54 protein-coding genes, 1 tRNA gene and 1 riboswitch (1 of these 56 running past the window's edge) are annotated in these 55,244 nt (G+C 74.0%); of the genes, 29 read left to right on the top strand and 26 right to left on the bottom strand.

Going from position 1 to position 55,244, the window contains the following annotated elements; genetic code table 11:
- Positions 1-488: the 5' portion of a GntR family transcriptional regulator gene (locus V5O49_RS14340; protein WP_332902793.1), read on the bottom strand. It extends 259 nt beyond the left edge of the window; 488 of the gene's 747 nt are visible here — the first part of the coding sequence; its start codon is at positions 486-488; the stop codon falls past the left edge of the window.
- A 71-nt stretch (positions 489-559) separates the two neighbouring features.
- Positions 560-1,009: a PTS sugar transporter subunit IIA gene (locus V5O49_RS14335; protein WP_332902792.1), complete on the bottom strand. Its 450-nt coding sequence runs from the start codon at positions 1,007-1,009 to the stop codon at positions 560-562.
- Positions 1,010-1,147: 138 nt separating this feature from the next.
- On the opposite strand from V5O49_RS14335, the gene ptsP reads away from it, so the two are divergent.
- Positions 1,148-2,821 (top strand): phosphoenolpyruvate--protein phosphotransferase, encoded by a 1,674-nt coding sequence (gene ptsP, locus V5O49_RS14330; RefSeq protein WP_332902791.1) that lies wholly within the window; start codon positions 1,148-1,150, stop codon positions 2,819-2,821.
- A gap of 58 nt (positions 2,822-2,879) precedes the next feature.
- Here ptsP and V5O49_RS14325 read toward each other — a convergent pair whose 3' ends face one another.
- Together V5O49_RS14325 and V5O49_RS14320 are read right to left on the bottom strand one after the other, a co-directional pair.
- Positions 2,880-3,161 carry an HPr family phosphocarrier protein gene (locus V5O49_RS14325; protein ID WP_332902790.1) on the bottom strand — a complete coding sequence of 94 codons (282 nt, stop codon included), beginning with the start codon at positions 3,159-3,161 and terminating at the stop codon, positions 2,880-2,882.
- Positions 3,162-3,275: 114 nt separating this feature from the next.
- Positions 3,276-4,112: an aldo/keto reductase gene (locus V5O49_RS14320; RefSeq protein ID WP_332902789.1), complete on the bottom strand. Its 837-nt coding sequence runs from the start codon at positions 4,110-4,112 to the stop codon at positions 3,276-3,278.
- A 60-nt stretch (positions 4,113-4,172) separates the two neighbouring features.
- On the opposite strand from V5O49_RS14320, the gene V5O49_RS14315 reads away from it, so the two are divergent.
- The 8 genes from V5O49_RS14315 to mnhG all read left to right on the top strand — a co-directional run bounded on the left by V5O49_RS14315 (position 4,173) and on the right by mnhG (position 12,805).
- Positions 4,173-4,394, top strand: a complete 222-nt coding sequence (locus tag V5O49_RS14315) for a hypothetical protein (protein ID WP_332902788.1) — start codon at positions 4,173-4,175, stop codon at positions 4,392-4,394.
- A 10-nt stretch (positions 4,395-4,404) separates the two neighbouring features.
- Positions 4,405-6,441: an NHL domain-containing thioredoxin family protein gene (locus V5O49_RS14310; protein WP_332902787.1), complete on the top strand. Its 2,037-nt coding sequence runs from the start codon at positions 4,405-4,407 to the stop codon at positions 6,439-6,441.
- A gap of 69 nt (positions 6,442-6,510) precedes the next feature.
- A complete protein-coding gene (locus V5O49_RS14305; protein ID WP_332902786.1) occupies positions 6,511-9,414 on the top strand; it encodes a Na+/H+ antiporter subunit A in 2,904 nt (967 codons plus the stop codon).
- The gene (locus V5O49_RS14300) at positions 9,411-9,905 is read left to right on the top strand and encodes a Na(+)/H(+) antiporter subunit C (protein WP_332902785.1); all 495 of its coding nucleotides are present in this window, start codon (positions 9,411-9,413) and stop codon (positions 9,903-9,905) included. The genes V5O49_RS14305 and V5O49_RS14300 overlap by 4 nt, the downstream gene beginning before the upstream one ends.
- Positions 9,902-11,521 (top strand): Na+/H+ antiporter subunit D, encoded by a 1,620-nt coding sequence (locus V5O49_RS14295; protein WP_332902784.1) that lies wholly within the window; start codon positions 9,902-9,904, stop codon positions 11,519-11,521. Before V5O49_RS14300 ends, V5O49_RS14295 begins: the two co-directional genes overlap by 4 nt.
- Positions 11,518-12,099 (top strand): Na+/H+ antiporter subunit E, encoded by a 582-nt coding sequence (locus V5O49_RS14290; RefSeq protein ID WP_332902783.1) that lies wholly within the window; start codon positions 11,518-11,520, stop codon positions 12,097-12,099. The genes V5O49_RS14295 and V5O49_RS14290 overlap by 4 nt, the downstream gene beginning before the upstream one ends.
- Positions 12,096-12,443 carry an MrpF/PhaF family protein gene (locus V5O49_RS14285; RefSeq protein WP_332902782.1) on the top strand — a complete coding sequence of 116 codons (348 nt, stop codon included), beginning with the start codon at positions 12,096-12,098 and terminating at the stop codon, positions 12,441-12,443. Before V5O49_RS14290 ends, V5O49_RS14285 begins: the two co-directional genes overlap by 4 nt.
- On the top strand, positions 12,440-12,805 hold the full coding sequence (gene mnhG, locus V5O49_RS14280; protein ID WP_332902781.1) for a monovalent cation/H(+) antiporter subunit G: 366 nt from the start codon (positions 12,440-12,442) through the stop codon (positions 12,803-12,805). Before V5O49_RS14285 ends, mnhG begins: the two co-directional genes overlap by 4 nt.
- Here mnhG and V5O49_RS14275 read toward each other — a convergent pair.
- The gene (locus V5O49_RS14275; RefSeq protein ID WP_332902780.1) at positions 12,802-13,446 is read right to left on the bottom strand and encodes an HAD family hydrolase; all 645 of its coding nucleotides are present in this window, start codon (positions 13,444-13,446) and stop codon (positions 12,802-12,804) included. The two genes, mnhG and V5O49_RS14275, sit on opposite strands and share 4 nt — an antisense overlap.
- Positions 13,447-13,545: 99 nt before the next feature.
- On the opposite strand from V5O49_RS14275, the gene V5O49_RS14270 reads away from it, so the two are divergent.
- Positions 13,546-14,406 (top strand): sugar phosphate isomerase/epimerase family protein, encoded by an 861-nt coding sequence (locus V5O49_RS14270; RefSeq protein ID WP_332902779.1) that lies wholly within the window; start codon positions 13,546-13,548, stop codon positions 14,404-14,406.
- A 45-nt stretch (positions 14,407-14,451) separates the two neighbouring features.
- Here V5O49_RS14270 and V5O49_RS14265 read toward each other — a convergent pair whose 3' ends face one another.
- Positions 14,452-15,057, bottom strand: coding sequence for a TetR/AcrR family transcriptional regulator (locus tag V5O49_RS14265; protein WP_278236213.1), 606 nt, complete (start codon positions 15,055-15,057; stop codon positions 14,452-14,454).
- Between the two features lie 52 nt (positions 15,058-15,109).
- Between V5O49_RS14265 and V5O49_RS14260 the strand changes: the two genes are divergently transcribed.
- From V5O49_RS14260 to V5O49_RS14250, 3 genes are all read left to right on the top strand, one after another.
- Positions 15,110-15,658 (top strand): DinB family protein, encoded by a 549-nt coding sequence (locus V5O49_RS14260; RefSeq protein ID WP_332902778.1) that lies wholly within the window; start codon positions 15,110-15,112, stop codon positions 15,656-15,658.
- Between the two features lie 69 nt (positions 15,659-15,727).
- Positions 15,728-16,738, top strand: coding sequence for a hypothetical protein (locus V5O49_RS14255; RefSeq protein ID WP_332902777.1), 1,011 nt, complete (start codon positions 15,728-15,730; stop codon positions 16,736-16,738).
- Between the two features lie 738 nt (positions 16,739-17,476).
- On the top strand, positions 17,477-18,523 hold the full coding sequence (locus V5O49_RS14250) for a pirin family protein (protein WP_332902776.1): 1,047 nt from the start codon (positions 17,477-17,479) through the stop codon (positions 18,521-18,523).
- A 76-nt stretch (positions 18,524-18,599) separates the two neighbouring features.
- On the opposite strand, the gene V5O49_RS14245 is transcribed toward V5O49_RS14250, so the two are convergent.
- Positions 18,600-18,670 (bottom strand) — tRNA-Gly (locus V5O49_RS14245).
- Positions 18,671-18,808: 138 nt separating this feature from the next.
- Here V5O49_RS14245 and dcd point away from each other — a divergent pair.
- Positions 18,809-19,384, top strand: a complete 576-nt coding sequence (gene dcd / locus V5O49_RS14240; RefSeq protein WP_332902775.1) for a dCTP deaminase — start codon at positions 18,809-18,811, stop codon at positions 19,382-19,384.
- Between the two features lie 101 nt (positions 19,385-19,485).
- Positions 19,486-20,613 (top strand): hypothetical protein, encoded by a 1,128-nt coding sequence (locus V5O49_RS14235; RefSeq protein ID WP_278236218.1) that lies wholly within the window; start codon positions 19,486-19,488, stop codon positions 20,611-20,613.
- A gap of 9 nt (positions 20,614-20,622) precedes the next feature.
- Here V5O49_RS14235 and V5O49_RS14230 read toward each other — a convergent pair whose 3' ends face one another.
- The 4 genes from V5O49_RS14230 to V5O49_RS14215 all read right to left on the bottom strand — a co-directional run bounded on the left by V5O49_RS14230 (position 20,623) and on the right by V5O49_RS14215 (position 24,756).
- A complete protein-coding gene (locus V5O49_RS14230) occupies positions 20,623-21,138 on the bottom strand; it encodes a methylated-DNA--[protein]-cysteine S-methyltransferase (RefSeq protein ID WP_332902774.1) in 516 nt (171 codons plus the stop codon).
- Entirely contained in the window at positions 21,135-22,664 is a 1,530-nt protein-coding gene (locus V5O49_RS14225; protein ID WP_332902773.1) for an AlkA N-terminal domain-containing protein, read from the bottom strand. The genes V5O49_RS14230 and V5O49_RS14225 overlap by 4 nt, the downstream gene beginning before the upstream one ends.
- A gap of 92 nt (positions 22,665-22,756) precedes the next feature.
- A complete protein-coding gene (locus V5O49_RS14220; RefSeq protein WP_332902772.1) occupies positions 22,757-23,701 on the bottom strand; it encodes an alpha/beta hydrolase in 945 nt (314 codons plus the stop codon).
- Between the two features lie 26 nt (positions 23,702-23,727).
- The gene (locus V5O49_RS14215) at positions 23,728-24,756 is read right to left on the bottom strand and encodes an LppM family (lipo)protein (RefSeq protein WP_332902771.1); all 1,029 of its coding nucleotides are present in this window, start codon (positions 24,754-24,756) and stop codon (positions 23,728-23,730) included.
- 165 nt (positions 24,757-24,921) lie between these two features.
- Here V5O49_RS14215 and clpB point away from each other — a divergent pair, with 165 nt between their 5' ends.
- Entirely contained in the window at positions 24,922-27,531 is a 2,610-nt protein-coding gene (gene clpB, locus V5O49_RS14210; RefSeq protein ID WP_332902770.1) for an ATP-dependent chaperone ClpB, read from the top strand.
- Between the two features lie 134 nt (positions 27,532-27,665).
- On the opposite strand, the gene V5O49_RS14205 is transcribed toward clpB, so the two are convergent.
- The 5 genes from V5O49_RS14205 to V5O49_RS14185 form a co-directional block, all read right to left on the bottom strand.
- Positions 27,666-28,883, bottom strand: coding sequence for a C40 family peptidase (locus tag V5O49_RS14205; protein WP_332902769.1), 1,218 nt, complete (start codon positions 28,881-28,883; stop codon positions 27,666-27,668).
- Positions 28,884-28,887: 4 nt separating this feature from the next.
- Positions 28,888-29,032: riboswitch (cyclic di-AMP (ydaO/yuaA leader) on the bottom strand.
- A gap of 309 nt (positions 29,033-29,341) precedes the next feature.
- A complete protein-coding gene (locus tag V5O49_RS14200; protein ID WP_332902768.1) occupies positions 29,342-30,049 on the bottom strand; it encodes a septum formation family protein in 708 nt (235 codons plus the stop codon).
- A gap of 34 nt (positions 30,050-30,083) precedes the next feature.
- Complete coding sequence (locus V5O49_RS14195; protein WP_332902767.1) at positions 30,084-30,794, bottom strand: anaerobic ribonucleoside-triphosphate reductase activating protein; 711 nt, start codon at positions 30,792-30,794, stop codon at positions 30,084-30,086.
- Positions 30,784-32,583, bottom strand: coding sequence for a ribonucleoside triphosphate reductase (locus V5O49_RS14190; protein WP_332902766.1), 1,800 nt, complete (start codon positions 32,581-32,583; stop codon positions 30,784-30,786). Before V5O49_RS14190 ends, V5O49_RS14195 begins: the two co-directional genes overlap by 11 nt.
- 121 nt (positions 32,584-32,704) lie before the next feature.
- A complete protein-coding gene (locus V5O49_RS14185) occupies positions 32,705-33,502 on the bottom strand; it encodes an exodeoxyribonuclease III (protein ID WP_332902765.1) in 798 nt (265 codons plus the stop codon).
- Positions 33,503-33,533: 31 nt separating this feature from the next.
- Between V5O49_RS14185 and V5O49_RS14180 the strand changes: the two genes are divergently transcribed.
- Together V5O49_RS14180 and pyrE are read left to right on the top strand one after the other, a co-directional pair.
- Positions 33,534-34,307, top strand: a complete 774-nt coding sequence (locus tag V5O49_RS14180; RefSeq protein WP_332902764.1) for an SDR family NAD(P)-dependent oxidoreductase — start codon at positions 33,534-33,536, stop codon at positions 34,305-34,307.
- A 25-nt stretch (positions 34,308-34,332) separates the two neighbouring features.
- Positions 34,333-34,911 (top strand): orotate phosphoribosyltransferase, encoded by a 579-nt coding sequence (pyrE, locus tag V5O49_RS14175; protein ID WP_332902763.1) that lies wholly within the window; start codon positions 34,333-34,335, stop codon positions 34,909-34,911.
- A 95-nt stretch (positions 34,912-35,006) separates the two neighbouring features.
- On the opposite strand, the gene V5O49_RS14170 is transcribed toward pyrE, so the two are convergent.
- Positions 35,007-35,783, bottom strand: coding sequence for an HAD-IIA family hydrolase (locus V5O49_RS14170; protein ID WP_332902762.1), 777 nt, complete (start codon positions 35,781-35,783; stop codon positions 35,007-35,009).
- Positions 35,784-35,813: 30 nt separating this feature from the next.
- Between V5O49_RS14170 and V5O49_RS14165 the strand changes: the two genes are divergently transcribed.
- The 3 genes from V5O49_RS14165 to fbaA all read left to right on the top strand — a co-directional run bounded on the left by V5O49_RS14165 (position 35,814) and on the right by fbaA (position 38,628).
- Entirely contained in the window at positions 35,814-36,785 is a 972-nt protein-coding gene (locus V5O49_RS14165; RefSeq protein WP_332902761.1) for a DUF368 domain-containing protein, read from the top strand.
- Complete coding sequence (locus tag V5O49_RS14160) at positions 36,778-37,416, top strand: TrmH family RNA methyltransferase (protein ID WP_332902760.1); 639 nt, start codon at positions 36,778-36,780, stop codon at positions 37,414-37,416. Before V5O49_RS14165 ends, V5O49_RS14160 begins: the two co-directional genes overlap by 8 nt.
- Before the next feature lie 192 nt (positions 37,417-37,608).
- The gene (gene fbaA, locus V5O49_RS14155) at positions 37,609-38,628 is read left to right on the top strand and encodes a class II fructose-bisphosphate aldolase (protein ID WP_332902759.1); all 1,020 of its coding nucleotides are present in this window, start codon (positions 37,609-37,611) and stop codon (positions 38,626-38,628) included.
- 66 nt (positions 38,629-38,694) lie between these two features.
- Here fbaA and V5O49_RS14150 read toward each other — a convergent pair whose 3' ends face one another.
- Positions 38,695-39,114, bottom strand: a complete 420-nt coding sequence (locus V5O49_RS14150; protein WP_332902758.1) for an STAS domain-containing protein — start codon at positions 39,112-39,114, stop codon at positions 38,695-38,697.
- Between the two features lie 114 nt (positions 39,115-39,228).
- Between V5O49_RS14150 and V5O49_RS14145 the strand changes: the two genes are divergently transcribed.
- Positions 39,229-41,430, top strand: coding sequence for an ATP-binding SpoIIE family protein phosphatase (locus tag V5O49_RS14145; protein ID WP_332902757.1), 2,202 nt, complete (start codon positions 39,229-39,231; stop codon positions 41,428-41,430).
- Between the two features lie 43 nt (positions 41,431-41,473).
- Here V5O49_RS14145 and V5O49_RS14140 read toward each other — a convergent pair whose 3' ends face one another.
- Positions 41,474-41,902, bottom strand: coding sequence for a DUF3151 domain-containing protein (locus V5O49_RS14140; RefSeq protein ID WP_332902756.1), 429 nt, complete (start codon positions 41,900-41,902; stop codon positions 41,474-41,476).
- 109 nt (positions 41,903-42,011) lie between these two features.
- On the opposite strand from V5O49_RS14140, the gene V5O49_RS14135 reads away from it, so the two are divergent.
- Both V5O49_RS14135 and V5O49_RS14130 read left to right on the top strand, forming a co-directional pair.
- Positions 42,012-42,389: an STAS domain-containing protein gene (locus V5O49_RS14135; protein ID WP_278236237.1), complete on the top strand. Its 378-nt coding sequence runs from the start codon at positions 42,012-42,014 to the stop codon at positions 42,387-42,389.
- A 98-nt stretch (positions 42,390-42,487) separates the two neighbouring features.
- Positions 42,488-43,783 (top strand): adenylosuccinate synthase, encoded by a 1,296-nt coding sequence (locus V5O49_RS14130; RefSeq protein WP_278236238.1) that lies wholly within the window; start codon positions 42,488-42,490, stop codon positions 43,781-43,783.
- Between the two features lie 86 nt (positions 43,784-43,869).
- On the opposite strand, the gene V5O49_RS14125 is transcribed toward V5O49_RS14130, so the two are convergent.
- Complete coding sequence (locus tag V5O49_RS14125; protein WP_332902755.1) at positions 43,870-44,853, bottom strand: type IV toxin-antitoxin system AbiEi family antitoxin domain-containing protein; 984 nt, start codon at positions 44,851-44,853, stop codon at positions 43,870-43,872.
- Between the two features lie 143 nt (positions 44,854-44,996).
- Here V5O49_RS14125 and purD point away from each other — a divergent pair, with 143 nt between their 5' ends.
- Positions 44,997-46,292, top strand: a complete 1,296-nt coding sequence (gene purD, locus V5O49_RS14120) for a phosphoribosylamine--glycine ligase (RefSeq protein WP_332902754.1) — start codon at positions 44,997-44,999, stop codon at positions 46,290-46,292.
- A complete protein-coding gene (locus tag V5O49_RS14115; protein ID WP_332902753.1) occupies positions 46,289-47,242 on the top strand; it encodes a phosphoribosylaminoimidazolesuccinocarboxamide synthase in 954 nt (317 codons plus the stop codon). Before purD ends, V5O49_RS14115 begins: the two co-directional genes overlap by 4 nt.
- Here the strand turns inward: V5O49_RS14115 and V5O49_RS14110 are convergent.
- From V5O49_RS14110 to V5O49_RS14100, 3 genes are all read right to left on the bottom strand, one after another.
- Entirely contained in the window at positions 47,220-47,960 is a 741-nt protein-coding gene (locus V5O49_RS14110) for a Crp/Fnr family transcriptional regulator (RefSeq protein WP_332902752.1), read from the bottom strand. The two genes, V5O49_RS14115 and V5O49_RS14110, sit on opposite strands and share 23 nt — an antisense overlap.
- 160 nt (positions 47,961-48,120) lie before the next feature.
- Complete coding sequence (locus tag V5O49_RS14105; RefSeq protein WP_332902751.1) at positions 48,121-49,785, bottom strand: prealbumin-like fold domain-containing protein; 1,665 nt, start codon at positions 49,783-49,785, stop codon at positions 48,121-48,123.
- Positions 49,786-49,952: 167 nt separating this feature from the next.
- On the bottom strand, positions 49,953-50,729 hold the full coding sequence (locus V5O49_RS14100; protein WP_332902750.1) for a DUF4190 domain-containing protein: 777 nt from the start codon (positions 50,727-50,729) through the stop codon (positions 49,953-49,955).
- 205 nt (positions 50,730-50,934) lie between these two features.
- On the opposite strand from V5O49_RS14100, the gene purS reads away from it, so the two are divergent.
- The 3 genes from purS to V5O49_RS14085 are packed head-to-tail and all read left to right on the top strand — an operon-like array spanning position 50,935 to position 52,444.
- Entirely contained in the window at positions 50,935-51,210 is a 276-nt protein-coding gene (gene purS, locus V5O49_RS14095) for a phosphoribosylformylglycinamidine synthase subunit PurS (RefSeq protein WP_332902749.1), read from the top strand.
- Positions 51,207-51,938: a phosphoribosylformylglycinamidine synthase subunit PurQ gene (gene purQ, locus V5O49_RS14090; RefSeq protein ID WP_332902748.1), complete on the top strand. Its 732-nt coding sequence runs from the start codon at positions 51,207-51,209 to the stop codon at positions 51,936-51,938. The genes purS and purQ overlap by 4 nt, the downstream gene beginning before the upstream one ends.
- Complete coding sequence (locus V5O49_RS14085; RefSeq protein ID WP_332902747.1) at positions 51,935-52,444, top strand: GNAT family N-acetyltransferase; 510 nt, start codon at positions 51,935-51,937, stop codon at positions 52,442-52,444. Before purQ ends, V5O49_RS14085 begins: the two co-directional genes overlap by 4 nt.
- A gap of 21 nt (positions 52,445-52,465) precedes the next feature.
- Here the strand turns inward: V5O49_RS14085 and V5O49_RS14080 are convergent, their stop codons facing one another.
- From V5O49_RS14080 to V5O49_RS14070, 3 genes are all read right to left on the bottom strand, one after another.
- Complete coding sequence (locus V5O49_RS14080; protein ID WP_332902746.1) at positions 52,466-53,341, bottom strand: LLM class flavin-dependent oxidoreductase; 876 nt, start codon at positions 53,339-53,341, stop codon at positions 52,466-52,468.
- A gap of 35 nt (positions 53,342-53,376) precedes the next feature.
- Complete coding sequence (locus V5O49_RS14075) at positions 53,377-54,087, bottom strand: MBL fold metallo-hydrolase (protein ID WP_332902965.1); 711 nt, start codon at positions 54,085-54,087, stop codon at positions 53,377-53,379.
- Between the two features lie 99 nt (positions 54,088-54,186).
- Positions 54,187-55,239 carry an LLM class flavin-dependent oxidoreductase gene (locus V5O49_RS14070; RefSeq protein WP_332902745.1) on the bottom strand — a complete coding sequence of 351 codons (1,053 nt, stop codon included), beginning with the start codon at positions 55,237-55,239 and terminating at the stop codon, positions 54,187-54,189.
- Between the last annotated feature and the right edge of the window lie 5 nt (positions 55,240-55,244).

Below are 55,244 nucleotides of genomic sequence, written 5' to 3'. Positions count from 1 at the left end.
GGCACCCCGTCGTCGAGCAGGTCGGGCGCGAGAGCGGCCGGGATCCAGGCGTCCTCGACCGCCCAGGGCTCACCGTCGGCGGTGCGGACCCGCAGCACCCGGTGCGCGTCGTCGCCGGGCCGCAGCGCCAGGACGTCCGCCACCGCGGCCGGGCAGGGGCGTGTCGCGGCCTCGAGCACCTGCGAGCCGGGTGTCATGCCGCGGCGCCGCACCTCCTCGCCGAAGGTCGTCAGGCGCATCTCGAGGTCGGCCGGCGGGGGTGCCACGAACGTGCCGCGGCCCTGCGCCCGCTCCAGCAGCCCGTCGACGACGAGGGCGTCGATCGCCTGCCGGACCGTCATGCGCGAGACGTCGAAGCGTTCCCCCAGGGCGCGCTCGGACGGGATCGCGTCGCCCACGGCGAGCTGGTCCACGAGCTCGGCCAGGTAGGCGCGGACCACGCGGTACTTCTGACCGGTCCCGTGCCGGCCGGCGGGGCGCGTCGCCATCGTCGAGTCGTGTCCTCCCTGACACCGCCGGACCTCGGACGGGTCGTCCGCCACAGTCTGCCACCGACCGCTCACGGCACGGCGAGCAGGGGGTCCCTGGGCTCGACCGCCGCCCCGGGCGCGGCGCGCAGCTCCACCTGCTCCGGGGACGCCTCCAGCAGCACCACCGGGCACACCGCCGAACGTCCGCCGTCACGCACCTCCGCCGGGTCCCACTCGACCATGAGCTGACCCGTGACCACCGCGTCGCCTTCGGCGACGTGGACGGTGAACCCCGCCCCGCCGAGCTGGACGGTGTCGATCCCCAGGTGCACCAGCACCGCCGGACCGGACGGCGGCTGCACCACGAAGGCGTGCGGGTGCAGCTTGACCACCCGCCCGTCGACCGGTGCCAGGACCTGCGACCCCGCGGGCTCGACGGCGGTGCCGGGGCCGACCATCCCGGCGGAGAAGACCGGGTCCGGGACCTCGCCGACCTCGACGACGGTCCCGGCGACGGGCGAGCTGACGAGCAGGGTCATCGGTCCTCCTGGGATTCGGGGGCGGCGCAGTGCCGGGTCCTTGACACAGGGTGCCGCATCCGACAGCGTGCGAGACACACGACGGCTCGGTGACGCGCGGGTGCGGGACCGGTGGGGCGGACGGAGGCCACGGAAGCGATGAGCACCACTCTCTCAGGAGCGCCGGTCAGCCCCGGCCGGGCCGCCGGCCCGGCCGCGACCATGCCCCCGCCGGTGCCCGAGCCCCGCACCACGCGGCTCGGCGGCGAGGACGTCGAGGCCGCCGTCGGGCACCTCACCGCCGCCGCCCGCGACGTGCGGGACGAGCTCACCGACCGGGCGGGACGGGCGACCGGCACCGCGGCCGACCTGCTCGCCGTCACCGCGGCGATGGCGGCGGACCCGGCCCTGGTGGCGGACGCCGAGCGCCGCATCCGGAACGACCACCTCACCCCGGAGCGCGCGATCTGGGACGCCGCGCGCGGCCTGATCAAGCAGTTCGAGAAGCTCGGCCCGCCGCTGGCCGAGCGCGCCCGCGACGTGGGGGACGTCCGCGACCGCATCGTCGCCGAGCTCATCGGCGTCCGCCCGCCCGGCGTCCCCCGCCTGGACCACCCGTTCGTGCTCGTCGGGGACGACCTCGCCCCGGCCGACACCGCCACGCTCGACCCCGAGGTCGTCCTCGGCGTGGTCACCAGCGGCGGTGGGCCGACCTCGCACACCGCGATCCTCGCCCGGGCGCTGGGGATCCCCGCCGTCGTGGCGGTCCGCGGCGCCGAGGAGATCGCCGACGGCGACACGGTGCTGCTCGACGGGTCCGCGGGGGTCGTGGTCCTCGACCCCGACCCCGACACCGTCGCGGCCGCGCAGCAGCACGAGGCGGAGCGGCGGGTGTTCGACGGCACCGGGCGCACCGCCGACGGCACGCGGGTCGAGCTGCTCGCCAACGTCGCCGACCCGGCCGGGGCGCAGGCCGCGCTCGAGGCGTCGGCCGAGGGCGTCGGGCTGTTCCGCACGGAGTTCTGCTTCCTCGGCCGCAGCACCGAGCCGGGAGTCTCCGAGCAGGTGGCCGCCTACCGCCAGGTGCTCTCCGCCTTCCCGCGGCGCAAGGTCGTGGTGCGCACCCTCGACGCGGGGGCCGACAAGCCGCTGCCCTTCGTCACCGCCGACGGCGAGCCGAACCCGGCGCTCGGGGTCCGCGGCCTGCGCACGGCGGCCGCGCGGCCCGGGGTGCTCGACCGGCAGCTGCAGGCGATCGCCGTGGCGGCCGAGGCCGAGAACGCCGAGGTGTGGGTGATGGCCCCGATGGTCGCCACCGCCGGCGAGGCCGCCGACTTCGTCGCCGCGTGCGAGGCGCACGGGCTGCGGACCGCCGGGGTGATGGTCGAGGTGCCCGCCGCGGCGCTGCGGTCCGCCGACGTGTTCGCGCACGCAGCCTTCGGCTCGGTCGGCACCAACGACCTCATCCAGTACACGATGGCGGCCGACCGCATGCTCGGCGAGCTCGCCGCCCTGTCCACGCCGTGGCAGCCCGCGGTGCTGGATCTGATCCGCGCGACCTGCGCCGGTGCCGCCCAGCACGACCGTCCCGTCGGGGTGTGCGGCGAGGCGGCGGCGGACGCCACCCTCGCGCCCGTGCTCGTCGGCCTCGGCGTGCGGTCGCTGTCGATGACGCCGCGGGCGCTCGCCGACGTCGCGGCGGTCCTCGAGCGGGTCACGTTCGACGAGTGCGTCGACCTCGCGCGGCTGGCCCTGGCCGAGTCCGACCCGATGGCGGCGCGGCACGCGGTGCGGGACGCGATCCGGCCGGTGCTCACCGACCTCGGGCTCTGACGGGGCCACCGGCCCGGCACGGCCCAGGATGGCCCAGCGCGTCCCGGGACGGCTCGGCTCAGGACGGCTGGGGGTCGCGGAGGAACTCCTCGAGCCGGTCCAGCACGGCGGCGGCCGTGTCCTCGTCGGCCCCCGCGCCCTCGTCGACCGAGAGCGTGACCGAGGTGCCGGCGTCGGCCCCGAGCGTCATCACCGCGAGGATGCTCGCGGCGTCGACGGGGTCGCCGCCGTCCCGGGCGATCCGGACGGGGACGGGCTGGGACGCCGCGAGGCGGGTGAACAGGGCCGCCGGGCGGGCATGCAGTCCCTCGCGGATCGCGACGACGGTGTGGCGCTCCATGACGACATTCTGCCCGCTCCCACCCGCGTTGTGGGCATGAAATCTGCAATCTCGAGCCGGAGATCACCTGCAGATTTCATGCCCACAACGCGCGTCCGCGCGTGGCGGAGCGTCTCAGCGGTCGGTCCGGTTCTCGGTGTCGGGGTGGGAACCCTGCCGCTCGCCGCGGTCCAGGGCGGTGATCGCCGCGACCTCGTCCTCGCTCAGCTCGACGTCCACGGCCCGCAGGTTCGAGGCGATGCGCGACGGCGTCACGGACTTGGGGATGACGACGACGCCGCGGGCCAGGTGCCAGGCGAGCACGACCTGGGCCGGCGTCGCGCCGTGGTCCTCCGCGATCCCGGTGATCACCGGGTCCTCGAGCACGGCGCCGCGACCGAGCGGCGACCAGGCCTCGGTGGTGATGCCGTGGCTCTCGTCGAAGTAGCGCACGTCGGCGTTGGTGAACCACGGGTGCATCTCGATCTGGTTCACCGCGGGCACGACGGTGGACTCGTCCAGGAGGGTGCGCAGGTGGGCGGGCTGGAAGTTGGACACCCCGATGGCGCGGGCGCGGCCGGAGCGCAGGATCTCCTCCAGCGCCCGCCACGCCTCGAGGTACCGCCCGACGGCGGGCAGCGGCCAGTGGATGAGGAACAGGTCCACGAACTCGAGCTGCAGCTCCGACAGGGTCCGGTCGAAGGAGGCGAGGGCGTCGTCGTAGGCGTGGTGGCCGTTGTTCAGCTTGCTCGTCACGAAGACCTCGCCACGCGGCAGGCCGGAGGCCGCGATGGCGTCGCCGACGCCCCGCTCGTTGCGGTACATCTGCGCGGTGTCGATGTGCCGGTACCCCGCCTCGAGGGCGCTGAGCACGGCGTCGCGGGTCTCGTCGTCGCCGATCTTGTAGGTCCCGAAGCCGAGCTGGGGGATCGGGACGCCGTTGTTCAGGGTCACGGTGGGAATCGTCGTCACCGGTCCATCGTGGCACTGCTGGGCGCCGCGGGGGACAATGGTGCCCAGGAGGTGGTGGCGATGGCCACGATCGACCAGGCCCGTGCCGCCAAGCGGTCGCTGCGGGAGCGCATCGCGCAGGTCGACGGAGTCTGCGGAGTCGGGCTCGCCCAGCGCGGCGACGCCCACGACTGGGTGCTGCAGGTGAACGTCACCACGGTCGGGGCGCGCAAGGACGTCCCGCCGGCGGTCGAGGGCGTGCCGGTGCGGGTGCACGTGGTGGGGGCCGTCCAGGCGCTGTGACAATGGGGCGGTGAGCACCACCCCCACCCTGCCCAAGGTCCGCGCGTCCGAGCTCGTCGGCCGTGGCTGGTTGAACACCGGCGGCCGCGACCTGGACCTGGCCGCCCTGCGCGGCAAGATCGTCGTGCTGGACTTCTGGACCTTCTGCTGCCTGAACTGCCTGCACGTCCTGGACGAGCTGCGCGAGCTCGAGGAGGCGCACCGCGACGTCCTGGTGATCGTCGGCGTGCACTCGCCCAAGTTCGCCCACGAGGCCGACCCGGACGCCCTGGCCGCCGCGGTCGAGCGCTACGACGTGCGCCACCCCGTCCTGGACGACCCGGAGCTCGTGACCTGGGACGCCTACACGGCGCGGGCGTGGCCCACGCTGGTCGTGGTCGACCCGGAGGGGTACGTCGTGGCCCAGATGGCCGGGGAGGGTCACGCCTCGGCGGTGGAGGCGCTGGTGCGCGACCTCGTGGCCGAGCACGACGCGAAGGGGACCCTGCACCGCGGTGACGGCCCCTACGTGCCGCCGACGCCGGAGCCGACGACGCTGCGGTTCCCCGCGGCGGCGCTGACCCTGCCGGGCGGCACCCTGCTGGTGGCGGACGCCGGGCACCACGCGCTGGCCGAGCTCGCGCCCGACGGCGAGACCCTGGTGCGGCGCATCGGCTCCGGCGAGCGGGGCCTGGCCGACGGCGGCCCCGGCCCCGACGGCACCCACGCCGCCCGGTTCAGCGAGCCGAACGGGTTGTGCCTCGTGCCCGAGAACCTGCGCCCGCAGCTCGGCTACGACGTCCTGGTGGCCGACACCGTCAACCACACCCTGCGCGGTGTACACCTGGAGTCCGGTCAGGTGTACACCGTCGCCGGGTCCGGTCACCAGTACATGGTCGGCGGTCAGGAGAACGTCGAGCTGCCGGGCCGGGCACCCCGCGCGCACGCCGCCGACGAGGAGCTGCCCGCGACGTCGGTCCGGCTCTCCTCCCCGTGGGACGTGGCCTGGTCCGGTCCGCTGGGCGCGTTCGTGGTCGCGACGGCCGGGAACCACACCCTGTGGGCGTTCGACCCGGTGGCGTTCGACGGGCACGGCAGCCTGCGCCTCCTGGCGGGCACGATGAACGAGGGGCTCGAGGACGGGCCCGGCGAGCAGGCGTGGTTCGCCCAGCCCTCCCGGCTCGCGCCGACCCTCGACGACGACCGCCGGCCCGACGGCGGGTTCTGGCTCGCCGACGCCGAGACCTCGGCGCTGCGCCGGGTCGTGCCCGCCGACGACCGGGCCGACGACCTGGCCGACGACCCGGCCGACACCCCCGGCGGCAGCCCCGCCGTCGTGGTGCGCACCGCCGTCGGGCAGGGGTTGTACGACTTCGGGCACCGGGACGGAGCCGCCGACCAGGCGCTGCTGCAGCACCCCCTCGGGGTCGCCACGCTGCCGGACGGGTCCGCCGTCGTCGCCGACACCTACAACGGCGCGCTGCGCCGGTACGACCCGCGCTCCGGCCAGGTCACCACCCTGGCGACCGCGCTGGCCGAACCGAGCGACGTCGTCGTGCAGGCCGACGACACCGCCGTGCACCTGCTCGTCGTCGAGTCCGCCGCGCACCGGCTGACCCGCGTGGCGCTGCCCGCGGACCTGGCCGGCGAGGTGCTGGACGCCGGCGCGCACCGCGTCGCCCGGGAGGCGACCGCGATCAGCGGCGGAGCGGTGCACCTCGAGGTGCCGTTCACCCCGGCGCCCGGCCAGAAGCTCGACGACCGCTTCGGACCGTCGACCGAGCTGCGGGTCAGCGCCACCCCGCCCGAGCTGCTGCTCGACGGCGCCGGCGACGGCACGGACCTGCGGCGCGTCCTGCGCGTCGACCCCGCCGTCGGTGAGGGCGTCCTGCACGTCACCGCCAAGGCGGCCTCCTGCGACCTGCCCCCGGACGACGTGGTGCTCGGCCCGGACGGCGAGCCGGAGGACTTCTTCCCGGCCTGCCACCTCGCCCAGCAGGACTGGGGAGTGCCGGTGACGGTCGCGGCCGACGGTGCCGCGACGCTCACCCTGCCCCTGCGCGGCTGACCTCCGTCGGGACGGCACGCCCCGGCACCGTTAGAGTCATGTCCCCGCCCCACGACCGGACGGAGTGCCGTGCTGCCAGTCCTGCTGCTGACGTTCGCACTGGCCCTGGCGGCGCCCGTCCTCGTGGCCCGGCTCGGCCGGCGTGCGTTCTGGATCCTCGCCCTGGGTCCTGCCGCCGCCGCGGGCTACGCGCTGGCGAGCACGACGGCGGTGCTGGACGGCCGGTACCCGGTCACCAGCATCCCGTGGGTGCCGGGGCTGGACCTGTCCCTGGACCTGCGCCTCGACGCGCTGTCCTGGCTCATGCTGCTCGTCGTGGGCGGGGTCGGCGCCCTGGTGCTGGTGTACTGCTCGGCCTACTTCGCCCGGGACGCGTTCGGCACCGGGCGGTTCGCCGCGACGCTCACCGCGTTCCCGGGAGCGATGATCGGCCTGGTGGTCGCCGACGACCTGCTGCTGCTCTTCGTCTTCTGGGAGCTGACCACGGTCTTCTCCTACCTGCTGATCGGCCACTACGCCGACCGCAAGGCGTCGCGGCGGGCCGCGATGCAGGCCATCGTCGTCACCACGGCCGGCGGGCTGGTCATGCTGGTCGGGCTCATCGTGCTCGGCGTCTCGACCGGCACCTGGCGGCTCTCCGAGGTCGTGGCCGCGCCGCCCACGGGAACCGCCGCCGTCGTGGCGTCGCTGTGCCTGGTCGCCGGCGCCGCGACCAAGTCGGCGCTCGTGCCGTTCCACTTCTGGCTGCCCGCCGCGATGGCGGCGCCCACGCCGGTCTCGGCGTACCTGCACGCCGCGGCGATGGTGAAGGCCGGCGTCTACCTGGTGGCGCGGTTCGCGCCCGGCCTGTCCGGGGAGCCGGTGTGGCGCTGGTCGGTCGTCGCCCTCGGCGGGGCGACCCTGCTCGTCGGCGGCTACCGGGCGCTGCGCCAGCACGACCTCAAGCTCGTGCTGGCCTTCGGCACGGTCTCCCAGCTCGGTCTGCTCGTGCTGCTGCTCGGGCTGGGGACGCGGGCGGCCGCGCTCGCGGGGCTGGCCCTGCTCGGCGCGCACGCCATGTTCAAGGCGACGATGTTCCTCGTGGTCGGGGCCGTCGACGTCGCGACCGGCACGCGTGACCTGCGCCGGCTGTCCGGGCTGTGGCGGGCCATGCCGGTCACGGCCGCCGCCGGGCTGCTGGCCACCGCCTCCATGATCGGGGTGCCGCCGACGGCGGGCTACGTCGCCAAGGAGGCCGCCCTGGAGGGGCTCTGGCACGACGTGACCCACGGGGCGGACGCGCTGGAGGTGGCCGCGCTGGCCGCCGTCGTCGTCGGCTCGATCCTCACCGTGACCTACGGCCTGCGGTTCTGGTGGGGCGCGTTCGGCACCAAGGCGTCGCCGGCCGACGGCGGCGCGCCCGACGGTGGCACCCCGGCCGTGCCGCACCGCCGCCAGCCCGTGCTCCTGGTCGCGCCGCCCGCGGTGCTCGCCCTCGGCGGCCTGCTCGTCGCGCTCGTGCCGTCGGCCGGGGAGCGTGTGCTGGCCCCCTACGCCGACACCTACCCGGCCGGCGACCCCGGACACCTGGTGCTGTGGGGCGGCCTGACGCCCGCGCTGGCGACCTCCGCCGTCGTGCTCGCAGCGGGTGCCGTGCTGTTCTGGCAGCGCGTGCGCGTGGAGCGCTGGCAGGCCGCGCTGCCGTCACTGCGCGGCGCGGACGTCGTCTACCGGCGGTCCATGCGCCGCCTCGACGACCTGGCCGCCGACGTCACCGGCGCCACCCAGCGCGGTTCGTTGCCGTTCTACCTCGGCATCGTGCTGGTGGTCCTCGCCGTGGCCCCCGGCGCGGTCATCCTGTCGGGGCTGCTCTCGGGCAGCACGGTCGCCGTCGACGTCGTGCCGTGGGACCGGCCGGCGCAGGCCGCGGTCGTGGGGATCGTCGTCGTGGCGGCCGTGCTCGCGACGCGCGCCCGGCGGCGGCTCAAGGCCGTCGTCCTGGTCGGGGTGGCCGGCTACGCCAACGCCGCGCTGTTCCTGCTGCACGGTGCGCCGGACCTCGCCCTGACCCAGGTCCTCGTCGAGACGGTGACGCTCGTGGTGCTGGTCCTCGTGCTGCGCCGCCTGCCGCCCTACTTCACCGACCGGCCGCTCGCCGTCAGCCGGTGGGTGCGCCTCGCCCTGGGCGTGACGACGGGGGTGGTCATGATGGCGCTCACCCTCGCGGCTCCGCTGGCGCGCGTGCAGCAGCCCATCAGCGTCGACTTCCCCGCGGAGTCCGTCGAGTACGGCAGCGGGCGCAACATCGTCAACGTCACGCTCGTCGACATCCGCGCCTGGGACACCGTGGGCGAGCTGTCGGTGCTGCTCGTCGCCGCCACGGGCGTCGCGTCCCTGGTCTTCCTGCGCCAGCGCAGCGGAGCGGTGCTGCGGCTGTCCCGGGCACCCGGCGCCGACCGCGACGACGGCGGCCCGCGCCGCGGCGTGTGGCTCGCCGCCGGCCGCACCCTGACGCCCGAGCGACGGTCGGTGATGTTCGAGGTCGTCACGCGACTGGTCTTCCACGCGATGGTCGTGTTCGCGCTGTTCCTGCTGTTCAGCGGCCACAACTCCACCGGCGGCGGGTTCGCGGCCGGCATGGTGGTGGGGATCGCCCTGGCGGTGCGCTACCTCGCCGGCGGCCGGTACGAGCTCGGCGAGGCGATGCCCGTGCCGCCGGGCCTGCTGCTCGGCACCGGCCTGTTCCTGTCGGCGGGCGTGGGGCTCGTCGCCCTGCTGGGCGGCAACGAGGTGCTGGAGAGCTTCACCTACGACGTCCACGTCCCCCTGCTGGGCGACGTCCACCTGGTGACGTCGCTGTTCTTCGACGTCGGGGTGATGCTCCTGGTGGTCGGCCTCGTCCTGGACCTGCTGCGCACGCTCGGCGCGGAGATCGACCGGCAGGGCGAGCTGCCGGAGAACGTCGTGGCCGTCGTGGGGGAGGGGTCGCGATGATCGTCCTGGAGAACACCCCGTCCGCCGTGCTCGTGCTCGCCGTCGGCGTGCTGTGCGGCGCCGGCGTCTACCTCCTGCTGGAGCGCCCGCTGACGCGGGTCCTGCTCGGGTTCATCCTGCTCAGCAACGGGGTGAACCTCATGCTGCTCGTCGCGGGCGGCCGGGCCGGCGCGTCGCCGATCGTCGGCAACGCGGGCGACGAGCCGATGAGCGACCCGCTGGCGCAGGCCATGACCCTCACCGCGATCGTCATCACCCTCGGGCTGTCGGCGTTCATCCTGGCGCTCGCGTACCGGTCCTGGCAGCTGCACGGCCACGACGAGGTCGCCGACGACGTCGAGGACCGCCGCGTCGCCCGGCAGGCGGCGCTCAACGCCCCCGCCTACGAGGACGCGGACGCCGCCGAGACCGGCGAGTCGCTCGACGAGGAGGCCGCCACGGTGCACGACGAGGTCGCGGGCGACGACGCCGGGACGGAGGCGGACCGATGATCCCCGCCGCCTGGGGTCCCGAGACCCTCGTCCCGCTGCCGGTGCTCGTGCCGCTGTTCGCCGCGGGCCTGACGCTGGCGCTGCACCGGTACGCCAACGTCCAGCGCACGATCTCCGTCGTCGCGCTCGTCGCGGCGACCGCGGCCTCCGTGGGACTCGTGTTCGCGGCCGACGGCGGTCCCGTCGTCGTCGACGTCGGCGGCTGGGCCGCACCGGTCGGCATCGCGCTGGTCGCCGACCGGCTGGCCGCCCTGATGCTCACGGTCAGCGGCGTCATGCTGCTGTGCGTGCTGCTGTACTCGCTGGGTCAGGGCGTGCCCGAGAGCGAGGCGGAGACCGTCGACGAGGCGCGGGTCGGCGGCGCGATCCCGGTGGCGATCTTCCACCCGACCTACCTGGTGCTGGCCGCCGGCGTCTCCAACGCGTTCCTCACCGGGGACCTGTTCAACCTCTACGTCGGGTTCGAGATCCTGCTCGCCGCCTCGGCCGTGCTGCTGACGCTCGGCGGGACCGCCGAACGGGTCCGGGCCGGGTCGGTGTACCTCATCGTGGCGCTGGCGTCCTCGGTGCTCTTCCTTGCGGCGATCGCCCTGATCTACGCGGCCACCGGCACGATCAACATGGCCCAGCTCGCCGTGCGCCTGCCCGAGATCGACGACACCGTCCGCGTGGCCCTGCAGCTCCTGCTGCTGCTGGCGTTCGGCATCAAGGCGGCCGTCTTCCCGCTGTCCTTCTGGCTGCCGGACTCCTACCCGACGGCACCCGCGCCGGTCACCGCGGTGTTCGCCGGCCTGCTGACCAAGGTCGGCGTGTACTCGATCCTGCGCACCCAGACGCTGATCTTCCCGGACAGCCCGGTCGTGGACCAGATCCTGCTCGTCGTCGCGCTGGCCACCATGGTGATCGGCATCCTCGGCGCCGTGGCCCAGAACGACGTCAAACGGCTCCTGTCCTTCACGCTGGTCAGCCACATCGGGTTCATGATCTTCGGCGTCGCGCTGGCCTCGGAGGCCGGGACCGCCGCCGCGATCTTCTACGTCGTGCACCACATCTCGGTGCAGACGGCGCTGTTCCTCGTGGTGGGGCTGGTCGAGTGGCGCGGCGGGTCCACGTCGCTGGACCGGCTCGGCGGGCTGGCCAGGCTCGCCCCGCTGCTGGCGGTGCTGTTCTTCGTCCCGGCGCTGAACCTGGCGGGCATCCCGCCGCTGTCGGGGTTCCTCGGCAAGGTCGGGCTGCTCACCGAGGGGGTGCGCGACGGCACCCCGCTGGCGTGGGCCCTCGTGGTGGGTTCCGTGGTGACCTCCCTGCTGACCCTCTACGCGGTGGTCAAGGCGTGGAACAAGGCGTTCTGGCAGACGGCGCCCGTCGAGATCCCCGAGCACGCCCCGATGCCGCGCAGCATGGTCTGGCCGGCCGCGGCCCTGGTGACCTTCGGCGTCTCGCTGACCGTCGTCGCGGGCCCGCTGTACGGGTACGCCGACCGCTCCGCGGCCACGACGATGGACGGGTACACCTACATCGAGGCCGTGTACCCGGGCGGGTCCGACCGGGGCACGGGGCAGTCCGTGGACGTCACGGACGCCCAGACCGACGGCTCGGACGGGGGTGACGGATGACCGGCGCCGAGTCGGAGCACGCGCGGGGCGGCCTCGGCCGTGTCCTGGCCCAGTGGCCCGCCCTGGTCGGGCTCACCCTGGTCTGGGTGCTGCTGTGGGGGCAGCTCTCGTGGGGGAACGTCGTGGGTGGACTGCTGCTGGCGGTGCTCGTCGTCGTCGCCTTCCCGCTGCCGCCGATCCCGTCGCGGGGGACGTTCCGCCCGGTGCCGTTCGCCGGTCTGCTCGGCCGGTTCGTCACCGACCTCGTGGTGGCCTCGTTCCAGGTCGCGTGGGTCGCGGTCCGGCCCGGGCCCCAGCCCCAGGGCGCCGTCGTGCAGGTCCGGCTGCGCAACCCGGACGACGTCTACCTCACGACCACGGCCGTGCTGTCCACGCTGGTTCCCGGCTCGATGGTCGTGGAGGCCGAGCGGGACACCGGGATGCTGTCCGTGCACGTGCTGGACATCGAGCGCTCCGGCGGCCCGGACGGGGTGCGGCAGTACCTGCTGGACCTGGAGGACCGGGTGCTGCGCAGCTTCGCGCCCCGGGACGTGCTCGCGCGCTGCGCGGCGCAGGACGGGACGGAGGGGACCGGATGACCGTCGTCGTCGTGGTGGCCGCGGTGATGGTGGCCGTGGCCGCGCTGCTGGCCCTGGTGCGCATCGAACGCGGGCCGTCGATGCTCGACCGCGCGCTCGGGCTGGACCTGCTCGCGGCGACCCTCGTCGGCGCGATCGCGATCGAGGCGGCCTGGAACCGGCGGACCGAGACCATCCCGATCCTCGTCGCCCTGTCCCTCGTGGGCTTCGTCGGCTCCGTGGCCATCGCGCGGTTCGCCGCCCGGGAGCCGTCGCGCGCGGAGCGCCGGGCCGTGGACGACCGGGCTGCGGACGACCGGGCTGCGGACGACCGGACCGCGGACGACCGGGAGGAGGACCGATGACCGAGGTCGAACCGGGCTTCTGGACGACCGTCGCCGACGTGGTCGCCGCCGTGAGCCTGCTCGCCGGGGCGTTCCTGACCCTCGCGGCGGCGGTCGGCGCGCTGCGCTTCGACTCGTTGCTGGCGCGCATGCACGCGATCACCAAGCCGCAGGTGCTCGGGCTGGTCCTGCTGCTGCTCGGGCTCGCGCTCCGGGTCCGCAGCTGGTCGGCGGTGGCGATGCTCGTCCTGGTCGTCGTCTTCCAGCTCGCGACGGCGCCGGTGTCCGCCCACCTGGTCAGCCGTGCCGGCTTCCGCACCGGCAAGGTCGACCCGGACACGCTGGTGCCCAACGAGATGGACCCCGAGGCGCGCCGGGACTAGCGGGTCAGCAGGGCCAGGAGCTCGTGCAGGGAGTCGACGACGTCGACCCGCGCGGCCTCGGGGCGGGTCGCGTGCCAGTAGCCCCACGGGCCGCGGCGGATCAGCACGGGCCGCATCCCGGCGTCGGCGGCGGGGAGCACGTCGTTGTCCAGCCGGTCGCCCACGTAGGCGATCTGGGACGCCGGGTGGCCGGCGAGGTCCGCGACCCGCGCGAAGAACTCGGGCGCGGGCTTCTCCACCCCCCACTCGTCGGAGGTGCGGATGCTGTCCACGGGCAGGTCCATCGCCTCGAGCGCCGCCCGGGCCTGGGGTGGCTGGTTCCCGGCGACGACGACGGCGAGACCGGCCTCGCGCAGTGCGGCCAGCGCCGGCCGGACGTCGGCGTAGAGGTCGTCGGCGTCGAAGTTCTCCCGCAGCCCCTCGGGATCCTCCAGCGCCCACCGGGCCATCTCGGCGTGCAGGTCGAGGCCGGGTCGGGCGAGCGAGAAGGCGTCCGCCAACGGTCGGTCGGTCGCCGCGCAGGCCCCGACCAGCCCGAGGAACGTGCCGCGCGGCACGTCGAGCCGGTCGGCCCACCGCGAGAAGATCCGGGTCTCGTCGATCAACGTCTCGCCGACGTCGAACACCACCGCGCGCACCATGGGACGCAGCGTAACCGGCGCCCCGCGACCGCAGCGGCCGGGGGCATTCGGGGGTAACGTGTCCAGCGTTCTTTCAGGTGGCCGACCTAGGGTGGCGACATGGCCGAGACGCCGATTCCCGTGACACTCTCCACCGCGTCGGTGTACCCGCGTCGCGCGGCCTTCGCCTTCGAGGCGGCCGCCGAGATCGGGTACGACGGCGTCGAGGTCATGGTCTGGTCGGACCCCGCGACGCAGGACCCGGCCGCGCTCTCCCGGCTGGCCGAGAGGTCCGGGGTGCCGATCCGGTCCATCCACGCCCCGACGCTGCTCATCAGCCAGCGGGTGTGGGGGCGGTCCCCGGCGGACAAGCTGGCCCGCACGGTGGACATGGCCGCCGAGCTCGGCGCCGGCACCGTCGTCGTGCACCCCCCGTTCCGCTGGCAGTACAAGTACGCCCGCGGGTTCGAGGAGCAGGTGCGCGAGCTCAACGCCTCCGGCCCGGTCACCGTGGCGGTGGAGAACATGTACCCGTGGCGGCCGCACTCCCGCCTCGACCGGGAGCTCAAGGCGTACCTGCCGGGCTGGGACCCGTCCGAGCACGACTACGACGCCGTCACGCTCGACCTGTCGCACGCCGCCATCGCCCAGCAGGACGGCCTGGACCTCGTCCGCGAGTTCGGGGACCGCCTGCGGCACCTGCACCTGGCCGACGGCACGTTCAACATCCGCGACGAGCACCTGGTCCCGGGCCGCGGCGACATGCACTGCGACAAGGTCCTCACCGAGCTGGCCCACAACGGCTTCAGCGGCGACGTCGTGCTGGAGATCTCCACCCGCAAGGCCCGCGACGCCCACGAGCGGCACACCGACCTGGTGGCGGCCCTGGAGTTCGCCCGTGCCTACCTCGCTCCGGTCCCGGTGCCGTACACGCCGCCGGAGCCCGAGCACCGCCACCGGCCGTCCGACGCCTGGTGGTGAGCGCCCGGGGGTGAGCCGGGCGCGCGACCCGCTGCGGTCGGTCGCTCAGGCCGCCATCTGGGGCCGCGCGCCCACCGCGCGCAGCACGAACGTCTCGGTCGCCCGGATGGTGCGCTCGCGCCCCTCGGGGTCGCTGGGGATGAGACGCCCCGACAGGCAGGCGTTGACGAGCTGTACGGTGGGCTCGATGTCCTGGGGCGGGAAGGCGCCCGTCTCGACGCCCTCGCGCAGGATGCGCTTGAGGATCGACTCGACGATCTCGGCGTGCTCGCGCAGCCGGGCCTGGGTGGTCCGCGACAGCACGGTGCGCAGGTCCGGACCCGGCGCGAGGTGGAAGACCGTCGTCAGCTGCGCCTGCTGGCGGATGTAGGTGCGCAGCTGCATGACGGGGTCGTCGACCTCGGTCAGCGCGCGCTCCAGGGTGTGGGCGTACTGCTCGGTCTCGTGGGTGATGAAGCCCAGCAGCAGGGCTTCCTTGTCCGCGAAGTGGTTGTACACGGCGGTGCGCCCCACGCCGGCGGCCTGCGCGATGTCGGCCAGCGTGATCGTGTCGAACCCCCGCTCGGCCATGAGCGTGGACAGCGCCGCGAACAGCTTGTGCCGGGTCATCTGGCGGTGCTCGTGAAGACTCTTGCCGATGATCTTGGGCATGCTGACAGCATAGGGCCCCGCCGTCAGGTCGGTGCCCGGTATCGTGCCGGCTGTGAGCGACGACACTTCGCCCGTCGAGGCGGACCCGATCGTGCCGGACACCAAGGACTGGACCTGGGTGGTCGAGCGACCGTGCCCCGCGTGCGGGTTCGACCCTGCCGACGTCGACCCCCTCGCCGTGGGGGACGCCGTGCGGGCCCTCGTGCCGCGCTGGCGGGCCGTCCTCGCCCGGCCCGGTGTGCGCCGTCGTCCCGCCCCGCAGGTGTGGTCCCCGCTGGAGTACGGCGCCCACGTACGGGACGTCTTCGGGGTCTTCGACGAGCGGCTCGCGCTCATGCTGGCCACCGACGGGGCGGCCTTCGCGAACTGGGACCAGGACGCCGCGGCGCTCGCGGGCGGGTACGCCGCCCTGGACCCGGCCCGGGTCGTCGACGAGCTCGCCGTCGCGGGTGCCGCGGTCGCGGACCGGTTCGACACCGTGGCGGAGGAGGACCTGGAGCGCGTCGGGCGGCGCTCGAACGGCTCGGTGTTCACGGTCCGCACGTTCGGGCGGTACTTCCTGCACGACGTCGTCCACCACCTGGACGACGTCGACGGCTGAGGCGAGTCGTAACACGGTCGTCACACGAGGGGGTCCCCGGGGAACGCCGAGGGGAGTAGCGTCCGCGACATGTCGTACGTCCAGGCCCTCGTCCCCCCGGAGCACGCGTCGAACCACCTGCTCGTCCTGCCCGGCACGACCGACGTCGCCGTCGTGCGTCGCCTGGCGGAGGCATGGTTCGCGGACGTCCGCTGGCTCAAGGAGCCGGAGGCCCGGTCCGGGGCGCAACCGATGACCGGTGCCCGCTTCCGCGGGATGACGGCGGCACCGGCCGACCCCCAGGACGTCGGGCCCGGCGTCCTGGGCATCGGGGCCGACCACGGCGCGGCCGGACCCTTCACCGGGTCGCAGGACGCGGCGGCCCAGCTCGGGATGCCGGAGGGGGTCCGCGTCTTCGCCCTCGGCCGGGTCGACGGGATGTTCGACCGGCGTGGCGGCCGGCCCGCCTCGCTCGACGACCGGGACGGCATCGCCCGGGCTTTCGCCGCCGGTCTGCCGGAGGGCGAGGAGCTCCGCCTGGTCCAGTGGGGGGTGGCGGTGGCCCGCAAGCTCGGTGGCCTCGTCCTGGCCGACGGTCGGCAGCTCCTGCGGCCGGACCCGGGCGGCTCGGTGGACCTGCGGCTGTTCTCGGCGCACCCGATCGCCTCGGCCGACCTGCTCGCCCTGCTGCGGTCCGTGGTGGCGACGGCGGAGCTCGACGCGGAGTCGGTGGGTCCTGACGGCTCGGCCACCTTCCGGCTGGTGGCGCGGACGCCGTACGACGGCACCCTGACCCTGGACGCCCAGCGCGTGGACCGCGTGCCCCGGGCGCTGGTCGACATCGACCCCGCCGAGTACGGGCCGTTCGCGGTGACGGTCCGCTGGGTCCCCCAGGACCCCTACGAGCTCCGGCTCGAGCAGCCCTCCGGGCTCCACGTCATCGCGCGGACGCGCATGCGGGCCATGGCCGCCCGGCTGGCCCTGCTGACGCACGCCCGGACCGGTGGCGTGCTGGTCGACGACGGTGCGTTCGTCGCCACGACGGCCGAGATCGAGCGGCGCCTGGACGACCAGCAGTCCTCGACGCGGGCGTGGGTCTGACCAGCGAGTTGTCCACAGGTGTGTGGATCCGCGTCGAGCGTGGTACTGTCCGCGCCGCTCTCCGGTGAACGCTGCGCGACCTGCCGGTGCCGCGCCGCCGCGGACCGGCCTCCTGCGTCGTCCCTGATGTCCCGGAACCCCGAGATCCTGCGGTTCTGAGCAGTTTTCCGGGCGCTTGTCAGCACGTCATCCGGCCTGCCGGGCGTGGCGTCCGTCGCCAGGTGCCGGGCTGCTGCAGGGTTCTCGTCCACAGATTTTGTCCACAGCGCTGTGGACGGTGTGGGGATTCCGCGGCTCCCGTTGTGGACGAGCCTGTGGCCGGAGAATCCGCCCTCCACACCCCTTGCAGAGCGACGTGCGCCGGTCTAAAAACGATGTAACGGTCTCGGCGAGGAGCACCTCCCGGCCCCGCCCATCAGCGGGTCGGGACCCCCCGACGGGACGACGGTCGACCGGAGAACGACGGGCCGATCCGCACCGAGTGCGGGCCGCGGGTGACGACGCGGGTGTCCGGGCGTGGCCGGAAGACCACCCACGTCCGGGTCTCCTGTGGAGAACGCGGAGGTCGGGGCGCCGACGCACCAGGCCCCGGCTCCCACGACAGGAGCCCCGGGGCTGTGACGTCGACACGGCGCCCCGACAGCGATCGCGCGGGGAACGTGGTTCCTGCCGAGGCCCCCGGCCGTCCCGGGGGCCTCGGCCATGTCCGGGAGCGCTGCCGCGCGTAGGCTCGCCGCCATGAGCAACCTGGAGCTGCGTCCCGCCGAACAGGTCTGCACCGTCGGCGACGCCCCTGCCGACGTCGAGATCCTCACCGCGCGCGAGGTCCCGCTGGGCGGCCCCCGGGCGATGACGGTCCGCCGGACCATCCCGCAGCGCCGCCGGTCCCTCATCGGCGCGTGGTGCTTCAGCGACCACTACGGGCCCGACGACGTCTCCTCCTCGGCCGGGATGCAGGTGCCGCCGCACCCCCACATCGGGCTGCAGACGGTGTCCTGGCTCTTCGCCGGCGAGATCATGCACCGCGACTCGGTGGGCTCCCAGCAGCTCGTGCGGCCCGGGGAGCTGAACCTCATGACCGCGGGGCACGGGATCTCCCACTCGGAGGAGTCCCCGGCCTCGACGCCCGACCACCCGCGGCCGCCGACGCTGCACGGCGTGCAGCTGTGGACGGTGCTGCCCTCGGGCGACGCCGCGACCGCACCGCAGTTCGACCACCACGCCGACCTGCCCGTCGCCGACGTCGACGGCGCGCGGGTGCGGGTGTTCCTCGGCGCGCTGCAGGTCGGCGGTCGCGAGCTGCGTTCGCCCGCCCGCACGTACTCCCCGCTCGTGGGGGCCCAGCTCGACGTGCCGGCCGGCACGCGCCTGGAGCTGGACGTCGACGTCGCCTTCGAGCACGGGCTCCTGGTGGACGCGGGGGAGGCGACCTTCGAGGGCACATCGGTGCCGCCCGCCGACCTCGCCTACGTCGCCCCCGGCCGCGACCGCCTCGTCGTGGGCGCGGGGGCGACCCCGGTGCGTGCGGTCCTCCTCGGCGGCGAGCCCTTCACCGAGGACGTCGTCATGTGGTGGAACTTCGTCGGCCGTACCCACGAGGACGTCGCGGCGGCGCGGGCCGACTGGACGGCTCAGCTCGCCGATCGCCCCGACGGGGAGACCGGCTACGTGGACGGCGCGGCCGGGCGCCGGTTCGGTCGGGTGGACGGGTACGACGGCGGACCCCTGCGTGCTCCGACGCTGCCCGACGTCCGGCTCAAGCCCCGCCGGCAGCCGCCGCGCTGACCGGGCCCCGACGCGACGAGGCTCCGACGCGACGAGGCCCCGTACCGGATCCGGTACGGGGCCTCGTCGAGCAGCGAGCGGGTGACGGGAATCGAACCCGCGCTGTCAGCTTGGGAAGCTGAAGTTCTACCATTGAACTACACCCGCGTGACGCACCGACGTCGATGCGCGCACGGCGATCATACCCAACAACGGCCCGTGTCCCGAATCCGCTCCGGCACCGCGCGGCGGACCACGGCGCGGACCGCGCGGCGGGGCGCCGTCGGCCCGGCTACCGTGTGCAGCGTGCTGCTCTCCGACCGCGACATCCGGGCCGAGCTGGACGCCGGACGCGTCGCCCTGGACCCGTACGACCCGGCGATGGTCCAGCCGTCGAGCATCGACGTGCGCCTGGACCGGTTCTTCCGCCTGTTCGACAACCACCGGTACCCGTTCATCGACCCGTCCCAGGAGCAGCCGGAGCTGACCCGGCTGGTCGAGGTCGAGCCCGGCGAGCCACTGGTGCTGCACCCGGGGGAGTTCGTCCTCGGGTCCACGTACGAGACGGTCACCCTGCCCGACGACGTCGCCGCCCGGCTGGAGGGCAAGTCCTCGCTCGGCCGGCTCGGCCTGCTGACGCACAGCACCGCCGGGTTCATCGACCCGGGCTTCTCGGGGCACGTCACCCTCGAGCTGAGCAACGTCGCCACCCTGCCGATCACGCTCTGGCCGGGCATGAAGATCGGCCAGCTCTGCTTCTTCCGGCTCTCCTCCCCGGCCGAGCACCCCTACGGCTCGGCTCGGTACGGCTCGCGCTACCAGGGCCAGCGGGGCCCGACGGCGAGCCGCTCCTGGCAGTCCTTCCACCGCACCGACGTATGACCGGGGTCGGCGACACCGGGGGCCGACGTCGGTACGCTCGGTCCCGCCGCGCCGGCGACGTCCGTCGGCCGGACTCCCGGACCCGGAAGGAACGTCGCCTGATGGCCCAGACCTCGTCCCCGTCCCTGCCACCGCTCCCGCGCGCGTCCACGCAGGGGCACCAGGCGCGGCACCTGCTCGCCGTGCCGGACGACGTGACGGTCGACGAGGTGGAGGTGCTGGCCCTGTCGCGGTTCGGCGGCACCCGCTGGGACGTCGCCCCGTCGGACCTGCCGGGCGCGGACCTGCCCGCGGGCCGGATCGCCGGACCCGGTGAGCCCGGCGTGCTGCGCCTGACCCGGCACAGCCACGTGCACGGGCCCTACGCTCCGCGGGGCGACGGGTTCGAGCCCGGCCTGCCGGCGCGCACCGCCCTGGTCTTCGACGTCGTCTGCCCGCGCGAGCGTTGGGACGACCCGCCGTTCCCCGGTGGCGGCGACCGCGACGGTCTCGCCCGGGCGTTCCCGGCAGGGCTGCCGAACCGCGAGGAGGAACGCGTCGTGCAGTGGCTGATCGCCGCCGCCCGACGCCTCGGCGGCTCGGTGCGCCTGGACGTGGCGGGCCTGTGGGACCCGGCCGAGACCCAGCGGCGCGCCGCCGGCGCGGGGGTCGTGCTGACCCCGGACCCGGGGGCGTCGGTCGACCTGACGGTGTGGTCCGACGTGTGGCTCGACCCGCAGGCCGCCCACCGGGTGCTGCAGGAGGTCCACCCGCGAGTGGTCCTGGCCACCCAGGGCGCCGACTACCAGGGGCCGCCGGAGGGCATCGCGGAGAAGCCGCTCTACCCGGGCGAGAAGCTCGACCCGGAGCTGCGGCGCGAGCTGCACGCCCGGGCCGACGACTTCGACATCGCCGCCCTGCAGGCACCGGTCGTGCTGGACGGCTACGGGCTGACGATCGACCTGGGTCACGACGGCTGGGTGACCGTGGAGGTCATGGGCGACGAGGTGCTGCCGCTGCTCGTCAAGGAGCTGCCCTGGGCCGCGAGCGGGGCGATCTGCTACCGCGTCGTGTGGGACCCGCCGGACCAGTTCGAGGCGCAGATGGAGTTCCCCCAGCCCGGTCTGGTGGTGGCCCGCAAGCGGGCGGCCGACCTGGTGGGCAAGGTCGCCGCCGCGATCCACGCCGCCGTCGGCGGGGAGATCGCCGACGAGTCGGAGTTCCTGCTGGCGCCGGAGGACCTGGCCTGACGCGCCGCCTCAGGCGGCCGCTGCGGCCCGCTCGCGAGCCAGCAGCGACTCCTTGACCGCGGTCCCGTACCGGAACCCGCCGAGCGTGCCGTCGGTGCGCAGCACACGGTGGCACGGCACGAACAGTGCGGCCGCGTTGTGCGCGCACGCCCCCGCCGCCGCGCGCACCGCCGCGGGCCGCCCCGCACGGCGGGCGTACTCGGTGTAGGTGACGGGCTCGCCGGGTGCGACCTCGCGCAGCACGTCCCAGGCGTGCTCGCGGAACGGGCCGGAGCGCTGGACGACGTCGACCCGGGCCACGGCGCCCAGGTCGCCCGCGTAGTACGCCCGGACCGCCGCGGCCGGGGCGGCGACGGCGGGGTCGGTGGTGTCGACGACGGGCACCGCCGCCGGGCGCAGGTCCCGGTGGACGAGCCCGACCAGGGCGGGGACGTCCGCGGTCCAGCCCGAGGCGAGCACGACGCCGTCGTCGGCGACGAGGCTGAAGGGTCCGTCCGGGGTGTCGAGGGTGGTCGCGGCGATCATGCGGTGGTCCTTTCGTCCACGGGTGCGGCAGCGGCCCGCCACACGTGCCGGGCGGCGTAGGAGCGCCAGGGGGCCCAGCGGTCGGCCCGGGTGGCGAGCGCGGCCCGGTCGTCGGGCAGTCCGAGCCGGCGGGCGCCGGTCCGCAGGGCAGCGTCCCCGTCGAGCCAGACGTCGGGACGGCCCAGGACACGCAGCGTCACGTACCCGGACGTCCACGGTCCGATGCCGTGCCGCGCCTCGAGCGCGGCGCGCAGCTCGTCGGCGTCCGCGCCGAGGTCGACCGCCAGGGTGCCGTCGGCCAGCGCGTCGGCGGTGGCGACCACGGTGCGACGCTGCCGGGCCGGGAGCGCCAGGCTGGCGCCGTCGTCGGCCGCGACCTGCGCGGCGGTGGGGAACAGCCGGGTGAGTCCGGCGACCGTCGACCGGTAGGGCGTGCCGGCCGCCGCCGCGAGCCGGTTCAGGTGCGTCCGCGCGGCAGCCACCGAGATCTGCTGACCCACGACGGCGCGGACGACGATCTCGTGCGGGTCCGCGGCCCCCGGCATCCGGACGCCCGGGGTCGCGGCGACGGACGGGGCGAGCGCGGGGTCGGTGGCCAGCGCGGTGTCGACGGCGACGGGGTCGGCATCCAGGTCGAGCAGCCGGCGTACCCGCGCCACCGCGGTGGCGACGTCCTGCAGCGAGGCCAGCTCGAGGTGGGCGGCGAGGCGTCCCGGTCCGACGGCGGGACCGGCGGTGACGGCGACGGCGCCGGGCCCGTGCGGCAGGTGCAGGGTGCGCGCGTAGCGGGCTGCGTCGTCGTGCACGGTCGCGGACTCCGCCCCGTCGACCGCCCGCGCGGCGAGGTAGGCGATCGTCCCGGCCGCGTCGAAGGGCTCCCGCACGGGCAGCGTCAGGTCGAGGTGGACGCGGTCGCCCTCGGTGCCGGCGCCGCTCACCGTGCCGGGGCGCACCGAGCGACGGCTCCGCAGGGCGGTCGGGGTGGTCGCGTACACGGCGCGCACGGTGTCGTTGAGCTGGCGGATGCTCCCGAACCCGGCGGCGAACGCGACGTCGGCGACCGGCAGGTCCGTGCCCGTCAGCAGGGTGCGCGCTGTCTGCGCGCGCTGGGCGCGGGCGAGCGTGAGCGGTCCGGCGCCGAGCTCGGCACGCAGCAGGCGGTGCAGGTGGCGCGTGCTGTAGCCGAGCCGGGCGGCCAGGCCGGCCACGCCCTCGCGGTCCACGACGCCGTCGGCCACGAGCCGCATGGCCCGGCCGGTGGCGTCGCCGCGCAGGTCCCAGGCGGGGGTGCCCGGGCTCGCCTCGGGCAGGCATCGCTTGCAGGCGCGGTAGCCGGCGTGGTGCGCGGCCGCCGAGGTCAGGTAGAACGTCACGTTCTCCGGCTTGGGCGTGCGGGCGGGGCACGACGGGCGGCAGTAGATCCCGGTGCTGCGCACGGCGGTGACGAACTGGCCGTCGAACCGGGCGTCGCGCGCGGCGATGGCGCGGTATCGCTCGGTCCAGCGGGTGTCGGTCGTGGCGGGCACGACCTCATCGTCACCCGCCCGCCCCCGGGGTGGCTAGCGGGAATCGGACACGACGGTGCGGCCGGGACGGTGCACCCCGCGGGTGCCGAGCGTCAGACGGCGGCGGCGATCCAGTCCGTCACGACCTGCAGGTACTCCTCGCGCGCGGGCGAGGGCGACAGCGCCAGGTCGTGCGTGCCGCCGCGGATCGTGGCGAGGCTGACGTCGTCGCCGAGCCGCGGGGCGAGGGCGCGCATGTGCGCGACGTCGAGCACCGAGTCGCTGGACAGGTGCTCGGCGTGCGTGGACCGGTCCGAGGTCAGCACCAGCACGGGGATCTCGAGGTCGAGGCCGTGGGCGAGCCGCCGCTGGGACCGGCGGACCGAGCGGAACCAGGCCGCGCGCACCGGGAACGGCTCGTGCGGCTTCCAGGTCGTGTCGAAGTCCCACTCGCCGCCGTGCGCGCGGTGCAGCGCCCGGGCGTAGGCGTCGTCGAGGTGGCTGAGGACGGCGCGCGGCGCCAGCGGGGCGACGGCCTCGGCGAGCGCCACCCCCGCCCACCGGAACGGGCGGGGCGCGTTGTGCTCGAACCACGGGCTGTTCAGCACCAGCGCGTCCGCGCGGCCCGGGCGGGCGTCCGCCCACAGCGGGACGACCAGCCCGCCGGTGGAGTGGGCGAGCACCACGAGCCGCTCGTGACCGGCGGCCCGCACCGCGTCCGCGGCGGCGTCCAGGTCCTGGGCGTGCAGCGCCAGGTCGGGGACCTGGTTCGGGTCGCCGCCGGCCGCCTCGTACGACTCCCACGAGCGGCCGTGGCCGCGCAGGTCCACGGCGTAGGACGCGAACCCGGCGTCGGCCAGGGCGCGGGCGACGTGGGGGTGGAAGTAGTAGTCCGCCAGGCCGTGCACGGACAGCACGGCCACCCGGGCCGGGTCGCCGAGCGGCGCGACCGACGGCACGTGGCGGACCAGGGTGGCGCTCGCGCCCTCCGGCAGGTCCAGGGTCCGGGCCTCGAAGCCCTCGCCGAGCAGGTCGGGGTGCCAGTCGGTCGCTGTCATGTCCCGAGGCTATCGGGACCGGCGGCTCAGCGCGGCGGCGTCGGCGGGGTGCCGTCCGGGTCCTGGTACGGCTGCTGGGGCGGTACGACGGGCGGGGCCTGCTGCTGCGGCTGGGCGTAGCTCGGGGGCACGGCGCCGCCGCCGTAGGGCGCGGGGCCGCTGCCGGGCGCGCCGGCCCCGGGCGGGCCGGGGGTGCGGTTGTTGCGCACGACGAGCGCGACGACGACACCGAGGACGGCCAGCCCGAGCACGAGGCCCACGATCCACCAGGGGAAGCCGCCGGCGTCGTCCTCGGCCGCGGTGTCGGCCATGTCGTCGGCGGCCGCGGACTCCTCGTCGGTGGCCTCCGCGGTCGGCTCGTCGGTCGCCTCCTCCTCGGAGGTCGTGGCCTCGTCCTCCGGCGCGGCGGCCCCGCCGGAGACGGCCGAGCCGCGGGCGTACACCTCGGTGACCTCCCCGACGGACGGCGTCCACACGACGGTGTTGCCGTCCACCTCGCCCGTGGTCTCGCTGATCGCGCCGGGGAACGTCACGGCGATGCGCATGTCGAAGCTGTCGAGCAGGCCCTCGGGGAGCTCGCCGCCCATGTCCTCCATGTCCTGGGCGTCCTGGCTCAGGTCGAAGACGCCGTCGACGACGTACTCGTCGCCGTCGCGGGTGATGGACAGGTCGTCGCTGCCCTCGCCGCTCATCTCCGAGATGGGCTGGTCGACGAAGCCGACCTCGACGCCCGTGTACTCGCCGTCGGACCAGGGCTGCTCCGTCGAGCCCTCCGGCAGGTCCTCGGTGAGGGAGTCCTCGCCCTCGTTCGACATGTCCCACAGCTCCTGCGGGTCCATCCCCAGGGACTCGGCGAACTCGTCGGAGATCCCCATGATCACGGTGCCGGAGGCCGTGTCGTCCTCGCTGAGGGTCATGTCCCAGTCGACCTTCATGCACCCGGAGAGCGCGAGGAGGCCGACGGCGGCGAGCACGGCCGTCGCCGCCCGTCGGACCCGTGGCCGGGGCCGACGGCGGTCGGGGGCGGACGGCGGCGGGGCGAGCGTGGCAGGCATCACCGTCCCAGCATCCCCGACCGGCGTCGACAGGGCATCCGGACCGCTGCATGCAGGGCGAATTCACCCGCCGCCACCTGCCGTGGCGAGGCAAAGTTGAGCGGAATAGACTCAACTCTGCGGCGGTTGACGTCAGCAGTCACTCGTACCGGACCCGGAGGACCCATGGACACCAAGTTCACGACGATGTCGCAGCAGGCCATCGGTGACGCCGTGCAGTCGGCGTCCGCCGCCGGCAACCCCCAGCTCGAGCCCGCCCACCTGCTGTCCGCGCTGCTGCAGCAGACCGGTGGTGTCGCCGTCGGGCTGCTCGAGGCCGTCGGGGCCGGCCCCCAGCAGATCGGGCAGAAGACCCGCGCCGCGCTCGTCGCGCTGCCGACCGTGAGCGGCGAGGGCGTCGCCCAGCCGTCGCCGTCGCGCGCCATGCAGAGCGTGCTGACCACCGCCACCCAGGAGGCCGAGGCGCTCGGCGACGAGTACGTCTCCACCGAGCACCTGCTCATCGCCGTGGCCGCCGGCCAGTCCGCTGCCGCCCAGGCGCTGAACGCCGCCGGCGCCACCGCGGACGCGCTGCGCGCCGCGCTGCCCGCCGTCCGCGGCAACGGCCGGGTCACCAGCCCGAACCCCGAGGGCACCTACAAGGCCCTGGAGCAGTACGGCAGCGACCTCACCCAGCGGGCCCGGGACGGCAGGCTCGACCCCGTCATCGGCCGTGACGCCGAGATCCGCCGGGTCGTGCAGGTGCTGTCGCGCCGCACCAAGAACAACCCCGTGCTCATCGGCGACCCCGGCGTCGGCAAGACCGCCGTCGTGGAGGGCCTCGCCCAGCGCATCGTGGCCGGGGACGTGCCCACCTCGCTGCAGGGCAAGCGGCTCGTCGCCCTCGACCTCGCCGGCATGGTCGCCGGTGCCAAGTACCGCGGCGAGTTCGAGGAGCGGCTCAAGGCCGTCCTGGAGGAGATCACCGCCTCCGACGGCGAGGTCATCACCTTCATCGACGAGCTGCACACCGTCGTGGGTGCGGGCGCCGGCTCCGAAGGAGCCATGGACGCCGGCAACATGCTCAAGCCCATGCTCGCCCGCGGCGAGCTGCGCATGGTCGGCGCCACCACCCTCGACGAGTTCCGCGAGAACATCGAGAAGGACCCGGCCCTGGAGCGCCGCTTCCAGCAGGTTTTCGTCGGCGAGCCGTCGGTGGAGGACACCGTCGCGATCCTGCGCGGGCTCAAGGAGCGCTACGAGGCCCACCACAAGGTGACCATCGCCGACTCGGCGCTGGTGGCCGCCGCCGCGCTCTCCGACCGGTACATCACCGGCCGCCAGCTGCCCGACAAGGCCATCGACCTCGTCGACGAGGCCGCCTCCCGCCTGCGCATGGAGATGGACTCCTCGCCGGTGGAGATCGACGAGCTGCAGCGCGCCGTCACCCGGCTGGAGATGGAGGAGGTCGTCCTCAAGGACGCCGAGGGCTCGGCCGACGCGGCCGCGCGCGAGCGGCTCGAGAAGCTGCGCGCCGACCTGGCCGACCGGCGCGAGGAGCTCGCCGCTCTCACCGCCCGCTGGGAGGCGGAGAAGGCCGGCCACAACCGCGTCGGCGACCTGCGCGCCCGCATCGACGAGCTGCGCACCGAGGCCGACCGGCTGCAGCGCGAGGGCGACCTCGAGGCCGCCGCCCGCCTGCTGTACGGGGAGATCCCGTCCGTCGAGCGCGAGCTGGCCGAGGCCGAGCAGGCCGAGGCCTCCGAGGCGGCGGCCGAGGAGGCCGCCCAGGAGACGCCGATGATCGCCGACAAGGTCGGGGCCGACGAGGTCGCCGAGGTCGTCTCGGCCTGGACCGGCATCCCCGCCGGCCGGATGCTGCAGGGCGAGACCGAGAAGCTGCTCAGCATGGAGGACGTCCTCGGCGAACGGCTCATCGGCCAGCAGGCCGCTGTCCGGTCCGTCTCGGACGCGGTGCGGCGCTCGCGGGCCGGGGTCGCCGACCCCGACCGGCCGACCGGGTCGTTCCTGTTCCTCGGGCCGACGGGTGTCGGCAAGACCGAGCTCGCCAAGTCCCTGGCGGACTTCCTCTTCGACGACGAGCGCGCCATGGTGCGCATCGACATGTCGGAGTACTCCGAGAAGCACTCGGTGGCGCGGCTCGTCGGGGCCCCTCCGGGGTACGTCGGCTACGAGGAGGGCGGTCAGCTCACCGAGGCGGTCCGCCGTCGGCCCTACTCCGTGGTCCTGCTGGACGAGGTGGAGAAGGCCCACCCCGAGGTGTTCGACATCCTGCTGCAGGTGCTCGACGACGGTCGGCTCACGGACGGCCAGGGCCGCACCGTGGACTTCCGCAACACCATCCTGGTGCTCACCTCGAACCTGGGCTCGCAGTTCCTCGTGGACCCGACGCTGGACGAGGCAGCCAAGCGCGAGAGCGTGATGACCGCGGTGCGCGCGGCCTTCAAGCCGGAGTTCCTCAATCGGCTCGACGACGTCGTGCTGTTCGACGCGCTCACCCTCGGCGAGCTGGGCCGGATCGTCGAGCTGCAGGTCACAGCGCTGGCGGACCGTCTCGCCGACCGTCGGATCACGCTCGACGTCACGCCGCCGGCCCGCGAGTGGTTGGCGCTGGAGGGCTACGACCCGGCGTACGGGGCGCGGCCGCTGCGCCGGCTGGTGCAGCGCGAGATCGGTGACCGGCTGGCGCGCCGGCTGCTGGCCGGCGAGGTGTCCGACGGTGACACCGTCGTCGTCGACCGGGTGGAGGGCGACGAAGGTCTGACCCTGCGCTGAGGCCCGTCGCCGACACCCCGCAGACACGAGATCGACCCACCCGGCCGAGACCGACGTACTGAACGTCGATCTCGGCCGGGTGGGTCGATCTCGTGGGGTGGTCCTGCGCCGGTGCGCTGCCGGTCAGGTGCGGGTCAGATGCGGATGAACTGGGGGTTGGACTGCCAGATCGTGCGCTTCACGACGCCGACGCCCGGACGCGCCGCCTCGATGATCCGGCCGTTGCCGGCGTAGATCCCGATGTGCCCCGGCGAGTAGACGAGGTCACCCTTCTTGGCGTTGCTGCGCGAGACGCGCTTGCCCATGGAGGCCTGCGCCGACGACGAGCGCGGCAGGGTCTTGCCGGTCGCCTTCTTGTAGACGTACGAGGTGAAGCCGGAGCAGTCGAACCCGGTGGCCGGCGAGGTGCCGCCGTAGGAGTAGCGGTGGCCGACGTAGCTGTTCGCCACGCGGACGACCTTGTCGCCGCGGGTCACCTTCGGGGCCACCCGGACGTTGCGGTGCCTCGTGGTCTTCTTCAGGCCCTCGCCGCGGACGGGCACCGCCACGACACGGATCCGGTTGCCGCCGACGTCGTACTTGCCCAGCCCAGGACGGAAACGCACGACGCCGTTGCTGTTGGTCTTCTTCACCGCGACCTTGTCGCCTGCGACGATCAGGCGGACCCATCCCGTGACGGGCTCGCCCCACTTGCGGACCTTGGCCGTGTACTTCGGACGGGTGTGCGACTTGCCCTTCGTGGCCTGCTTGCGGCTCATCGATACGTAGAGGTTCGTGCGCGCCTTCGGCTTGATGCGCACCGTGCGGTTCTTGGTCACCTGGTCGAGGCCGGTGGCCGCGGCCGGGGCGACGACGGCGCGGACGCCGTTGCGGCCGACGTCGTACTTGCCGAGGCCCGGACGGAAGTGGATGGTGCCGTCGGCGTCGAGCTGCTTGACGGCGACCTTCGTGCCCTTGACGTAGAGCCGGACACGGCCGGCGAACGCCTCGCCGTCGGCCGTCGTGGCGCTCACGGTGTACTTCGGACGGGTGTGCCCCTGGCCCTTGCGGCCGGTGTGGCGGGACTTCGACATCGAGACGTCCGGCGTCGTGCTCACCACGACGGGCTCCTCGGTGGGAGTGGGCTCGGGCGTGGCCGTCTCGGTGGCGGTGGGCTCGGGCGTGGCCGTCTCGGTGGCGGTCGACTCGTCGGACGTGGTCGTCGCCTCGTCGGCGACGGCGGACTGGGCGCCGGCCACGAGCGTGCCGCCGGCGAGGGCGGCCGTGAGGGTCATGGCGACGGCAGCGTGCCGTGTCCGCGGCGGGCGCACCGCGCCCCGCGGGCGCGCAGCATCCAGGGAGGTGGTGGACATGGGGTACTCCTCCAGCCGGCGAGATGAGCTGTCGGGTTAGGCCGAGAAGTGGTGGCCTGCCGCCGAAGGACGGCTTCACCCCGAGGGTGGCGACGTGCGTCACCCGCAATACCTGGGTCTCCCGCTGCTGCCGTCGGTGCTCCGTTGGGCCGGCCCGCCGGCAGCACTGGGCTGCGGGCCGGTCGCCGCCCGGTCTCCGGACGACGTAGGGACCGTAACCACGCGATCACGGTAGGTCACAATCCGATAACGACCATGTCGGGAGATGGTCGTGGAGGAGACGTGAAGGGATCCGGCGGCGGGAACGTGCCCGTCATGACCGACGAGTCCGGACAGAACCGGACGGAACGCCTCGGCCTCGACGTGCCGGATCGGACGATCGCCGCATCCAGGGTGCCGGGTCGGTGAAGATCGGGCGCGGGTCCGATGACGTCCGTCGACATCCCGGGGCCGCCCGGTCAGTCCAGCAGCGACCCGGTGCGCTCCTCGTCCAGCACGGCGACGCACAGCCCGGTCCGGTCACCGGCCGCCCACGAGTCCTCCGTCGGGGTCCACACCACGAAGGCGACCGACGGCGCCGCCTCGGCGCGGGCCTGCGGTCCGAGCAGGTCGGCGGTGCAGCCGCGCGCCGTGCGGGCGGCCACCACGTCCTCGCCCGGCCAGATCGCGTCGCTCGCGGCGTCGGTGCGCCCCACCACCTCGGCGACGTGCGGGTCCGCGCAGGGCACGACCTCCACCGCGCCGACGCCGCCCTCCGTCGACGCGCCCGACAGGCACGAGCCCAGGACGAGCTGGACGGCGTTGACCGTCGTGGGAGCGGTGACGTCCGCGGCGACCGGCTCCCACGCCTGCTCGCGCGCGCTGGAGGTCAGGGCGGAGATCCCGGTCGCACCGGCCACCACGAGCACGATCAGCCCGACCACCGACAGCACCCAGATCCGCGCGGTGCGCCGCGCCGCGGCACGCTCGGCCGGCGTCGGCCCGCCCGGGGCTCCCCAGCGTGTGCCGTCGCCCGACCGGGCCGGTGGGGCGGCGGCGGTCGCGCCCGGCGCGGCGGCGGTCGCGCCCGGCGTCCCGGCGACCGGCGGCGTCCCGTCCGGCCCGGCCGCGGGCGTCGCCGGACCGGGCGAGGCGAAGGAGAGGTCGTCCTCGGGTCGCTCGGTCATGGAGGACAACCTACCGAGCCGTGCGGGCCCCGGGTCAGACGCCCACACGCCGCTCGACGCCGGGCAGGTCGTCGTCGTACAGGACGTCGGAGAGCCGCCGCCGGTCGAGCCGGCGCACCCAACCGGCGCGGGCGCCGTCGGGCCGCGCCTCCTGCACGACCCAGCGACGGACGCCGATCGCGGTGAGGCGGGCACCGATCGCGAGGACCTCGTCGCGGGTGTGCACCGTCGGGTCGACGGTGGTGCGCACCTCGTGGTCGACCCCGGACTCGACCAGCAGCCGAACCGACTCCCAGGCGGCCCGGCCGGACGGGGCCGCGCCGGTGACCTCCTCGTAGCGGTCCGGGAGCGCCTTGACGTCCAGCCCGACCCAGTCGACGAGCGGCAGCACGTGCGCCAGACGGGCGGGCCACGCGCCGCCGGAGTGCAGTCCCACCTCGAGCCCGAGGTCGCGGACGTCCCGGCAGGCGTCCGCGAGGCCCGGGTGCAGCGTCGGCTCGCCGCCGGAGATCACGAGACCGTCGAGCATCCGGCGTCGCCGCTCCAGCAGGTCGAGGAGCTCCGACCAGGTCGCGCCGGGACGACGGCGGGGGTCGATGAGGGCCGGGTTGTGGCAGTAGGTGCAGCGCCAGGGGCACCCCTGGGTGAAGGCGGTCGCGACGAGGTGCCCCGGCCGGTCCACGGTGGAGAACGGCACGAACCCGGCCAGCCGCAGCGGGGCACGGGTCGGCGCGTCAGGCGACATCGACACCCACCGCTGTCGGCTCCCGGAAGGTCACACGCTCGGCGTACTCGCCCTGCTTGCCGGTGTTGAACGAGGCCACGGGCCGGAAGTAGCCCATCACGCGGGTCCAGACCTCGGTGGGTGCGGAACAGGTGGGGCACTCGCGCACGTCGCCGGCCAGGTAGCCGTGCGTGGCGCAGATCGAGAACGTCGGCGTGACCGTCAGGTAGGGCAGCCGGTGGTTCTCCAGGGCCCGTCGCACGAGCCGGCGGCAGGACTCGTCGCTGGAGACCTGCTCGCCGAGGTACAGGTGCAGCACCGTGCCGCCGGTGTAGCGCCGCTGCAGCTCGTCCTGGCGGGCCAGCGCCTCGAACGGGTCGTCGGTGAACCCGACCGGGAGCTGGGTGGAGTTGGTGTAGTAGGGCTGCTCGTCGCTGCCGGCCTGCAGGATGCCGGGGTACCGGGAACGGTCCTCCCGGGCGAACCGGTAGGTGGTGCCCTCGGCCGGGGTCGCCTCCAGGTTGTACAGGTGCCCGGTGCGCTCCTGGATCTCCACGAGGCGTCCGCGCACGTGATCGAGCAGCTCCAGGGCCATGGCGTGCCCGGTCGGGGTGGTGATGTCGTGGGTGTCGCCCGTGGCGTTGCGGATCATCTCGTTGACACCGTTGACGCCGATGGTGGAGAAGTGGGCGTCGAGTGTGCCGAGGTAGCGCTGCGTCCACGGGTACAGGCCCCCGTCCATGAGCTCCTGGACCGTCGCCCGCCGTGCCTCGAGGCCGTCGGCCGCCAGGTCGATCAGTCGGTCCAGAGCGGCGTACAGCGCGTCCCGGTCCGGGCCGTGGACGTGCCCGAGCCGGGCGCAGTTGACGGTGACCACGCCGATCGAGCCGGTCTGCTCGCCGGACCCGAACAGCCCGTTGCCGCGGGCCAGCAGCTCGCGCAGGTCGAGCTGGAGGCGGCAGCACATCGACCGCACGTCGCCCGGGTTGAGGTCGGAGCTGACGAAGTTCTGGAAGTACGGCGTGCCGTACCGCGCGGTCATGGTGAAGATCTCCTCGGAGATCTCCGAGTCCCAGTCGAAGTCCGGCGTGATGTTGTACGTCGGGATGGGGAAGGTGAAGACCCGGCCGGCCGCGTCGCCGGCGGACATGACCGCGACGAACGCCCGGTTGATCATGTCGGACTCCTTCTGGAGGTCCCCGTAGGTGACGTCCAGGACGTCCTCGCCCACGACGGGGTGCTCCTCGGCGAGGTCCTCCGGACAGGTCAGGTCGAAGGTGAGGTTGGTGAAGGGCGTCTGGGTGCCCCACCGGGAGGGCACGTTGAGGTTGTGCACGAACTCCTGCAGGGCCTGGGTGACCTCGTCCTGGCTGAGGCGGTCGACGTGCACGTACGGCGCGAGCAGCGTGTCGAAGGAGCTGAACGCCTGGGCGCCCGCCCACTCGTTCTGCAGGGTGCCGAAGAAGTTGACGATCTGGCCCAGCGCGGACCCCAGGTGCCGCGGCGGGCGCGAGGAGACCGCGCCGGGCACGCCGCCGAACCCCTCGGACAGCAGCTGGCGCAGCGACCACCCGGCGCAGTAGCCGCCGAGGACGTCGAGGTCGTGGACGTGCAGGTCGCCGTCGCGGTGGGCGGCGGCGAGCCCGGGGGAGAACACCTCGTCGAGCCAGTAGTTCGCGATCGTCTTGCCGGCGACGTTGAGGACGAGCCCGCCCAGCGAGTAGCCCTGGTTGGCGTTGGCGCGCACCCGCCAGTCGGCCCGGGCCACGTACTCGCTGACGGCGGCGGAGGCATCGATCTGCGTACCCATGGCGGCTCCTCGGAAGGTCTTGTGAAGGCCTTCACAAGGCTAGTCACCCGGAGGATCCTCCTGTCGCCGACACGCCGGGCCCGACGGCGTGACATCGATCCGGACCCGGCGTCACCTCGGCTCAGGCCAGGTCGAGCACCACCGGGACGTGGTCGCTCGCGCCCTTGCCGCGGCGCTCGTCCCGGTCGATCGAGACGCTCGTGACCCGGTCGCGCAGCGCGGGGGAGGCGTACGCGAAGTCGATGCGCAGGCCCTTGTCCCGGGGGAAGGCGAGCTGCTGGTAGTCCCAGTAGGTGTACGTGCCGGGTGCGGGCACGTGCTCGCGGGTGACCTCGGTGAAGCCCGCCTGCTCGAACGCCGCGAACGCCTCCCGCTCGGGCGTGGACACGTGGGTCCTGCCCGCGAACGCGGTCACGTCCCACACGTCGGTGTCGCGGGGGATCACGTTCCAGTCGCCGAGCAGGGCGAGCTCGACCGCCGGGTCCGCCGTCAGCCACCGCGCGGCGGCGGCGCGCAGGCCCTCCAGCCACGCCAGCTTGTAGGCGTAGTGCGGGTCCTCCAGCGTCCGGCCGTGCGGCACGTACAGCGACCAGACCCGCACGCCCCCGCACGTCGCCCCCAGGGCGCGGGCCTCGACGCGCGGTTCCTGGTCGGGCTTGACGAACGACGGCTGGCGCGGGAACGACGTCGCCACGTCGGCCAGGCCCACGCGGGAGACGATCGCGACGCCGTTCCACTGGTGGTACCCGGTGTGGGCGACCTCGTAGCCGGCCTCCTCGAAGGGCAGGTGCGGGAACTGGTCGTCGCGGCACTTGGTCTCCTGGACCGCCAGCACGTCCGTGCCCGACCGCTCCAGGAAGGCCAGCACGCGGTCCAGCCGGGTACGGATCGAGTTGACGTTCCACGTGGCGATACGCACGCGAGCACCCTAGGCCACATAGAGTGCCGTCATGGGTACTGCGCTCGTCACCGGCGCCACCGCCGGTCTGGGACTGGAGCTCGCCTGGCAGCTCGCCACCGCTCGTCACGACCTCGTGCTCGTGGCCCGGGACGGCGACCGGCTCGACCAGGTCGCCGGACAGGTCCGCGCCGCCGCCGGCGTCCGCGTCGAGGTGATCGCCGCCGACCTGTCGCGGCACGAGGACGTCGCGCGCGTCGCCGAACGGCTGTCCGTGACCGGCGCCGAGGACGGCGACGACCGTCGCCCGGTCGGGCTGCTCGTCAACAACGCCGGCTTCGCCCCGGCCCAGCACTTCGTCGGCGGGGACCTGGAGGTCGAGCTGGCCGCCGTCGACGTCATGGTGCGCGCCGTCATGGTGCTCTCGCACGCCGCCGCGGAGCAGATGGTCTCCCGCGGGCGCGGTGCCGTGCTCAACGTCGCCTCCGTGGCGGCGCTGACCGCCGGGGGGAGCTACGCGGCCGCCAAGGCCTACGTCCGCACCTTCACCGAGGGGCTCGCCGTGGAGCTGGCGGGTACCGGCGTCACGGCCACGGTGCTGTGCCCGGGCTTCACCCGGACCGAGTTCCACGACCGGGCCGGGCTGGACACCGACGTCCTGCCCGACGGTGCGTGGCTGCACGCGCCCGAGGTGGCGGCCCACGCGCTCGCGGACGTGCGCCGCGGCGTCGTCATCTCCACGCCGTCGGTCCGCTACAAGGCGGCGTCCGCGGTGCTGCGGGCCATGCCCCGCTGGGCGGTGCGCGCCGTCGGGCACTACCGCTGAGCCCGGTCCCCGTACCCTGGTACCCGTGACTTCCGCCGACTTCTCCCCGACCCCTCGCGAGCAGCTGCTCGAGCTCGTCAAGGAGCTCGCCGTCGTGCACGGCAGGGTGACGCTCTCCTCCGGCAAGGAGGCCGACTACTACGTCGACCTGCGCCGCATCACGCTGCACCACCGCGCCGCGCCGCTGGTCGGGCACGTGCTGCTGGACCACCTGGAGGAGGTCGGGCTCGGCACGGCCGAGGTCGACGCCGTCGGCGGGCTCACGCTCGGTGCGGACCCCATCGCCGACGCCCTGCTGCACGCCGCGGCGTCCCGCGGGCAGGACCTGGACGCCTTCGTGGTGCGCAAGTCCGCCAAGACGCACGGGATGCAGCGCCAGATCGAAGGGCCGGACGTCACCGGCCGCAAGGTCGTCGTGCTGGAGGACACCACCACGACGGGCGGGTCGCCGATCACCGCCATCGAGGCGCTGCGCGAGGCCGGCGCCGAGGTGCTCGGCTGCGCGACGATCGTCGACCGGGCGACCGGCGCCGGCGAGAAGATCGAGGCCCTCGGCGTGCCGTACCACTACCTCTTCGACCTGGACGACCTCGGTCTCGCCTGACCGCCCCCGTGCGTTGTGGGCATGAAATCTGCAGCCTGAACCCGTTCAAGGCTGCAGATTTCATGCCCACAAAGGGACCCGGAGGGGCGGCGCCCTCAGACGCGGTCGACGAGGTCCGCGATCGAGTCGACGACGTGCGACGGGCGGAACGGGTGGTGGTCGACCTCGTCCGGCGTCGTGGAGCCGCTCAGCACCAGGAACGTCTCCAGACCCGCCTCGATGCCGGCGACGATGTCGGTGTCCATCCGGTCGCCGATCATCGCCGTGGTCTCCGAGTGCGCGACGATCCGGTTCAGGGCCGAGCGGAACATCATCGGGTTCGGCTTGCCCACGTAGTACGGGGAGCGTCCGGTCGCGGCGGTGATCATCGCCGCGACGGAGCCGGTGGCCGGCAACGGACCCTCGGCCGAGGGGCCGGTGGTGTCCGGGTTCGTCGCGATGAAGCGCGCCCCGTCCTTGATCAGCCGGACGGCCTTGGTGATCGCCTCGAAGGAGTAGGTGCGCGTCTCGCCGAGGACCACGTAGTCCGGTTCGGACTCGGTGAGGGTGTACCCCGCCTCGTGCATGGCCGTCGTCAGCCCCGCTTCGCCGATCACGTACGCCGACCCGCCCGGCACCTGCTCGGCCAGGAACGTGGCGGTGGCGAGCGCGGAGGTCCAGATCGACTCCTCGGGCACGTCGACGCCCGAGTGCGCCAGGCGCGCGGCCAGGTCGCGCGCCGTGAAGATCGAGTTGTTCGTCAGCACCAGGAAGGGGCGGTCCTTCGCGCGCAGGGCGTCGACGAACTCCGCCGCGCCGTCGATGGCCTGCCCCTCGTGCACGAGCACGCCGTCCATGTCGGTCAGCCAGCACTCGATCGTCCGCTCGGTCATGGGACACACCGTAGCCCGTAGGCTGCACGCGTGACCGACGAGCCCTCCGAGCCCCCCACGCACACCGGCGCCGTCCGCCGGCACGCCGCGGCCCCGACCGGTACGTCCTGGCGCTCCGCCCCCGGGCTGGCCGTCCGCGGCGGGCTGGTCGGCATGGCCGAGTCCGTCCCGGGGATCTCCGGCGGGACCATCGCCCTGATCACCGGGCTGTACGACCGGCTCCTGGCCGCGGCGAGCCAGGTCGTGCACGCCGGTCGCGAGCTGGTCCAGGGGGTGGCGCAGGGCCACGGGCTGCGACCGGCCGGGCGGGCGCTGCGGGCCGTCGACTGGCGGTTCCTCGCCCCGGTCGTGGGCGGCATGGTGGTGGTGCTGTTCGCCTCGTTGAGCACGATCGCGCCGCTGCTGGAGGAACACCCGGTCCCGGTGCGGTCGGTGTTCTTCGGCATGATCGCCGTCTCGGTGCTGGTCCCGCTGAGCATGATGCCGCACCGGTTCCGCGGGCTGGACGCGGTGCTGCTGGTCGCGGCGGCCGTGGCGGGCTTCTTCCTCGTCGGCCTGCCGCCGTCGGAGGTCTCCGACCCCTCTCTCTGGTACGTGGCCCTCGCCGCGGCGATCGCGATCAACGCCCTCGTGCTGCCGGGGGTGTCGGGGTCGACCCTGCTGGTGATCATGGGGCTGTACATCCCGGTCCAGCAGGCGATCGAGGACCGCGACCTGGCCTTCGTCGGTGCCTTCGCGGTCGGCGCGGCCGTCGGCCTTGCCTCGTTCGTCAAGCTGCTGCACTGGCTGCTCGGGCACCGGCGGCAGGGCACGATGGCGGTGCTGGCGGGGCTGATGATCGGCTCGCTGCGGGCGCTGTGGCCCTGGCAGGACGCCGACGGCGGGCTGCTCGCCCCGGCGGGCGCGGGCGCCGTCGTCGGCCCGCTGCTGCTCGCCGTGGCGGGCGCCGCGCTCGTGGGCGCCGTCTTCTGGTGGGAGAGCTCGCGGGTCGTCGATGAGTGACGAGCCGGTCGGTGTCGGCCCCTGGCCCGGCGGCCCGGAGGCCTGGCCGCGCGCGGCCGACGGCGGTCCCGACCCGCGCTACGACCCCGAGCTGCTGGAGCACGGGGACCGGCGCAACGTCGCCGACCCGTACCGCTACCTGACCGTGGAGGCGATCGTCGCTGACATGGATCACCGTCGCGACGCCGACGCTTTTCTGCACGTGGCGATCGAGAACTGGGCGCACGACCTGAACATCGGGTCGGTGGTGCGCACGGCCAACGCCTTCAACGCGGCCGGCGTGCACATCGTGGGCCGACGGCGGTGGAACCGCCGGGGCGCGATGGTCACCGACCGCTACCTGCACGTCCACCACCACCCGGACGTCGAGACGCTGGTCGCCTGGGCCGCGGGCGAGGGCCTGCCGATCGTCGGTGTCGACAACGTGCCCGGGTCGGTGCCGCTGGAGCACCGTGCGCTGCCGGCGCGGTGCGTGCTGCTCCTCGGCCAGGAGTCCAGCGGGCTGACCCCGCAGGCGCAGGCCGCGTGCGACGTCGTCGTCCACATCACCCAGCACGGGTCGACGCGCTCGCTCAACGCCGGCGCGGCGGCCGCCGTCGCCATGCACTCCTGGGCCCTGCAGCACCTGTGACCTGCCCCTGACCTGCTGTCACGCTGCTGGTGACCGGGGCGACCGTCTCACTCTGTGCGACGTCATGTGACGGCCATGCGCAGAACGTGAGAAAATCTCGATGCATGTGGGCCGTGCGCTCGCCCGCCACCAGCGACGGTGCGACGTCGCCCGCCTGCGTCCCTCGTACGTCCCCTCATTGGAGTACCGCAGATGCCTATCGCAACCCCCGAGGTCTACGCCGAGATGATCGACCGGGCGAAGGCCGGCAAGTTCGCCTACCCCGCCGTCAACATCACGTCCTCGCAGACCGTCACCGCCGCCCTGCAGGGCTTCGCCGAGGCGGAGTCGGACGGCATCATCCAGGTCTCCGTGGGCGGCAGCGAGTACGCCTCGGGCGCGACGATCAAGGACCGCGTCGCCGGCTCCCTGGCTCTGGCCGCGTACGCCACCGAGGTCGCCAAGAACTACTCCGTCAACATCGCGATCCACACCGACCACTGCGTCAAGAAGAACCTGGACTCCTGGGTCCGCCCGCTGCTGGCGCTCGAGGCCGAGCAGGTCAAGGCCGGCAAGAACCCGACCTTCCAGTCGCACATGTTCGACGGCTCGGACATCCCGCTGGAGGAGAACCTCGTCATCGCCGAGGAGCTGCTCGAGCTCTCGCAGGCCGCGCGCACCCTCCTCGAGGTCGAGATCGGCGTCGTCGGTGGCGAGGAGGACGGCCACGTCGCGGAGATCAACGAGAAGCTGTACACGACCCCCGAGGACGGTCTGAAGACCGTCAAGGCGCTCGGCGCCGGTGAGAAGGGCCGCTACCTGACGGCGCTCACCTTCGGCAACGTGCACGGCGTCTACAAGCCCGGTGCGGTCAAGCTGCGCCCGGCCATCCTCGGCGAGATCCAGAAGGCCGTCGGGGACGAGATCGGCAAGGAGAACCCGTTCGACCTCGTGTTCCACGGCGGCTCGGGCTCGACCGCCGAGGAGGTCGCCGAGGCGGTCGACAACGGCGTCATCAAGATGAACATCGACACCGACACCCAGTACGCCTTCACGCGTCCGGTCGTCGACCACATGTTCACCAACTACGACGGCGTGCTGAAGATCGACGGCGAGGTCGGCAACAAGAAGGCCTACGACCCGCGCGCCTGGGGCAAGAAGGCCGAGGCCGGCATGGCGGACCGCATCGTCGAGGCCTGCCAGTGGCTGCGCTCGGCCGGCCACAAGATGTGAGCCTGCGCCGCTGACGCGAAGGCCCCGCCGCTCCTGGTGAGCGGCGGGGCCTTCGTGCGTGCGGGGTCAGTGCTGGGCCGAGGTGATGTCGAGGTCGACGCCCGGGTCGTCGTCGACGATCTCGAGGAGCTCGCCGATCCGGGTGACCTCGAGCAGGAAGCGCACCGTCGGGGGCGCGCGCAGGATGCGGACGGTGTGCGGGCTGCGCGAGGCGAGCCGTGCCAGGAAGGCGACGCCGGAGGAGTCCATGAACGTCACGTGGTGGGCGTCGATCTCGACGGGGAGCCCGGAGGCCTCGGCGTCGGAGATGGCGTCGCCCAGCTCGGAGCTGACCTCGGCGTCGATCTCGCCCGAGAGGACGACGCGCGCCCGCGAGGTGCCCACGATGACGTGGATGCTCGCGGGGTCGCCGATCTGGGGCCCCGTGTTCTCGTCGGCGTCCCCACCATCGGGGGAGTGCGGCGCCGCGTTGGATGCGTCCTGCACGGTGCTCCTTCCTCGAGCTTCTCGCTCACCTCACGTCTCGGCGGACACCAATCTACGGTTGAATGGCGCCGGAATGCACCAACCTGGCCGCAACCCGTGACGACAGGAGGGGGAATGGGTCGAATGCCTGGTTCGTACACCGGCGTCGTGCCGGTCTCGGCCGCCCAGCTCGCCTCGGCCCTGTCCGTCACGACCGTGCCGGCGTTCATCACGGGGTCGTGGTCCACGGGCATGCCCGTGCTCTGGGTGAACCAGGCGTTCGAGGAGCTCGGCGGCGTGGGCATCGACGAGCTGGCGATCCTCGGGCCGCACTCGTTGCTCGCCCTCGTGCAGGACGACCCGAACCGGGCCGCCGCCCAGGCCGACCTCAAGGCGGGGCGGGCGATGCGGCGGATCGTCAGCGCCCGCCGTCGGGACGGCGGCACGACCTGGCTGCAGGTCGACGTCACCCCGCTGCCGAACGGCGACGACCTCCCGGAGTACTGGGTCGGCGTCACCACGGACGTCTCGGAGTACGTCGACCAGCAGGCCGAACAGCTCGCCTCCCTGGAGGTCGAGCGTCGCCAGCGCGCGGACCTGGACCTCATCGCCCAGACCACGGAGCTGCTCGGGGACCTCGAGTACCCGTTCGCCCTGCGCGACATCGCCGACCTGCTGCGCTCCCTGGTGCCGTGGTCCGGGTTCTACCTCAACGACGACGGGCTGCTGTTCGCCGAGGGGGTCGACGTCGCCTCGCCGCCCTCCGGCCGCGGCCGGAGGCACACGCGCTACGTGCCGGAGGACCGGCCGCTCGACCGGCTCGAGCCGGTCCCGTCCGGAGCCGACGGCGGGGCACCGGCGTCGAACCCGGCCGTCGACGACGTGCAGGACCTGCTCGACGGCGTCGTCGACGGGCCCGTGCGGCTGAGCCTCGAGGGTCGGTTCGACCCGACGTCGGCCTCGGGCTGGCTGCGACGGGACCTGATGCACCGCGTGGTCGAGGAGACGGGGGCGGTACCGCACGCCGTCGTCGTCCACGCCGTGGCCGGCCGGCGCCGGGTGCTCGGGCTCCTGGTGACCTGGCACGGAGGTGCCGAGGCCGACGTCCACCCCGGGCGCCCCGAGCCGGACCACGTGTCCACCGTCGTCGAGGTGGTGGCGCGCCGTGCCGGCACCGCGGTCGACAACGCCCGGCTGTACGCCCGCGAGCACCGTCTGGCCGAGGCGCTGCAGCGCGCGATGCTGCCCGAGCAGGCCGACGTCACCGGGCTGGACGTGTGGACCTACTACGCCCCGAACGCCGAGCACGCGCAGGTCGGCGGCGACTGGTACGACGTGCTGCAGATCGCCGACGGCACCGTGGGGCTCGTGATCGGCGACGTGGTCGGGCACGACGTCGAGGCCGCGGCCGCGATGGGCCAGCTCCGCTCCGTGGTGCGTGCCTACGCCTACGAGCTGACGACACCCGGGACGGTGCTGGACCGGGTCGACCAGCTCGTGGCGGGGATGCGGGTGCCGCGTCCTGCGTCGATGGTCTACGCCGCGCTGGAGCACCTCACCGAGGACGACACCTGGGCGCTGGAGTACACCCGTGCCGGCCACCTGCCGCCGCTGCTGCTCCGCGACGGCACCACCCAGCTGCTCTCCGAGGCCGGCGGCATGCTCGTGGGTTTCGGCAACGAGACGCGGACCACCGGCCGTGAGGTGCTGCGGCGCGGCGACGTGCTGATCTTCTACACCGACGGGCTCATCGAGCGGCGCGACCGGTCGCTCAAGCGCGGGCTGGAGACCCTCACCGAGATGTCGGGGCGCATCACCGCGCGGGACGCCGCCGGGGTGGGGGAGGAGCTGCTGTCACGGCTGGCCGACTCGCCCGAGGACGACGTCGCCATCGTCGTCGTGCGCGTCCCCGACCCGGAGGCGGACCGCCGGGTCACCGCGCTGAGCCCCCGCTCGCGGCGCTGGCTGCTGCCGAGCGAGCCGGGCTCCATCGGCCGGGCACGGCACGCGGTGCTGCGCACCTCGCAGGCGTGGGGGCTGCCGGACTCCGCGGCCGCCGAGCTCGTCGTGAGCGAGCTCGTGGCCAACGGGGTGCTGCACGGCTGGGGCAACATCGCGCTGCGGCTGTTCGACACCGGGGACGGGCTGCGCATCGAGGTCGAGGACTCCAACCCGGCACCGCCGGTGGCCACCGACGGGCACCCGAACCGGCTCGGCGGTTTCGGGATGCAGATCGTCGAGCGGCTCGCCGACTGGGGCTGGCGGCCCAGCACGTCCGGCAAGCTCGTGTGGGCCAAGCTGCGGCCCGACCTGACCGGTGGTGCGGGGCAGGAGTAGCGCCGCACCACCGGCCGTCGGCTCGGAGCTCACCGGAGCCCGGTCAGCGCAGCGCGCGGACCTCGTCGACGGAGACGCCGGAGTCCGCGAGGAACTGGGCGCACCGTTCCGCCTCGTCGGTCTCTCCGATGCGGGCGGCCGCCTCGGACAGCGCCAGGAGGGCCCGCAGGAACCCCTGGTTCGGGACGTGGTCGGCCGGGACCGGCCCCTGGCCGCGCCAGCCGGCGCGGCGCAGAGCGTCCAGCCCGCGGTGGTACCCGGTGCGCGCGTAGGCGTACGCCGTCACGGAGTGCGTGACGTCCTCGCCGCCGTCGAGGGTCTGCTCGGCGAGCACGGCCCACGTGAGGCTCGCCGAGGGGTGGGCGGCCGCCAGGGCGGCCGGGTCCTCGCCGGTCTCGAGGCCCTCGCGCGCCACGGCGTGGTCGTCGGGCAGGCGGGTCGGGTCGGGTCCGGACAGCAGGTTGTGGCTCATGCGCCCATCCTTCCAGGACGGTGCGGCGGCCCGCGATCGAGGTGACGCTCGGCACCGGACCCCCGTCCCGAGCGGCGGACCCGCGGCGCCCGACGGTAGGCTCGTCGGCATGATCGAGATCGCGACGTCCTCGACGACGACGACGCTCGTGGTCGCCGGCGACCTCGACCTCGCCGAGCGGGACCAGTTCCCCGAGATCGCGGCGCGCGTCGTCGGGCTCCGCCGTCAGCTGCTGGTCATCGACATGTGCCGCGTGACCTTCATGGACTCCACCGGCGCGGCGTTCCTCATCTCCCTCGCCGACTCGGGCCGCAAGCGTGGCGGGGCCACCGTGCTGCGCGGGGCGGACGACCGCGACCTGTTCGTGCTCGAGGTGTGCGGTGCGCTGGACCTGTTCCGGATCGACACCGACCACCAGTGCGAGCAGTCCGACCCGACGACCGGGGCGACGCCCGTCCAGCTGCCGCAGCGGCCCCGACCCGCCTGAGACGGGCCTGCCTGGGACAGCAGGTCATGGCCGGGTAAACTCTGGCGAGGCCCGGCGGGATCCTCCGGGTCTCACCGACACGCGAGGAGAGTTGATCCATGCCAGCCGTGGTGCTCGTCGGCGCCCAGTGGGGCGATGAGGGCAAGGGGAAGGCGACGGACCTCCTCGGTGACCGCGTCGACTACGTGGTCAAGTTCAACGGGGGCAACAACGCCGGGCACACGGTGGTGATCGGCGACGAGAAGTACGCGCTGCACCTGCTGCCCTCCGGCATCCTGTCCCCGGGTGTCACGCCGGTCATCGCCAACGGCGTCGTGGTGGACATCGACGTGCTCTTCGAGGAGCTCGACGCCCTGGAGGCCCGCGGCGTCGACACGTCGAAGCTGATGGTGTCCTCCGGCGCGCACGTCATCGCCTCGTACCACCGCACGGTGGACAAGGTGACGGAGCGGTTCCTCGGCAAGCGGCGCATCGGGACGACCGGGCGGGGGATCGGGCCGGCGTACGCCGACAAGATCAACCGCGTCGGGATCCGCGTCGCCGACCTGTTCGACCCGAAGATCCTGCGCGAGAAGGTCGAGGGCGCGCTCGACCAGAAGAACCACCTGCTGGTCAAGGTCTACAACCGCCGCGCCGTCGAGGTCGACGAGGTCGTCGACGAGCTGCTCGGCCACGCCGAGCGCCTCAAGCCCATGGTCGCGGACACCGGCCTGGCGCTGAACCAGGCCCTGGACGCCGGTCACAACGTCCTGTTCGAGGGCGGGCAGGCGACCATGCTCGACGTCGACCACGGCACCTATCCCTTCGTGACGTCGTCGAACGCCACCGCGGGCGGTGCGGTGACCGGGTCCGGCGTCGGGCCGACGCGCATCGACTCGATCATCGGCGTCATCAAGGCCTACACGACGCGTGTCGGCGAGGGCCCGTTCCCCACCGAGCTGTTCGACGCCGACGGCGAGTACCTGCTCAAGACCGGCGGCGAGTACGGCGTGACCACCGGCCGCGCGCGGCGCTGCGGCTGGTACGACGCCGTGATCGCCCGGTACTCCGCACGCGTCAACGGACTGACCGACCTGGTGGTCACCAAGCTCGACGTGCTCACCGGCATGGAGAAGGTCCCGGTCTGCGTGGCCTACGACGTCGACGGCGTCCGCTACGACGAGATGCCCGACGACCAGTCGGCCTTCCACCACGCGAAGCCGATCTACGAGGAGCTGCCCGGCTGGTGGGAGGACATCTCGCAGTGCCGGTCGTTCGACGAGCTCCCGGCCAACGCCCAGGCCTACGTCCGGGCGCTGGAGGAGATGTCCGGCTGCCGCATCTCGGCGGTCGGCGTCGGTCCGCGCCGCGACGAGATCATCCCGATCCACGACCTCATCCACGCCCGGGCGTGACCGGACGCTGTGCGGGCGGTGCCCGAGCGTCCCGGTCCTGCGGGTCACCGACTTGATATGCCGCAGGACCGGGACGTCGGGGCGCGTCAGACGGTCACGGTGCGCGGCGCGGGACGTCCCGGCCGCCACCCGGTCGGCTCGAGGAGCCGGCGCACCGCGGGGCCGACGGCGCCGTGCCAGGCGTCGGTCCCGGTGTAGCGCCGCACCAGCGAGCGTGCGGTGACCAGGTCGTTCTGGCGCACCCGGTCGCGGTAGACGGCCCGCGGGGACGAGTGCGGCTCCGCGCCGTCGATCTCCACCAGGAGCACCCGGCCGTCGGGGAGCGACCAGGCGAGGTCGACGCGCGCCAGGAAGCCGCCGTCCGCGTCCACCACGACCTGCTGGAGCGCGTCCGGCGGGACTCCGGCGCGCAGGCACGACAGCCTGGCCCAGGTCTCGGCGGGCGACTCGGCCCGTCCGTCGGCCTCGCCCCACCACCGGTGCGTCCGCTCGACGCCGGGGCGACCGCGGGCGTCGTCGTGGGCCGCGGCGAGCTCGGCCTCGGTCAGGAACCCCTGCTGCAGGGCGGAGTCCATGAGGGCCACGGCATGGCGCCGATCGAGCTCGGGCACGGCCTGCGCCAGCGCGTCGGCGACCTCGGCGCACCGCAGCCCGCCCACCACCTCCCAGCGACGCACCGGGACCCGCCGGACGCGCACCGGCGTCACCGCCTCCCGCGAGGACCCGTCGGGGAACGCCACCTCGGGCTGCACCACCGTCGGGGCGCCCTGCACCCCGCGCAGCACGAGGGCGCACACACCCGTCGCCACGGCGCCGGGGTGGGCGAGCACACCCAGGGCAGCGGCCCGACGACGACGCACGTCCTGCGGGTCTGCGCGCGACGGCGGGAGCCCGGCGCCGACGTCGTAGACACCGCGGGCGACGCGGGGGAGACGTCCGCTCCGGGCGGCCCGCGTGATCCGGTCGGCGGGCACGCCGCGGGCGACGCACTGCCGCAACGACACCAGGCCGGCCTGGCGGCGGGCGAGGGCGATCAGGGACGGCGGGAGCGCCGCCGGAGGTCGTGGCACGTGCCCACCTCAGCACCGTCGCGGGCGTCGGTGCCGGCGTCGTCCACAGGGGTGGTCCGCCGCGCGTTCCGGTCCTGCGGGTTACCGACCTGATATCCCGCAGAACCGGAACGCGCGACCGTGAGGACTTAGGATCGGTGCCCGTGAAGATCCTCGTCGTCGGGAACGGTGCTCGCGAGCACGCCATCGTCCACGCCCTCGCCGCGGAGGCCGCCGCCGGGGGTGAGCCGCACGACCTGCACGCCGCACCGGGGAACCCGGGGATGGGCCGGCAGGCCACGCTCCACGCGGTCGACGCGCTCGACGGCGAGGCGGTCGCCGCGCTGGCGACCGCGCTGGGCGCCGACCTGGTCGTCGTCGGCCCCGAGGCCCCGCTCGTGGCCGGGGTGGCCGACGTCGTGCGCGACGCCGGGATCCCGGTCTTCGGGCCTTCCGCCGAGGCGGCCCGGCTCGAGGGGTCGAAGGCGTTCGCGAAGGACGTCATGGCGGCGGCGAACGTCCCCACCGCGATGGCGCACGTGTGCACCTCGACCGACGAGGTCGCCGCGGCGCTGGACGCGTTCGGCCCTCCCTACGTCGTCAAGGACGACGGCCTGGCGGCCGGCAAGGGCGTCGTCGTCACTTCCGACCGGGACGAGGCGATGGCGCACGCCGGGGCCGCGCTCGCGGGGCGCGGTGCCGAGGGACGCGTCGTCGTCGAGGAGTACCTGGACGGACCCGAGGTCTCGGTCTTCTGCGTGTGCGACGGCACCTCCGTGGTGCCGATGGTCCCCGCGCAGGACTTCAAGCGGGTCTTCGACGGCGGCGAGGGCCCGAACACCGGCGGCATGGGGGCCTACACCCCGCTGGACTGGGCGCCGTCCGGGCTCGTCGGCGAGGTCGTCGACCGGATCGCGCAGCCCACGATCGACGAGATGGCCCACCGCGGGACGCCCTTCGTCGGCGTGCTCTACGTGGGGCTGGCGCTGACCTCGCGCGGCACCCGGGTCGTGGAGTTCAACGCCCGGTTCGGCGACCCCGAGATCCAGGCCGTGCTGACCCGCCTGGTGACACCCCTGTCGTCCGTCCTGCTGGCCGCCGCCCGCGGCGAGCTCGAGCAGCACGAGCCGCTGCACTGGTCGCCGGACGCCGTGGTCAACGTCGTCGTCGCGGCGACGGGGTACCCGGCAGATCCGCGCAAGGGCGACGCGATCACGGGGATCGACCCGGCCGACGGCCTCGACGGCGTGCACGTCCTGCACGCCGGGACCGCGACGACCGACGACGGCACGCTCGTCTCCGCCGGCGGCCGGGTGCTGTCCGTGGTCGGGCGGGGGGCCGACCTCGCCGCCGCGCGGGCTGCGGCCTACGCCGGTGTCGCGGAGATCGGCCTGGCCGACTCCCACCACCGCACCGACATCGCGCTGGCCGCCGAGCGGGGCGAGGTGCAGGTGCCGTGACCTTCTCCGACGCCTTCGCCGGCGGACCTCTGGACCTGCCCGGCTGGCGGCACGTCTACTCGGGCAAGGTCCGCGACCTGTACGCCCCCGACCTGCCGGCGCTCGGCGGCGTCCACCCGCTGGGCGACGTCGTGCTCGTCGTGGCCTCGGACCGGGTGTCCGCCTACGACCACGTGCTCACGCCGGGCATCCCCGACAAGGGCGTGGTCCTGACCCAGCTCAGCCTGTGGTGGTTCGACCAGCTCGCCGACCTCGTGGACAACCACGTCGTGTCGACCGAGGCGAGCGCGGAGCCCGGCGACGGGTTCGTGCCCGACGTCGTCGCGGGCCGGGCGATGATCTGCCGGCGCCTCGACATGTTCCCCGTCGAGTGCGTCGCCCGCGGCTACCTCACCGGCTCCGGGCTGGCCGAGTACCGCGCGTCCGGCGAGGTCACCGGCATCCCGCTGCCGGACGGGCTCGTGGACGGCTCGCGGCTGCCCGAGCCGATCTTCACCCCCGCCACCAAGGCGGAGGTCGGCGAGCACGACGAGAACGTCAGCTTCGCCGAGGTCGCCCGCCGCATCGGGGACGACGAGGCCGGCCGGCTTTGCGAGCTCACGCTCGCCGTCTACGGTCGCGCCGAGGAGATCGCCCGCGAGCGCGGCGTCATCCTGGCGGACACCAAGCTGGAGTTCGGCCGGGTGCCCGACGGTGGACCGATCGTCCTCGGCGACGAGGTGCTGACGCCGGACTCCTCGCGGTTCTGGCCCGCCGACGACTGGGAGCCGGGCCGTGCCCAGCCCAGCTTCGACAAGCAGTTCGTCCGCGACTGGCTGACCTCGGACGCCTCCGGTTGGGACCGCGCGGGCGACGCCCCGCCGCCCGCGCTGCCGGACGACGTCGTCCGCCGCACCCGGGACCGCTACCTCGAGGCGTACGAGAGGATCACGGGCTCGCCGCTGCGTTGAGCCCGCCCCGCCCCGCCGGCGGCGGTGGCCGGTCGTCCTCGGCCGCCGCCCGGATCGCGTCGGGGTCGTGGATCGTCATGTGGCCGCGCGTGGTGGTGACGAGCCCCTCCAGCCGCATCGCCCGCAGGTGGCGGACGACGGCCTCGCGGGACACCCCCGCCCAGGACGCGAGCTCGGCCTGGGTGCACGCCACGACGACGCTGCCGTCTGCCTGCGGCACCCCCGACCGTGCCGCGAGCGAGAGGATCCAGTGGCACACGAGGGACCTGACGTTCCCGTAGGAGCCGTGCATCCGGTGCTCCTCCAGCGTGTACGTGAGGGCCGCCAGCGTGGAGATCGCCGCCTCGGAGACGGCGGGCGTCGTCACGAGGTGACGGAAGGTCCGGGCGGGGACGGCGAGCACCTGGCTCGACCGCGACGTGCGGATGTCCGCCAGCGCCGGGACGTCGGCGCAGACCGCGGCCAACCCGGCCGCGTCCCCGGGGCCGAACGACGTGACCCGTGTCTCGTGACCGTGCTGGTCGACACGGACGGCCTCCGCCGCGCCGTCCAGCAGGACCACGAGGGTGTCCGGTACGACGCCCTGCGGCATGAGCACCGTGCCCGCGGGGACGTCCGTGCGATGCCCGGAGGACACCAGCCGTGAACGCTCGGGTTCGTCGATCAGCCCGAGGAACGACGCCGGCTCCCAGGCCGGCACGCTGTCGTCAGCGGTCATCGCGTCGCCCTGACTCCACGCAGGGCCTCCTGCGTGCCACGCTAGGCACGCCGGACGCAGCATGCCGGGAAACCGTGATCCACGCGCACGGCACGGCGGGTGCACGCTCGTCGTGTGCACCCGCCGTGCCGGTCGAACCGCGGTGGTCCCGCTCAGTCGGTCATTCCGTGGTGTGACCGGGGATGCCGACGGTCAGGCTCACCTCCCCGTGCTCGAGGTCGGAGAATCCGGGCAGGTTGCACAGCTTCTCCTCGGCGTCCGGGTCGACGTCCGTGAGCGGCGTGATGTCGCTCGGTGCGACCGTGTCCTGCGTGACGCCGTCGAGCGTCACGGTGCCGACGACGAGCTCGTCGTCCGCCTGGTGGCAGACCAGCACGACCACCCGGTGGAGCTGCTCGTTCGTGAACGTCAGGTCCGGGTCGTCGTCAGCGGCGATGCGCTCGGCGCACGTCTCGGACGTGTTGACGGTGACGTCCTGCGGGTCCTGACCCACGTAGTCGGGCGGCACCGTCGTCTCGGTGACCGTGTAGTCGCCGTACGGCACGTCGACGCAGAACACGCCGGTGCTGTACTCGGTGAGCACGTAGTCGCCCGGGTCGGCCTCGAACGCCGCGCCGCCCAGCGCTGCGCCGTCGTCGTCGACCTTCTCCACGAGGATCGAGCCGTACAGGCTGTTGGTGAACGTACACGTGATGTCGTCGTCCGCCTCCAGGTTGACGGTCACCGTCCGGTCGGCCACGCTCCAGTCGCCGCTGTCGCAGACGATGCTGTCGAGCTCTCCCGGCGCCTCCGGGTCCTCGGTCACCGTGTAGGTGCCCTCGAACACGTCGGTGTAGGACTGGGTCTCGCCGTCACCGAGCGTGAAGCTGCTCGGGGTGAGCCCGCCCGTGGTGGTGAAGTCGAACGTGTCCGTGACACCGGTGGGATCGGTGACCTTTGTGACGGCGAGCTTGCCGCAGTTGGAGATGTTCACATCGACGGGTGCGATGTAGTCCTTGAGCTGCGACGTGAACGAGTCCGAGGACCGGGACTTGAGGAACGCGCTGCCGAACGAGAGGCACTCCTCGGAGTCGAAGAGGAACCCGAGGTCGATGCTGGCCTCACCGAAGGTGCGCGGGCTGAGGTCGCCCAGCGGGACCTCCCCCGGGTCACCGGCATTGACGGTCGCGTCGCCGGCGGGGATCGCCGTCTCGTTGATCGTGCCCGTCGCGTCCCCGACGTTCGTCAGGTCGATGACCGAGCCCCACTCGCCCGCGGTGTCGTCCCAGAGGCGCGCGAGGACGACCGCCTGCTTGCCACCCTGGTCGATCTGGTACTCGAGCAGCAGGTCGCCGTCGGTGCGTTCCTTGTTGACCCCGTTGCCGCAGTCCGTGCCGGACTGGTTCAGCTCGAAGTCCATCAGCGTGGTGCCGTTCGGTTCCTGGACGCGGGTCCAGAACAGGTGCAGGAAGCCGGGGTCGCCCTCCTCCTCGTAGACGCCGAAGTTCAGCAGGTCGCTCTTGTTGTTGGGGATGCTGCCCGTGGTGGTGCCCGGACAGACGTCGTCCTCCTTGGACCCGCCGGCGAACGAGTCGTCGTCCTTCCCGGTCGGTTCGTCCACGCCGACCGTCGCGTCGACGTTCGCCCAGTCCATGAGTCCGGCGTCGTCGACCTTGATGTTGGCGTCGAGGTCGATCTCGAAGTCGCTGCCCGGGAGCGACTCGAGGTCGTGGGCGGCGGTGGCCGGGATCGCCTGGGCGAGCAGCAGGGGTATCGCGAGCCCGAGGGCGCCGACCGCGGCGAGCCGCCGTCGTGGTCTGCGGGGTGATGCGGTGGTGCTGGACATGGGGTCGGTGCCTCCTCGTCGAGTCCGACCGGCCCGGGGAGCGGGCCGGGGTACCCACCGGTCCGGCGGGCAGTCCGACTCCACGGTGGTCCGGCCCTGCCGCGTGCTTCTGCGTCGGACGACGCACAACGAGGGTGAAACCGCGCGCTACGTCCGGCGTGCCGGGCTCAGACCCCCGACCCGGCCACGCTGTCGTGCAGCGGGCTGCCGTCCATGGTCGTCGCACCGCAGATGATCCGGCGGTCACCGACGGACCACGTGAGCTCCGAGGGGTGGAAGTAGATCACCTGGAGCGCGGAGTCCATGTAGTCGACGCCGACGTAGTCGCCGAAGACGTCCAGGCAGAAGTCCTCGGCCTGGACCTGCATGGTCTCGACCCCGGGGAACGCGTCGGCGGCGACGTCGTCCACGCCGAAGACCTCGGCCGTGTGCGGGACGCCGCAGTCGACGGCCTGCAGCGGGTCGCCGCTCGTGAGGTCCGCCGGTGGCTCGAAGCAGTCGCCGACGACCAGGTGCGTGCCGGTGACCTCCTGGAACCCCTCGGTCAGTCCCTCGTCGACGGCCTCCTGGAGACCGGTGCCGACGAAGGCGGCGAACAGCGCGACCAGGACCGTCCAGCCCACCGTCGACAGCGCGCCCAGGACGATGCCGGCGATCGCCAGCCCCTTGCCCGCCGCGCCGGACCTCTTGATCCGGACCAGTGCGGCGATGCCGAGACCGAGCGGGATCAGCGCCAGACCGAGGATCCCCGTGACCAGCGCGGCGATCGACACCCCGTCGGTCCGAGGGTCCGACGGCGCCGCGTACGGGGGCTGCGGACCCGCAGCGGGCGGCCCGGAGGGCGGAGCCGAACCGTCGGACGGCTGCTGCCCGGCACCACCGGACGGCGTGGGGGCGGAGAACGGGTCGGCGACGTGCGAGGGGTCCTGCGGTGGCGTGGTCACGGTGCTCCAGGGTCGATGGCGGGAACCCGACCATAGCGACCGATCCCGACATCCACGGCATCGCCCCGGGGCCGGTCGGCGCAGCGGTCCGGACGGGTAGACTGACGCGCGGAATTCCGCCGTCGTGCTCCCGCCCGTCCCGTGTCCGTGTGGCGCGGACGAGAACCCGGAGCGACGGCCCAGCCGAGCGCCTGAGGAGCCCACCGTGGGACGCGTCGTCGTCGAGGTCATGCCCAAGCCCGAGATCCTGGACCCCCAGGGCAAGGCCGTCGTCGGGGCGCTGCCGCGCCTCGGTTTCACCCAGTTCACCGGTGCCCGCCAGGGCAAGCGGTTCGAGCTCGAGGTCGAGGGCGAGGTGACGCCCGAGATCCTGGCGGACGCCCGCAAGGCCGCCGAGACGCTGCTGTCGAACCCGATCATCGAGGACGTCGTGCGCGTCGCGGACGCCTCGTCCGAGTCCGCCGAGGTCCCGGCCCGATGAGCGCGGAGACCCTCGACACGACGCTGGCCGAGGCACGCATCGGTGTCATCACCTTCCCCGGCACGCTCGACGACCGGGACGCCGCCCGCGCCGTGCGCCTGGCCGGCGGCGAGCCGGTGTCGCTGTTCCACGCCGACGGCGACCTGCAGGGCGTCGACGCCGTCGTGCTGCCCGGCGGGTTCTCCTACGGCGACTACCTGCGCGCCGGGGCGATCAGCCGCTTCGCGCCCGCCATGGACGCGCTCGTGGACGCCGCGAAGGGCGGGATGCCGGTGCTCGGCATCTGCAACGGCTTCCAGGTCCTCACCGAGGCGCACCTGCTGCCCGGCTCGATGATCAAGAACGAGCACCTGCACTTCATCTGCCGCGAGCAGGTGCTGTCGGTGGAGAACGCCGGCACCGCCTGGACCAACCGGTACGAGCAGGGTCAGCACATCACGATCCCGCTGAAGAACCAGGACGGCCAGTTCGTCGCCGACGAGCACACCCTCGACGAGCTCGAGGGCGAGGGGCGCGTCGCGTTCCGCTACGTGGGCTGGAACCCGAACGGGTCGCGTCGCGACATCGCCGGCATCACCAACGCGGCAGGGAACGTCGTGGGCCTCATGCCGCACCCGGAGCACGCCGTGGAGGCCGGCTTCGGTCCCGACGGCCCGGAGGGTCCGCGCTCCGGCACCGACGGGCTGGGCTTCTTCACCTCGGTGCTGGCTTCGCTCGTCCACTCATGAGCACCGGGGTCTGCTCCGGCACCGTCGAGGTCGTCGCGGTCGACTGGGACGACGCCGACGCCGTGGCGCTGCGCGCCGAGGCCGTGGCCGAGCTCGGCCGCCGCTACGGCGGTGACGACGACGCGAAGGAAGTCATCGACCCCACCGCGGTCGTGGCGAGCTACCTCGTGCGGGTCGACGGCGTCGCCGCCGCGTGCGGCAGCGTCCGGGACGTGTCCGGCACCGACGACGGCCGCGGACGCGGGACGGACCACCCTGCCGCGACGGGCGAGCTCAAGCGCGTCTTCGTGCTGCCGGAGCACCGGGGGCGTGGTCTGGCCCGCACGCTGATGGCGGAGCTGGAGGGCGCGGCCCGCCGGGCCGGGTTCCGTCGACTGGTGCTCGAGACCGGCACCGCCCAGCCCGAGGCCATCGCGCTGTACACCGCGCTCGGGTACGCCCCGATCGAGTCCTACGGCAAGTACGCCGGCGAGGACGACCAGCGCTGCTACGGCAAGCGGCTCTGAGGCCGGTCGCGGCCGCGCCGGTCAGCCGGCGAGCCGCGGCCTGACCTCGCGGCCCAGGAACGCCGCCAGCCCGGCCAGGTCCGGCTCGTCCGCGGTGGGCTGGACCGCGACCGCGGTCGCTCCGGCGTCGGCCAGCGCCCGCACGCCCGCGGCGATCTCGTCGGCCCCGCCGGCCGCCCCGATCCCGCGCTCCGGGTCCGCGCCCCACTGCGGCAGCTCCGCGGCCAGCCGCTCCGCCGCGTGCGGACCGGTCGCGACGATCAGGGTGGCGTGCACGTCGGCCAGCTCGCGCCCGACGGCGGACGCCGCGTGCCGGGCGGTGGCGACGGCGTCGCGCACGTCGTCGGGCGTCAGCGCGTTGGCCAGGATCAGACCGTCGCCGAGCTCGCCGGTCAGGGCCAGCGTGCGCGGGCCGACCCCGCCCGTCCACAGAGGCACCGGCGTCGTCGGCGGCCAGTCGAGTCGGACGCCGTCGAGCGTCACGTAGCGGCCCGACGACGTCACCTCCTCGCCGTCGAGCAGGCTCCGCAGGGCGGCGAGGTGCTCGCGCAGCAGCGTCAGCGGCGAGTCGACGCGGACGCCCGACTGGCCCATCCACGACTGCACGCCGTGCCCCACGGCCGGGACGAACCGTCCCGGGAACGACCGGGCCAGGGTGGCGATCTCCATCGCGGTGAGCGCCGTGCTGCGCAGCGGGGCGGGCATCAGCCCCAGCCCGACGCGGATCCGGTCCGTCCAGGCCAGCGCGGCGGCCGCCGAGGCGAGCCCGCTCTGCTTGAAGCAGTCCTCCCAGACCCACAGGTCGTCGAGCCCGGCGTCCTCGGCCGCGACGGCCTGGGTGCGCAGCGTCTCGGGGGCGTGCGTGGGGACGTGGGCGATGCCGAGGCGGACGGTCATGGGCTCAGCATGCCGCGGGCCCCCGACAGCCGGTGTCAGGCGCTGTGCAGGTAGGCGAGCTGGGCGGCGACCGTCTGCCGGGCCGCGCCCAGGACCGACGGGTCGACGTCGGCGTAGACGTGGGCGACGACGTCGTCGACGCCGGCGTCCGGCCCGAGGGTCGCCAGGGCGGCGCGGATCTGGTCGAGCCGCTCGAGGCGGTGGTTCCGGTAGGCGCGGACGGCCTCGCCGAGGTCGGGCAGCTCCGGTCCGTGCGCCGGGACGCCGAGCCGGCCGCCGCCCACGTGCTCCAGGGCGTCGAGGCTGGCCAGGTAGTCGCGCAGCGACCCGTCGGGCTCCGCGATGACGGTGGTGCCACGCCCGAGCACCGTGTCCCCGGTGAGGACCACCGGCTCCTCGCCCGGCGCTGTGACCACCAGGGAGACCGAGTCCGCCGTGTGCCCCGGCGTGGCGAGCACCCCGATGCGCAGTCCCGCGGCCTCGACCACCTCGCCGTCCGACAGGGGGTCCCCACCATGGCAGTGCGCCGGGTCGGCGGCGCGGACCGGGGCGCCGGTCCGGGCGTGCAGCCCGCGAGAGCCCGCCGTGTGGTCGGCGTGCCGGTGCGTGACGAGCACCAGATCGACCGGCCCGGCCGCAGCCAGCGCCTCCAGGTGCGCGGCGTCGTCGGGCCCCGGATCCACCACGACGCACGACGGCGCACCCGGTGCACGCAGGACGACCGAGCGGGTGCCGTCGAGCGTCATCGGGCCGGGGTTGTCGGCGCGCAGCACCGAGATCGACGGGGTCAGGGATCGCACCACGCCATCGTGGCACGGACGCGGGTCGACGACCGGAGACGCGGCTCAGGCGGCCAGCAGCTCCAGCGTCTGCACCCGGCCGGGCGTGGCGTCCAGCGGCTCGGACGCGTAGGTGCCGGCCACCGGGACGATCATCACCTCGTCGGCGCCGTGGCGCTCGGCCAGGCGGGCGACCTCGGCACGGGCCTCGTCCGGCGTGCCGATGAGCCAGCGCGCACGCATGTCCTCCACCATCTGCTGGCCCAGGCCGTCCAGCGGGGTGGCCAGCGCCTCCTCGACGGTCTCGGCGGTGCCCATCGGCTTGCCGGTGCGCAGCCGGGCCATCGCCCGCAGCTGCGGCAGCGCCCGCTCGTGGGCCTCCTCGGCGGTCGGGGCCACGACGGCGTTCAGCGTGAGGAAGGTCTGCGGCTCCGGGTGCGCCTCGCTGGGGCGGTAGCCGTCCCGGTACAGCGCGAGCACCTGGTCGATGCCGGCGCCGGAGAAGTGGTTGGCGAACACGTACGGCAGCCCGAGCTCGGCGGCCAGGCGCGCCGAGTAGTCGCTCGACCCGAGCAGCCACAGGGTCGGGGCGGCGGTCGCCGCCGGGGTGGCGTGCACGTCGTACGTCTTGCCGTCGGTGAGCCGCAGCTGGGCGCCGTCGGGCTCCATGAGGGCCAGGATGTTGCGCACGTGCTCGGGGAACCGGTCGACGTCCGACGTCGGCCCGGAGGAGCGCAGCAGCGCCGTCACCACGGGGTCGCTGCCGGGGGCGCGCCCGATGCCGAGGTCGATCCGGCCCGGGGCGAGAGCCTCGAGGGCGGCGAACTGCTCGGCCACCACCAGGGGGGCGTGGTTGGGCAGCATGACGCCGCCGGAGCCCACCCGGATCCGCTCGGTCCGCGCGGCCGCGGCGGCGATCATCACCGGGGGCGTCGAGGCGGCGACGGCCGGCATGTTGTGGTGCTCGGCGAACCAGTAGCGGGTGTACCCGAGCTCGTCGGCGCGCCGGACCAGCGCCATGGAGGAGGCGAGCGCCTCGGCGCTGGACTGGCCGGAGCGGACGGGGACGAGGTCGAGGACCGAGAGGGCGGGGGAAGAGGTCAGGCCGGTGTCGTTCATCGCCC

This window comes from Isoptericola haloaureus (genome assembly GCF_036689775.1).
GTDB lineage: Bacteria > Actinomycetota > Actinomycetes > Actinomycetales > Cellulomonadaceae > Isoptericola > Isoptericola haloaureus.
The sequence above is the reverse complement of the archived record's forward strand: the minus strand, read 5'-3'. Positions and strand labels throughout refer to the sequence as shown.

Excerpts from the sequence above, each read along its gene's own strand:
- V5O49_RS14335 (WP_332902792.1), bottom strand. The coding sequence starts at position 1,009 with ATGACCCTGCTCGTCAGCTCGCCCGTCGCCGGGACCGTCGTCGAGGTC.
- ptsP (WP_332902791.1), top strand. The coding sequence starts at position 1,148 with ATGAGCACCACTCTCTCAGGAGCGCCGGTCAGCCCCGGCCGGGCCGCC.
- V5O49_RS14325 (WP_332902790.1), bottom strand. The coding sequence starts at position 3,161 with ATGGAGCGCCACACCGTCGTCGCGATCCGCGAGGGACTGCATGCCCGC.
- V5O49_RS14315 (WP_332902788.1), top strand. The coding sequence starts at position 4,173 with ATGGCCACGATCGACCAGGCCCGTGCCGCCAAGCGGTCGCTGCGGGAG.
- V5O49_RS14300 (WP_332902785.1), top strand. The coding sequence starts at position 9,411 with ATGATCGTCCTGGAGAACACCCCGTCCGCCGTGCTCGTGCTCGCCGTC.
- V5O49_RS14295 (WP_332902784.1), top strand. The coding sequence starts at position 9,902 with ATGATCCCCGCCGCCTGGGGTCCCGAGACCCTCGTCCCGCTGCCGGTG.
- V5O49_RS14290 (WP_332902783.1), top strand. The coding sequence starts at position 11,518 with ATGACCGGCGCCGAGTCGGAGCACGCGCGGGGCGGCCTCGGCCGTGTC.
- V5O49_RS14285 (WP_332902782.1), top strand. The coding sequence starts at position 12,096 with ATGACCGTCGTCGTCGTGGTGGCCGCGGTGATGGTGGCCGTGGCCGCG.
- mnhG (WP_332902781.1), top strand. The coding sequence starts at position 12,440 with ATGACCGAGGTCGAACCGGGCTTCTGGACGACCGTCGCCGACGTGGTC.
- V5O49_RS14275 (WP_332902780.1), bottom strand. The coding sequence starts at position 13,446 with ATGGTGCGCGCGGTGGTGTTCGACGTCGGCGAGACGTTGATCGACGAG.
- V5O49_RS14270 (WP_332902779.1), top strand. The coding sequence starts at position 13,546 with ATGGCCGAGACGCCGATTCCCGTGACACTCTCCACCGCGTCGGTGTAC.
- V5O49_RS14265 (WP_278236213.1), bottom strand. The coding sequence starts at position 15,057 with ATGCCCAAGATCATCGGCAAGAGTCTTCACGAGCACCGCCAGATGACC.
- V5O49_RS14255 (WP_332902777.1), top strand. The coding sequence starts at position 15,728 with ATGTCGTACGTCCAGGCCCTCGTCCCCCCGGAGCACGCGTCGAACCAC.
- V5O49_RS14250 (WP_332902776.1), top strand. The coding sequence starts at position 17,477 with ATGAGCAACCTGGAGCTGCGTCCCGCCGAACAGGTCTGCACCGTCGGC.
- V5O49_RS14235 (WP_278236218.1), top strand. The coding sequence starts at position 19,486 with ATGGCCCAGACCTCGTCCCCGTCCCTGCCACCGCTCCCGCGCGCGTCC.
- V5O49_RS14230 (WP_332902774.1), bottom strand. The coding sequence starts at position 21,138 with ATGATCGCCGCGACCACCCTCGACACCCCGGACGGACCCTTCAGCCTC.
- V5O49_RS14220 (WP_332902772.1), bottom strand. The coding sequence starts at position 23,701 with ATGACAGCGACCGACTGGCACCCCGACCTGCTCGGCGAGGGCTTCGAG.
- V5O49_RS14215 (WP_332902771.1), bottom strand. The coding sequence starts at position 24,756 with ATGCCTGCCACGCTCGCCCCGCCGCCGTCCGCCCCCGACCGCCGTCGG.
- clpB (WP_332902770.1), top strand. The coding sequence starts at position 24,922 with ATGGACACCAAGTTCACGACGATGTCGCAGCAGGCCATCGGTGACGCC.
- V5O49_RS14205 (WP_332902769.1), bottom strand. The coding sequence starts at position 28,883 with ATGTCCACCACCTCCCTGGATGCTGCGCGCCCGCGGGGCGCGGTGCGC.
- V5O49_RS14200 (WP_332902768.1), bottom strand. The coding sequence starts at position 30,049 with ATGACCGAGCGACCCGAGGACGACCTCTCCTTCGCCTCGCCCGGTCCG.
- V5O49_RS14195 (WP_332902767.1), bottom strand. The coding sequence starts at position 30,794 with ATGTCGCCTGACGCGCCGACCCGTGCCCCGCTGCGGCTGGCCGGGTTC.
- V5O49_RS14190 (WP_332902766.1), bottom strand. The coding sequence starts at position 32,583 with ATGGGTACGCAGATCGATGCCTCCGCCGCCGTCAGCGAGTACGTGGCC.
- V5O49_RS14180 (WP_332902764.1), top strand. The coding sequence starts at position 33,534 with ATGGGTACTGCGCTCGTCACCGGCGCCACCGCCGGTCTGGGACTGGAG.
- V5O49_RS14170 (WP_332902762.1), bottom strand. The coding sequence starts at position 35,783 with ATGACCGAGCGGACGATCGAGTGCTGGCTGACCGACATGGACGGCGTG.
- V5O49_RS14160 (WP_332902760.1), top strand. The coding sequence starts at position 36,778 with ATGAGTGACGAGCCGGTCGGTGTCGGCCCCTGGCCCGGCGGCCCGGAG.
- fbaA (WP_332902759.1), top strand. The coding sequence starts at position 37,609 with ATGCCTATCGCAACCCCCGAGGTCTACGCCGAGATGATCGACCGGGCG.
- V5O49_RS14145 (WP_332902757.1), top strand. The coding sequence starts at position 39,229 with ATGGGTCGAATGCCTGGTTCGTACACCGGCGTCGTGCCGGTCTCGGCC.
- V5O49_RS14140 (WP_332902756.1), bottom strand. The coding sequence starts at position 41,902 with ATGAGCCACAACCTGCTGTCCGGACCCGACCCGACCCGCCTGCCCGAC.
- V5O49_RS14135 (WP_278236237.1), top strand. The coding sequence starts at position 42,012 with ATGATCGAGATCGCGACGTCCTCGACGACGACGACGCTCGTGGTCGCC.
- V5O49_RS14130 (WP_278236238.1), top strand. The coding sequence starts at position 42,488 with ATGCCAGCCGTGGTGCTCGTCGGCGCCCAGTGGGGCGATGAGGGCAAG.
- V5O49_RS14110 (WP_332902752.1), bottom strand. The coding sequence starts at position 47,960 with ATGACCGCTGACGACAGCGTGCCGGCCTGGGAGCCGGCGTCGTTCCTC.
- V5O49_RS14105 (WP_332902751.1), bottom strand. The coding sequence starts at position 49,785 with ATGTCCAGCACCACCGCATCACCCCGCAGACCACGACGGCGGCTCGCC.
- purQ (WP_332902748.1), top strand. The coding sequence starts at position 51,207 with ATGAGCGCGGAGACCCTCGACACGACGCTGGCCGAGGCACGCATCGGT.
- V5O49_RS14085 (WP_332902747.1), top strand. The coding sequence starts at position 51,935 with ATGAGCACCGGGGTCTGCTCCGGCACCGTCGAGGTCGTCGCGGTCGAC.
- V5O49_RS14080 (WP_332902746.1), bottom strand. The coding sequence starts at position 53,341 with ATGACCGTCCGCCTCGGCATCGCCCACGTCCCCACGCACGCCCCCGAG.
- V5O49_RS14075 (WP_332902965.1), bottom strand. The coding sequence starts at position 54,087 with ATGACGCTCGACGGCACCCGCTCGGTCGTCCTGCGTGCACCGGGTGCG.
- V5O49_RS14070 (WP_332902745.1), bottom strand. The coding sequence starts at position 55,239 with ATGAACGACACCGGCCTGACCTCTTCCCCCGCCCTCTCGGTCCTCGAC.